Origin of the sequence: Terrimonas rubra (genome assembly GCF_042686025.1) — a bacterium.
In the GTDB taxonomy this organism is placed as follows: domain Bacteria; phylum Bacteroidota; class Bacteroidia; order Chitinophagales; family Chitinophagaceae; genus Terrimonas; species Terrimonas rubra.
In genome coordinates this window covers 1,557,131-1,614,801 of the sequence record NZ_JBHUOZ010000003.1, presented here as the reverse complement: position 1 = coordinate 1,614,801, position 57,671 = coordinate 1,557,131, and the positions used below count along the sequence as shown (strand labels likewise).

Genomic DNA, 57,671 nt, shown 5'->3' with positions numbered 1-57,671 from the left:
GAATATTTATTCAGGTTGCCGTTTACACTAATACGGTGCCTTTGCTGCAAAGTGCGGTGCCGGTAATCGCCCAGTACCGTTTTTCTTTCCTTGGTAATGGTCAGGTGTACTTTATATTGATTCAGGTATTGCAGTACGGGGCCATACACACCATCGGGTAAAAAATCCTGCAGTTGTGCAATGGGAACATCCTTCTTAGGCATTCTTCTTATCTCTTAATATTTTTTGTATGGCAGCTACTTCAATGGCAGTATATACAAAGTAGGTAAGCATGCTTAAAAACAGGCCGTACTTGTTCACGCCATCCTTGGCCATCACAATATAAATAACAGCGGCAATAGCGCAGGTAAACAGGCGTATTAAAAAGCCGGCATATACGGCACGTACAAAAGCATGCGGGTTGGGATTTTTTAAAGCGTTAACAGACATGCCCGTTGTTACCACGCTTATCAGGAACAATAAAATATTACCGCCCAGTACCACCCTGTAATCAATCTGTTGCAGGGCCAGCCAGTTCTTACCCATAATAGTTACGCCGGTTATCAGTGCAAAAGCAATCAGTGCCTTGTTAAACGCCGATGACTTAGTTAATGCCACCATTCTTCTTCTTTTTTGTAGTTTCTTTAATCAGGGTGTAAAAAACACCCACTAATACCAGCAAAGGTAAGGCACAGGTAAATAAGGGCGACAGGTCAGTTTTTTTTATCCAGCCATAAGCCACCGTACACAGCACCACCCAGCATTACCAGGAGCTGCGTGCCCAGGCCAATATAGCGTAAAACCGGTCTTTGCGATCTGGTAAATTTATTTTGCAACAGCAGGGGCCAGTTTGGTTTCTGTCTTCATCTCCACAATATTATTGCCCATATGGCATTCGCCGTTAAAAGTGGCAGTGGGTTCTACCTGTAATTTGCCGGCATATAGGTTGCCGGTTACTACGCATTCGCCGCGCAGTTGTACCAGCTCTTTTACGCGGATGGTGCCGGTCACTTTGCCAACAATATCGGCCTGTGTGCCCGAAATATCACCTTCTACCACGCCATTAGCGCCTATCAGTACTTTGGCGGTGCATTGTATATTGCCTTTTACGGTGCCGTCAATACGCAGGTCGGTATCGCTGCTGATATCGCCACGCATGGTGGTGCCTGCACTTACAAGGGTAGCGCCGCTACCGGAGCTTGCTTTTTCGTTTGTACCGGTTTTTTTAGGATTGAACATATAGTGTTGGTTTTAATCTTCAGACAATTCATCTTTAGGAACTTCTAACAATGTGGTGTCCAAGGGTATAGCAACATCTCCTTTTAATACTCTTCTAATATTGTCCAGGTATTTCTCACTGTATTCCACCTGGCGGTTTACCGAGTCAATGCCCATTTTTACCGTCCGCATCTCCCTGCCCGATTGCTGGGTTACCTGGCCCGGTATATAATAACGTAAAGGTGTAAACACGATCAATGCCACCGTCAGCCCCACCAGTATTACAAAAATGGAGCTTAACATCACGTACACACTCAAACGCGTAAGTTTAAACGTCACCACTTCTTCGTAGGTATCATCGTTCATCACTACCATCCGGTACCGGTTACGCAGCCGCTTAAACGTAGATTCGCCTTCCAGTTTACTCATAACATCCTTTAAACCGACTAAAGATAATAAAACCCGCCAAGTCAGCAGCCAATTCATTAAAAAATAACGCCGTTGGGGATAAACTCGGAGGGAATTTACGGGGTAATAGACAGTTTATTAATTGACAATGGACAAATGACAGTTGACAATTATTGTTAGCAGAATAAGCAACAGGCAACTGGCAATGAGCATTTCACATAAAGCGGTAAAATATTGTTTTGGTAACCGGCTGCAGTACTACTGGCATCGCCTGTTGTGTCACTCACTTCATCGTTCTTATCGTTACGCAGCTTTTTTATGTCATTACGCCACAAAAAACTGCTTACATTGTCATTTGTCCATTGTCAACTGTCAATTGTGTAATCTAGCATGTAATTTGATACAATAAGGGCTAAAACAAGTAACAACGAAAATGAACAAAACACAAAGATCCATTCCTGCACTGCCTTTATGTATCCTGCTGGATATCATAGGTTATGCATCGTTTAGCCTGCCCGTATTGGGCGAGTTTACCGACCTGGTATGGGCACCTGTTTCCGCTGTTATCTTTTACAGGCTTTTCGGCGGAAAAATGGGGGCGCTGGGTGGCGGTTTTAGTTTTGTAGAGGAAATTCTTCCCTTTACCGACTTTATACCCACCTTTACCCTGGCCTGGGCCTTCCGGTATTTTGGTAAAAGCAATAGCAGGCAGGTCATCAATCTTAAAGCATAAAAACAAACCCCGGAGTTCCGGGGTTTTTATATGGCTTAATTATTTTCGGTATAGGTCTTAAAACTATCCAGTATAGCCTGCCAGCCGGCCTGCTGCATCTCTACCGGGTTGGTTTCCTCGGCATCAAACTTTTCTACTATGTCAGTGCCGTTATCATCGGCAGTAAAACTGATGCTTACTTTGCGGCCATCATCCATGGTATAACTTACAAACTCGTTGGCCACTACCTCATCATAGGTGCCGCCAAAATCAAAGCCCATACTGCCGTCTTTGGCTTCCATACGCGAGGTAAAGCGGCCGCCGGGGCGCAGATCACCGGATGCGCTGGGTGTATGCCAGTCGTCCGATGCAGCATTCCATTTTACAATATGCACGGGGTTAAAAAAATAATCCCAGGTCTTCTCAACCGGGGCATTTACATGGGCGCTGATGGTTACTTGTGTTGACGGGGTGCTCATATAGTTATTGTTTATTGTGTTGAAAAATGTGAACAAATTTGCAACAAACAACAACATAAACCAAGCCAATCATCCGGCGTAGTTGCCGTAAAACATTTGGTAACAAAAAGACAATTATGGCAACCGGCAGGAATATTTTGGCAGGCAGACTGTTTTCCGGTTAAATTTGTTACTGAAATTTTATATATGATCTCTTACGATCCTAAAATCTGGTTCACCTATATATTCCGTTTTCATAAAGCCGATACCTTTCGCAAGCTCGGTCCGCTTATCCTGGGCATCTGTGTATACTCGGCCCTGGTGGCCTACCTGGAGCTCAGTTACTGGAAACTTACCGATCACAGTTACGTAAAAGGCATACCGGTGATGCACTCCCTGCTGGGCTTTGCCATCTCCATGTTGCTGGTATTCCGTACCAATACGGCTTACGACCGCTGGTGGGAAGGCCGCAAAATGTGGGGCTCGCTGGTTAACAACAGCCGCAACCTGGCTTTAAAGCTCAACGCTATTTTACCGGCCATGGATAAGGGCCAGCGTTCGGTATTTAAAAAACTCATCCCCGCCTATGCCGATGCCCTGCATACGCACCTGCACCGGAAAGAAACCGGCCTGGCTTTGTTCGACGATGAAGAACACAAACATGTGTTTAACGAGCTGGACAAAACCAAACACCTGCCCAACCAGCTGGCGGGCATCATGCTCAAACAAACACAGGAAATGTACCGCGATAAAAAAATAAGCGGCGAGGAACTCCTGTACCTCAACCACGAGCTGCAATCCTTTACCGATATCTGCGGGGCCTGCGAGCGTATAAAAAACACGCCCATACCCTACTCCTACAGCGTGTTCATCAAGCGTTTTATTTTTGTATATGTAATGACGCTTCCCTTTGGCTTTGTATTTACCCTGGGTTACCTGGTAGTGCCGGTGGTGGCTTTTATTACCTATGTACTGGCCAGTTTGGAGTTAATTGCCGAGGAAATTGAAGACCCTTTTGGCGGCGATGCCAACGATGTACCTACCGAAAAAATTGCCGCAACCATCCGTAAAAACATCGAGGAAATATTATATTAAGCTTTGTAAAACAAGGCGGGATAAATTATTGGTAAAACATATATAGTTTTAACTCAATAATATTTTACGACTGGGTCTGCTTTTTACAAAAAGCAACGATACTGCATATACGAAGTTGCTTTGTTAATACTATATTTTATGTAACTTTATACGAAGACTGAAAACTTATTAAACTTGAGGTCACAAATTGTGACCTCAAGTTGTAGAACATCTTCCACCAACCTTAAAACACCTTCCTATGGCAAAAGCAGCCTTCCAGGCCCTTGTAGCCGAACAAAAAATCCTCAACCGCATCTATCCTATCCGCGGCCAAAAGGTAATGTTGGATAGGGACCTGGCCGAAATGTATGGCGTAGCCACAAAAGTGTTCAACCAAAGTGTAAAAAGAAACCTGGACCGTTTTCCCAAAGATTTTATGTTTACGCTTACCACTAAAGAGTTCGATAACTTGAGGTCACAATTTGTGACCTCAAGTTGGGGCGGCACGCGTTACCTGCCTATGGCATTTACCGAGCAGGGCGTGGCCATGTTATCCAGTATCTTAAATAGTAAAACGGCCATCGAGGTTAATATCCGTATTATCCGGGTGTTTACCCGGCTGCGCGAATATGCTCTTACCCATAAAGATATTTTGCTGCAGCTGGCCCAACTGGAAAAAGAGTTAAAAGGCAATAAGCGGGATATTGATAATATTTTTACCGTATTAAAGGAATTAATTGAGCAGCAGCAAACCGCAAAGCCCCGTAATAAAATTGGGTTTAAAAGCTATCATGAGGGTAAAGAGTGAATACTTACCGGCTTATAAAATTGATTATACTTATTGCAAAGCGGCAGTACTGCCTGTGCTTAACTGGTCTGTTAATTCCCTATTTTAAATAACTGTATCCTGCACCTGAAAGGTATTCAACTTGAGGTCACAAATTGTGACCTCAAGTTGATCGGGGTGGATGCATAACTATGCTTAATATAATGCTAGACTGGCAGGGCCTGCTTGCCCGTTAAAGTAATAGTTAACCGGCCTTCTTCGCAGCTAACATTTACCTGCTGGCCCTCCTTAAAGCCGCAATCCTGCAGCCATTTACCGGCCAGTAAGAGGGCCGGAAAGTGTACATAATACCGGCTGTATATACCCACGCCACGTAAAAAATGTTTACTGCTCATGGTAAGCTGGCGGTTTACGGGCGGGGTTGGGTTTTGGGGTGTATTCATAATGGTGGTGTTTTTAATGCCCCAAAACAACGCTGCCGTATTGCTGTAACCCACTGTTTTAGTTTGTAATTTACGTACGGGCTGTTTGTATTTTACTTATCTTTAAATAGCTGCCTTGCCGCAGATTAATTAAATTTGCCACTTATGACAACACTCCACACTATGCCAACAAACAGTAAAATACACGAAGGCCGCAACGTAAAACGTTTTAGGGAAATGCTGGGCATTAAACAGGATGCCCTGGCTTACGAGCTGGGCGAGGATTGGAACCAGCAAAAGATCTCCCTTCTGGAACAAAAGGAAACCATTGATGCTCCCCTACTCCAACGTGTAGCCGATATTATGAAGCTGCCAGTAGATGCTTTTAAAAATATGAGTGATGATCAGGCTATCCATGTTATTGCAAATACATTTCACGACTTTAAGGATAATGCAATAGCATCAGCGATGAATTATCAATGTTCATTCAATCCAATTGACAAAATTGTTGAGTTGTATGATGAAAAGATTGCATTGTACGAAAGAATGCTGAAGGAGAAGGAAGAGATGATGACGAGGTTTGAGCGCTTAATAGAAAACAAATAAATGCACCCTACACGGTAAAAACACTCCGCCGCATAAAGAAATTACTATGCCACAGCACACACAATTAACCACTTGGCACGAAGTATACCGGCATATTGCAGTACTACTGCATCAAGACTATAAAGGAAGCCTGGAGAACCCTGCGCAACAGCTATATGATCGTCTTAAAGAAACGAGATTTGCCAAACTAAATAAAGGAAGACTGTTTCGAGACCGACTCTCCCGGATATCGGAATGGGGCTTAGACCCCATCCAGATATTTGCGAGTTTTAACTATTCAAAAATTGAGAGCAAACGTATTAATATTATTAATTCTTTACTGGAAGCCTTAAATTCCGACAAACATGTAGACCCTCATACTTCTTTTGAAGGATGCCCTTCACCTGTGATCACCCAGATCGTTCAATATCGAGGCTGGAAGGTGCAAAACCAGATATGGGAAATGTTTGATGCTATAATGAACCAAAGTATAAAAGGATTACAAAACAAACATTTTGTAGCCCTTAAAGAATGGCGCGGGCTGGACATTGCTTCTTTAACTATGTTCCTGTTCTGGATAGACTCCGATGTTTTTATCCCATTAGACCGAAACACAGTTGAGCTTCTCAGGACGTTTGATGTAATATCTCAACGGCCACGTAACTATAAGGAATACTATGACTTATGTAACAATAAATTTCAGTTATCTAGGGGCCTTGATTCGAATGAAAATGTTATCAGAAATTTTGTTAGAGATGCTTATCTGTATTCAGATAAAACAGTTGTTGTAAACAACTTAAGTGAGAGTACTGTTGCTGTTATTTCTCAAAAAGGAAGGGGTGGCCTCACCAAATTTGAAGTTGAGGAAGAAGTGATACGTAAACAAAAGGAACGGATAAGTGGATTTCAGATCGTTGCTTTACGGCCGGGAAAACCCTCAAAAAAGGCAGATTCCCAAAAAGAACAGCAACATTTAAAAAATCTCACGCAGGGCCAGCTTTATCAGTTTTATCAAGCCTACCAGTTTGATCCCCAAAGCGATGATATTATTATTTACAACTCCGACAAAGAGGTCGATCTGTACAGCCAGAAAGATCTAAAAATATCCATCTCTTCTATAGTAGGCAAGAATGGATCTGGGAAAAGTACAATAGCAGAATTGTTGTACCTCGTAATCAATAAAATAGCCTTTGTTAAAAAAATAAAATCTACAGAGAAGCTTGCTGATGAAGATGTATATGCGGATTTGTTTATTAAGCTGGACAAACTCTATAAAATATCTGTAGGTAACTTAGTTGAAATTTTTGAGTATAAGTTGGACAGCGATAATAAAAAATACAGCATTTCAAAAGAAAAGATCAACATTAAAACATTTGACATAGAACGTTTTTGTTACACAATTGTAGTGAATTACTCACTATATGCACTCAATACAAACATAATTGGCAATTGGATTTATCCCCTATTCCATAAGAATGATAGCTATCAGACTCCTATTGTCTTAAATCCCTTAAGAAACGAGGGCAATATTAATGTTAATAATGAAGAAGGATTGGCAAAATCCAGGATGCTATCCAATATCCTGGAGCCTGGATTGATTGACTTTGAGAAAAAAAATGTACCAGAATTAACCCCCAATTCAACACCCGTAAAGCTTATCCTTGAATTTGACAAAGCAAAACTAGAACGAAAACGCCAATCATTTAACTATAAAAAGCTAAATAGCGGTCAAATTAGGAAAGTAATCAATGCTCTTTTGGGCACAATTCAAAATGTTCCAACAGAGCTTGAGAAAGAAGCAAAGGAATATATTTATCTGAAAGTGATAGATATTGCAGAAAAATATTCAAAATTTAAAAAATTTAAGGATTTACCAAGTTGGCTTACATCAGATGCTAATAAATTGAAAGAGTACACAGAAGCTCTTCTTAAAGATACAAGCCACATCACTTTTAAGCTCAGGCAAGCTATAAATTATTTGAAATACGGAATTTACAAAGAAGGCGATAATCAAATTTTGACAATAGCCAGGGAGATTCGGGAAATTAAGGAAATATCAGATGTCCGTACTATAGAGCTTGTTCCGCCATCATTCTTTAAAATCAATCTAGCGTTCGACCATGGAGGTACATTCAACCAGTTAAGCTCCGGTGAAAAGCAGCAAATATTTTCTATTAATACAATTGCTTATCACATCTACAATATTGCATCTGTAATGTATGAGGAAGAATCCAACAAGTACAATAACATCAATATTGTATTTGATGAAGTGGAGCTTTACTTCCATCCGGAAATGCAAAGGACTTACATCAGCAATTTATTACACAGGATCAAAACAATTCCGCTGGAAAATGAAATTCATAATATCAATTTACTGTTTATTACCCACTCGCCCTTCATTCTTTCAGACATTCCGTCATCCAATATACTGAGATTAACTGTTGATAAGAAAACAAGAAAAAGTGTACCTGCAAATAATAACGAACAAACATTCGGAGCAAATATTCATGATTTATTAGCGAATGATTTTTTCCTTGAAAATGGATTTATGGGTAAGTTTGCCAACGATAAGATTCAAGAAATTATCAGGCAACTTGAGGTTTGGACAAAACCCGATAGCAATAAGGAGAAGCTTAAAGACGAACTGTATAAAACAATTCAACTTATAGGGGAACCATTAGTAAAAGAAAGCCTTATGGAGTTGTACAGAGAAAAAATAGGTTTACATGAAAGTGAGATTTCTATTGAAGATATAGATAAAGAAATAATAAGACTTCAGAATCTTAAATTGAAAAGGTAATGATAGCCATTCCATATAAAATCGTTGATAATACCATTGGCGTTTTTAACACCGAGATCGATACATTCATCGTTCAGCTGGTAAATAACTTAAATAGAATGCGTAGCGATAAAAGACTGAAGTTGACCAGAGAAAAGAAAGATTATATAAATGAAATCATTTCACATTCAAAGGATTTGATCATTGCTAAACCAAAAAAACTAGACCAATATCGACAAGCATTTGATAAGATCATAACGCCCGCGGATATGGCAAGTAAACAATTTGAAAGTTTTAGAAACAGGCTTATAAAGGAATTGGGATATACAACAAGGCGATCGGATTTTTATCCTAAATATTTTCGCAAAATTGGTATTAAATCCTGTGTGTACTGTAATGCACATTTAACTGTTGCGATAGAAAAAGTAACACAGCTAAGGACAAAACAGAAATTTACATACAAAGCCAAATTCCAGGTAGATCATTATTGGCCTAAATCAAAATACCCTTGCTTCAGCATTTCACTGTATAATCTTTATCCGGTATGTGGTAGTTGTAATAATTGCAAAAGTTTCCATGATTTGGAATTTTTGCTTTATAGCGATTCTAAAACGTCAATTATATCCTCTTTCAAATTTAACTTAGTTCCCGGCAGTGTTGCCAATTATTTGCTAAGCAGAAAGATAGAAGATATAAACTTTACCTTTAACGAACCACCAGTTTTACCTACTGTTAAAAAATTTCAGGAGGTTTTTGACATCCAGGGAATATATGATACGCAGAAGGATTTGGCGGAGGAATTAATCCTGAAGGCGGAAGTTTATACTGCACCATACAGACTAAAACTGAAAAAACAATTTCCTAAATTATTTACAACACCCGGTATCTTTAATAGAATACTATTAGGTAATTATTCCTCTGAAGAGGATATACATAAGCGACCCATGGCAAAATTTACTATAGATATTGCCAGGCAGGTAGGGTTAATTAAAAAGTGATTTAAAATTGGTTTGTAAACAGCATCATATAATATAAGTCAAGGAACGAATTACTGGCATATGCAACTACAGCTCGCAGAGTATAATGACCTCTTTGCAAGAAACCCTCACCACTTTACTTTTCCTCCTCTAATATTTTACAGTAATTACTAATGTCATATTGTCTATAAAGCATGTAGTGTTTTATTATGGTGTTCCTCCTTAGTTTACTAAAAATGGTGCCGTGCTAGGAACGAGGTATGCGTTTGTAGTTCTCACTCAATATGTCCCGACAGTTGTTAGGATGGGCTACCCACTTTATCCTTGGCACGGCTTAATTTAACTTTAACATCCCCCAACCTTTACCATCTGCCCATTATAGGCTATCTTGTGCCACAAAACAACCATTACGCACTGTACCACCACATGTTACGCCACCAACTAACCCTATTACTTTGTTTGCTAACCGGCTTGCTGCAGGCGCAGTTGCGGGCCGATTTTGTGATGGATAAATCATCCGGCTGTTCGCCCCTGGTTATTAATTTTACCAATACCAGCACCGGTGCCAGTGCCAATGCAGTTTGGGAGTGGAGTTTTGATAATGGCAACCGCTCGGACCTTAAAAATACCAGCGCCATTTTTACCGAGGAAAAAAGCTATACCATCACCCTTAAAGTAACGGATGGCGCCCAGACAGCTACCCAAACCAAAACCATTACCGTAAATAAAAGCCCGGTTATTGATTTTACGGTAAACCCCGCTGTTACCTGTATACCCGATGCCACCACTTTTACCGCCAGTAGCGATATTACCGTTGCCCGCTGGCACTGGGATTTTGGCAATGGCCGTACCCAGGTAGCCTACTCGCCTACCACTACCCATTATTATAACCGCGAGCAAACGGCTACGGTAAGCCTTACGGCTATTACCAGTACCGGTTGCAGCAAAACCATTGTTAAGGAAAATATACTCACCATTAAACCCGAATTAAAACCGGCTTTTGATGCGGACCGTACGGTTTATTGCGAGGATGAAGGCACGGTGAATTTTACCGATAAAAGTACCGGCCCCGGCCCTTTTACCTACCAGTGGAATTTTGGCGATGGAGCTACCTCTATCACTGCCAACCCCAGCCATCATTATACCCGTGAAGGCCTGTACACGGTTTCGCTTACCATTACCAACCAGGATGGCTGCCGCAAAACCTTTACCCGCAATAACTATATCAACATAGGCTTTTATAAAACTGATTTCGATGTACCGGCCCTTGTTTGCGAAATGGCTACGGCCAATTTTGTTAACCGCAGCAGCCCTACCCCTACATCCAGCCGCTGGTATGTAAATAATGTGCTGGTAAGCAGCTGGTATGTAACCAACTTTAATTACACCTTTACTACACCCGGTACTTACCAGGTAAGGCTGGAGAATGAATTTGGCCCCTGTGGCGAATCCATCACCAAAACAGTGGAAGTAAAAGCCCGCCCGGTTATTACCGGCTTTATTATTGATACCGTGGGTAAATGCGGCGCCCCCGCCCAGTTTAATTTCAGGGATACTACCGCCACTGCCGTACAATGGGACTGGAATTTTAATTACGATTATTACAATGCGCCACGGGCCAATACCCAGGCTGCTTCACATACTTTTGCATCGGACGGTTATTACTGGATCAACCTGAAAGTAACCAACCGTGATGGCTGTTCGGCTACCACTACCAAAACATTGTCGATAAGCAAACCCATTGTGGGCATATTTGTATCACCCGGCAATGGTACCCGCGGCTGTGCCCCTTATACTACCAAACTTGAATACCGAACCACTGAAACCCTTACCAGCTTTACCTGGAATTTTGGCAATGGTCAAACTTCCACCGAAGCCTCGCCTACTATTACCTATAATACCCGCGGTAATTATACAATTACCCTAAATTATACCACAGCTAACGGCTGTACCGGTAGTACTGTTTATTCGGTAATTGATGTTCGGGAGAAACCCGTGGCTAATTTTACTGTACAACCTACCGTTTGCGGTAATACACCTGTTTTCTTTATCAACCAAACCACCGGGTATTTTGAGCAGTTGCGCTGGAATTATGGCGATGGTACGGGTGATTATTCCTCGGTACACAAATATGAGCGCGAAGGCACTTTTGATGTGCAGCTGATCGCTTACAATGGCATGTGTAACGATACCATCCGTAAGCCTGCCATTATAAAAGTGGTACCCCCTTTCCCTAAAATTACCAGGGCCGAAAATACCTGTTTGGATGACCGTGGCACCGTTAGTTTTTATGATGGCAGCCAGCAGGCCCAGAGCTGGCAATGGAATTTTGGCACCTCGGGCTCCACTTCCTACACTACGGCACAACCGAAAGTAGATTATAAGTTTACCACCACCGGCACGCATAAAGTGGTACTCACTACTACCAATGGGGCCTGTACGGTAAAGGATTCCGTTATCGTAAATGTATTGCTGAAACAAAGGCCGGTATTAGCGCTGGACAGGGCTGTTGTTTGTGTTAACCAGCCTTTAAGGTATACCATCAATAACCTGGAGGATAACCCCTTTATGGCCAATACCACCTGGAATAATGATTATGGCATTATTAAATTTGAGTACGAGGACGGCACACCTTTAAGTTATTACACACTGGATAATTACCAGTTTTACCAATCGGCCAGCGGACAGTTAACACCCCAAACACCCAAACAGGGCCGTATACGGGCTATCATCATTGCCAGCGGCACCAATTGTTACGATACCACCAATTTTGTAAACCTGCAAACCACCGGTGTACTGGCGGGTTACGAAGTGTTGAACGACAGAAGCTGCTTTAAATCGCCGGTTACTTTTAACGATACCACTAAAACCCTGCCCAATAACCCTATTACCCGCTGGAGCTGGAATATGGGCGATGGCAACCAGGTGGTTCAAACCACCAAAGCGTCCAATAATTATACCTATGCCCGGCCCGGTTATTATTATGTAACCCTTACAGTAAGCGATGCCAGCGGCTGCCAGTCCATCAGTAATAACCAGTCGCGTACTGTAGAAGTATATGGCACCAAAGCTGCCTTTTATACCTCCACCGGCACCACGGTAAATGTAAATACCACCATCAATTATTATAACAACTCACAATCCTATAATGCCGGCACCGTTAATTATGAATGGCTATTGGGCAACGGCAGCACGGTAACTACGGCCAATGCCTCCGAATTATTTACACAACCCGGCAGGTATACAGTAAGACTGATAGCCAGGAGCCTGAATAACAGTTGCCTGGATACCGTGAGCACGGTGATAACCGTATTACCGCCCAACCCGGTATTTACCACCAGTACCAGCTTTATTGGTACCGCCAGCAAATGCCCTCCGGTAAGTGCCAGTTTTTATTATAACTCATCGGCCAATTATACCAAACTGGAATGGGATTTTGGTGATGGCTTCAGGCTGGAGAATCAAACAGCTCCCAGTCATATTTATACCACACCGGGTAAATACGTGGTGCGACTGAATGTATACCATAATGCCACCATGTTTAACCAGTATACCGATACGGTGGTAGTAGCGCAGCCGGCTACTAACCTGGATATTGCCAAACAGGTGATTTGCATTAACGAACAGGTAAAACTGTTTACTACCCTGCCTAAAAATAATTACAGTTATACCTGGGACCTGGGCTCAGGTAATATACAGTCCGTTAACGATACGGTGGTTACCCTGCAATACAATAAAGCCGGTACTTACCATCCTACGCTGATGCTGACCGGCGAGAACGGTTGTACTGTTGCTGCAAAACTGGCCCAGCCCGTAGTGGTAAACCCCAACCCGGTAGTGACCATTACACCTGCCAACCCTGTTTATTGTAAAACCAACGCGGTACAACTGACTGCTGCGGGTGGTGTGGATTATAGCTGGTCGCCTGTAACCGGTTTAAGCGATCCGCTGATCGCTAACCCTTTTGCCAGCCCTGTTAATACCACCCTGTATACCGTGGAAGCTACTGATGCTGCGGGTTGTACAGGCAAGGGGCAAACAACAGTAACCGTACCCAAGCCCTTTACCATGCAAACAGAAAAACTGGTAGAACTTTGTTATGGTGATAAAGTACAATTAAGTGTTAGCGGCGCGGCTACTTACCGCTGGATCAATTATACAACGGGTATTGATAACCTGCAAAGCCCCACACCGGTTATTACCACTTTAACCGATGCCAGTTATACCGTGGTAGGAACCGACCAGTATGGCTGTTATACCGATACGGCTGTTATTAACGTGATTGTACGGCCCTTACCCTGGGTGAATGCGGGTGAGGATATCCGGAGCATATATGGCGCCGAAAACCAACTGGCCATTACCAACAGCGCCGACGTGGTAAAATGGACCTGGACACCTACCGATTTTTTAAGTTGTACGGACTGCCCCAACCCGGTGAGTAAGCCTTACGCCAATATGAATTACGTTATTACCGTGCAGAACCAGTACCAGTGCATAGCAAAAGATACCCTGAATGTAATTGCTTATTGTGCATCCGATAATATTCATTTGCCCAATGCCTTTACGCCTAATAATGATGGCAAGAACGACCTGTTTATGGCCATGGGTACCGGCGTGAATAAAATAAAATCGTTCAAAATATTTAACCGCTGGGGCGAGCTGGTATTCTTTAAACGCGATATTTTTCCCGATGACAGAAGCACTGCCTGGGATGGTAAATATAAAAGTATGGAAGCGCCTGCAGGTACTTATGTATACTTTCTGGAGCTGGAATGCGCCGCCGGCGGCAGTTATGAGAAAAAAGGAACGGTGACGCTGATCCGGTAACTGGTTCAGGGTTACATGAATTGTCTTCCGGTGGTATATGCCACCTGTTCAATAGTATTGGTGCAGCTGAAGTGTGCGACGCAAGGAACGATGAGGAATGAACCTATAGCTGGTAACATAATTTTTTGCTTCAGTATGTACAAAATGTTGAACGGAGCTATTAGTTTATTACAATAGCCGGCAAATGCTCATTAGCGCTTATTTTTGTAGTTTTACCACGATTTGTTATGCTGGCACTTTTTTTTTATAATCTTTTTTTATTCTTCTTTCAACTGGGATCCAGGATCTGGGCCCTGTTCAATAAAAAGGCCGCATTGTGGGTAAGGGGACGATTGTTTATTTTTTCCAAATTAAAAGATGCTTTTGAACAGGAGAAAGCCCCTGTTATCTGGTTTCACTGCGCTTCGCTGGGTGAGTTTGAACAAGGCCGGCCGGTAATGGAAAGCCTGAGAGAGAAATACCCGGATCATAAGATACTGGTGACTTTTTTTTCGCCCTCGGGTTATGAAGTAAGGAAAAACTATACCGGTGCCGATTATATTTTTTACCTGCCTATGGATGGCATGATCAATGCCCAGCGATTTATCAGCATTGTAAAACCTAAACTGGCCGTGTTTATTAAATACGAACTCTGGTATTATTATACCAAAGTAATGCACGACCGGCAGATACCCCTGATACTGATATCGGCTATTTTCTTAAAACAACATGCGTATTTTAAATGGTATGGTGAAGTACAACGCAAAACCCTGTCAAAGTTTGCCCATGTATTTGTGCAGGACCTGTTATCAAAAAAACTGGCTGATAAATTACAATTACCGGTTCCCTTTACCGTAGCTGGTGATACCCGGTTTGACCGGGTAATAAAGATTGCCTCCCAGTATAAACGCATTGATGTGCTTACCCAATGGGCGGGCGAAAGCCGCCTGCTGGTGGCTGGCAGCACCTGGGCCGATGATGAGCGGGTATTGGCAGAGTTATTACCGCTTTTACAGCAACATCATCTAAAACTGGTGATTGCCCCGCATGAAATAAATGAATCGCACCTGGGGCAGATAGAAAAACAATTTGAGGGACAAACCATACGGTTCTCGCAATTGCCCGGTAGTATGCAGGGTGAAGTGCTGATCATTGATAATATAGGCATGTTATCCAGCCTTTACCATTATGCCCATATCAGTTATATCGGCGGTGGTTATAATCCTACCGGCATTCATAATTGCCTGGAAGCGGCCGTATATGCCAAGCCGGTGGTATTTGGTCCCCGCTACCAGCGTTATGCCGAGGCCAAGGGACTGGTAAAAGCAGGCGGCGCTTTCTCTTTTAAAAATGCGGGTGAGCTGCGTACCATATTAAATAAGCTTATGCAAAATAAAGTAGCCTACCAGGCTGCTGCCACGGCTGCCGGTGAGTTTGTGATTGTGCACCAGGGTGCCACCGATAAAATTGTGGATTATATTCAGGAAAACCGTCTTTTGACCAACTGATCAAAATGCGCTACCAACGGGCTATCCGTCTGCCAGCCCAGTTTCAGTTTCAGCTCTCGGCTGATCCAGTATTCCGCTTCGGGGTAAATATTAAAAGCGTTGATCGTCTTGATGCTTCTTTCGTACATGGCTTCATCGCCACGGAATAGTTCGTTAATAAAAGCAAAGCGGTCGTTGATGCCCACCCCTTTCCGCAGGTCTTTAATGGGGGTATCGGTGAGCTTACTGCCTAATTCCTCATCATGCTTTTTTAACATATCGTTAAGGGAAACAGGTTCTGTACTGGCCGGTTTTTCCTGCAAATGCTGTGAAAGTGTAGGTATATCCATCACCTGGTCGTAGGTATTAGCCGGTATAAATTCGGTAACAGGCGGTGGTGGTTGTGGTGTGGGTGGTGCAATTATTGCCTGTTCTTCCTCCTGTTCCTCAGGAGTATTTTCATCCGCCTCCAGGGTATAAATTACTTTTTCTTCAGTGGGTGGTTCCATATAAACCACGGGCTCTGCTGCAGGTGTTTGCGGTGTGGGTGAAGTGGTTACCGGCGTAGCTGCCATTTCCTCGTATCCTTTTACCGGCACTGCTATGGCGGGCATCAGCACCGCTACTTTTGTAGTTCCCAGGCTTCGTGAAGATTGTACATGCTGCGTCAGTTCCTGCTGTAGTTCTTTTACCGTGGTCAGCAACTGTGCCGGGTCGGCATTTTGTTCACGAAGGTTTTTCAATTTATGTATTAGCGCATCTATTCGGTTCATTATTATTACTTTTGGCAAATTGAAAGGAGTCCATAAAATTACAAACTGTTTGCCAAAAAACGGTTTGTGCAAAAAGAAAATTAACTGTCGGTATGTTTATTGAACCTAATATACGAGGTGAAAGAAGAGGATGGATAGAAGTGATCTGCGGTTCCATGTTCAGTGGTAAAACCGAGGAGCTGATCCGTCGTTTAAAAAGGGTAAAAATTGCTAACCTGAAAGTGGAGATATTTAAACCCGCAGTTGATATCCGTTACGATGAAACCAATATTGTGTCGCACGATACCAATGCCATCATCTCCACGCCTATCGACAATTCACAAAAGATTTTATTACTGGCCCAGGATGCCGATGTAATTGGTATTGATGAAGCCCAGTTTTTTGACCCCGAGCTGGCCAACGTTTGTGATGAACTGGCTTACCGGGGTATGCGGGTAATTGTGGCCGGGCTGGATATGGATTATACCGGTAAACCCTTTGGACAAATGCCTTTTTTACTGGCCAAGGCCGATTATATTACCAAGCTGCACGCCATTTGTGTAAAATGCGGGCATATTGCCAATTATTCTTACCGCAAAATCCCCAACGAGGAACAGGTAATGCTGGGCGCTACCGATGTGTATGAGCCGCGCTGCCGTACCTGTTACCACGATAACAAATAAGCCCTTACTTTCGCACCATTAAAATTACCGTCATTAACACACTACAGAATATTATAACGCTTTTTAAAAAAGATCTCCTGCTGGAAATACGCCAGCAGTACAGCTTTTACGGCATTTTATTGTACATGGGCGCTACTATTTTTGTGCTTTTCATGTCTATGGAAGCGCCTGACCCCGCTGTATGGAACGGCCTTTTCTGGGTGATACAATTATTCATCTGTATCAACACCGTAGCCAAAAGTTTTTTGACCGAGAACCGGGGCCGCATGTTGTATTTTTTCACCATTGCCTCGCCTATTAGTTTTGTACTGGCCAAATTGTTATTTAACCTGTTGCTGATGCTGGTGATGAGCCTGCTGAGTTTGCTGTTATTTACCCTGTTTTTGGGCAATCCTATGGTAAAAGCCCCGGCTTTTGTAGGCCTGGTGGTATTAGGGGGCATTAGCCTGAGCCTGGTATTTACCTTTTTATCGGCCATTGCGGCAAAAGCGCACCAGAATGCGGCCATCATGGCGGTACTGGGTTTTCCCCTCATTATCCCGCAACTGATGGTATTGATGAAACTGTCCAACGCCGCCTTTTCGGAAAAACTGGCCATACAAACCACTGATGTGTTATTGATGATAGCACTGGATGTGATGGTGGTGATTTTGTCGGTTATTCTTTTTCCTTTTTTGTGGAAAGATTGAGGCAATTGACAGTTGACAATGGACAAGTGACAATTGGCAATGAGCAATAAACAACTAAGGATTCTCTAATTCATAAATCCTAAATCCTAAATCATAATTCATCATTCATAACTCATCATTCATATTACCCCACCTGGAAAAGCTCACGCAGCATAAAACTACTGCTGCTGAAGCATTTGCTGCGCTTACACCGGAACAACTGAACTGGAAAGTCAGGCCGGAGCAATGGAGTATTGCCCAGTGCCTGGATCACCTGGTAGTATCGGATGTTTTATACTTTCCCCTGTTTAAAAAAATTACGGCCGGTGAGCACCAGATGACAAGATGGGAAAAATGGAATCCTTTAAACTTTTTTATCGGTAAGATGTTAGTTACCGGAATGCAGGAACAGCCGAGGAAAAAGTTCAGATCACCCGCCTTATTCTTACCCCAGTCAACACCCATTGATGCCGGTATTTACGAACGGTATGATAAACACCTGGACAGTTTAATGGATTATATCGCTAATTGTCAGCCTGTGAACCTGGATGCGGTTAAAATAACCTCGCCGGCTTCATCCTTCATTACATTTAGTTTGCGTCACGCTATTCAACTGCTGGTTCAGCACCAGGGTCGTCATATTAACCAGGCGCTGCGGTTAAAAAAACAACGGAGTTTCCCGGGCTAACTGCAATCTTGTCATTTTTTACGAACTTGTATGCTATTTGCTGGCAACAGTAACACATTTTATGAAAATACTTTACAACTATCTCAAGCCATTTAAGTGGTTAGTCGTACTTACCCTTACTTTGGCGGCTATCAATATTGGTTTTTCATTGATCGACCCGATCTTCTTTGGTAAACTGATCAACCTGGCAGGCGATTACTGGCAGCATAACGAAAAATACCAGCCTTTCTGGTGGAGCTTTGCTACGCCCGTATTATGGATACTGGCTGGCTCTATCGGTGTAGCCATGGTAAGCCGTATAGCCAAAGCTTTCCAGGATTATTTCTTAAACCTGATCACCCAGAAATTTGGGGCAAGGGTATTTACCGACGGCCTGCAACATGCCATGCGTCTGCCCTATCATGAATTTGAGGACCAGCGCAGCGGTGAAACCCTAGGCATATTACAGAAAGTAAGGATTGATACGGAAAAATTCATTACCGCTTTTATTAACCTGCTTTTCCCGGTGATCATCGGGATAATTTTCGTGGCCATCTATGCAGCCAGCCTGCACTGGAGCCTGCCGCTTATTTATTTCGGCGGTATCTTTTTACTGATCGTGTTAACCAATATCCTCAGTAAAAAAATTAAATCGGTACAAAAAAATATTGTGTCGCAAACCACGGCCCTGGCCGGTGCCACTACCGAATCGCTGCGTAATATTGAGTTGGTGAAAAGCCTTGGCTTAACCCAGCAGGAAGTAGAGCGTTTAAATAAGAACACTTACAAGATACTGGGCCTGGAACTGACCAAGGTAAAAAGGGTAAGAAGTATCTCCTTTATACAGGGTACGTTTGTTAATACACTGCGCCAGGTAATATTGTTCATGTTATTATGGGTGGTGTATAATAAAGAGCTGAATCCCGGTGAGCTGGTTACCATGCAGTTCTTCTCCTTCTTTATTTTCGGCCCGCTGCAGGAAGTGAGCAATATCATTTTATCCTACCGTGAAGCCGAAGCATCGCTGAATAATTTTGATAACCTGATGCAGAAACAGCCTGAGCCACAGGCGAAGAACCCTGCTCCTTTAGGCGATATTAAAACCCTGCATTTTGAGAACGTAGGCTTTAAACACCGCAGTGCACAGAACAGTGCCATCAACAATATCAGCTTTAATGTAAAAACAGGTGAAACTATTGCTTTTGTCGGGCCATCCGGCTCGGGCAAATCAACCCTAATGAAATTGCTGGTGGGCTTATACCGCCCCAATACCGGTTCTGTATTGTATAATAACCTGGATGAAGAGGAGATCAGCTTTGATGACCTGCGCCGGCAAATTGGTTTTGTTACGCAGGATACACAGTTATTCTCGGGCACTATCCGTGAGAACCTGTTGTTCGTGAACCCCGAAGCCACCGAAGCCGACCTGCACGATGCGTTGAATAAAGCAGCCTGTCAGAACCTGCTGGCCAGGGCTGAAAAAGGACTGGATACAGCCATCGGCGAAAGCGGCCTGAAACTTTCTGGTGGTGAAAAACAGCGTATCAGTATTGCCCGTGCATTGATCCGCAAGCCCAAGCTGCTGATATTTGATGAAGCTACTTCAGCGCTGGACTCACTGACCGAGGAGGAGATAACCGAGACCATCCGCGATATTTCCAGGGACGGAGAACAGATCACTATTTTAATTGCCCACCGTTTAAGCACCATTATGCATGCGGACAGGATATATGTACTGGAAAAAGGTGATGTGGTGGAAACGGGCAGTCACCAGGAATTAATTAATGAAAAAGGACTGTACTACGCTATGTGGCGTCAGCAGATCGGTGAACGGAAAGATTTTAAAGCCACCGGTGAGCCCGTACAGGAAACCGTGAGTTAATATGTCGTTGCTGTCATTTTTTACAGGACCTGATTTTAAGAAGTTATATGCTGAGGGAGCGGTCATTATTGATGTACGTTCGGTGCATGAATACGATAATGGCCGCATTCCCGGTTCCTTCAATATTTCGCAGGAGCGTTTACCTGTGAGTTTAGAGCGTATCAAACACTATAATAAACCGGTCATTATTTGTGGTACCGACAGCAGTCGTATTAACAAAGCCGTCCGTTACCTGAAGAACAATGGTGTGAAACAGGTATATAATGGCGGACATTGGGAGAAGTTGTTGCAGAAGATCAGGCGCTAAATTATGAATGATGAATTAGGAATTATGAGTTATGAATGATAAATGATGGATTAGAAACTCCTCAATTGTTTATTGCTCATTGCAAATTGTCACTTGTCCATTGTCAATTTTCAATTATAAAAGTTGAAACGCCTTCGCCCCTGATTCCTTCCCGTTCACAATCACCGCTACTTTATGTAACCCTTTATGAAATACCCTGGTGGTAATGGGTTTAAAAGATTGCCTGCGGATAATGCTGAGTTTCTCTCCCGGCTGTAATGATCGCTCACTTATTTTGTATACTTTTTTGGTGAGATGGCCTTTTGATTTCTGGTAATAAATGGCATATTCCAGTCGCAGGTGTTTGGCAGCGGCATTGGTATTGGTAACGGTGAATTCGAATGTCAGGTACTCCCCCACTTTTATTTCTGGTGTAACTACTTTAAACTTACTGAGTGCCAGTCCTGCATCATCTAAATTAAACAACTGTAATATCTCCGGGTTACCTGCTTTCAGTAAAGTGCGGGAAGCGTGTTTAATGATGGCGTCGATCTCTTTGGTCTTTCCTTTCCATTTTGCGGCTATCTGTAAAAAGACACCAGGATGATCCTTGGATATATCATTTAAATGATTGGCCACGCTTAATCTTACCCATTCATGGGTATCAGTGATCAGGTTCTCCAGCAGCGGCAATAAAGGTTGCGGATCTTTTTTATAAGCCGGCAAAGCCATGGCCCAGGGTAAACGCGGCCGGGCTCCTTCACTGGCTAAACGGCGTACGGCGTGGCTTTTATGGGCTGACCATTTTATCATCTGCTGTAACATGGCATCGGGGTATTGTAGCAGGAAGGGGCGCACGGCAAATTCGCAACTGATGAATTGCGTGGTATGTTCCAGTGCTTTCACCGCATCTTTAAAATGGTTGATGCCGTATTGGGCAATATAATCGGGTAAAAAAATATGCGCAATGCCTCCTCCGCCCTGTTGTTTAAAGGCGTCTACTATTTGTATCAGTTGTTTGTTCGCTTTGGTATAATCCGCATCCAGTACCGTGTTCAGCGAAAAGGTAATGGCCTGCATTCTTTCTTTCCATTCTTTGTTTTCAAAATCCTGGCCGTAAACTGTTTTCATAAAAGTTTTACTGTTAAAGCCGGGCACAACATCTTTTAAAATGCTGTTTAACTGTGCAAAAAAATGGGTGGAATAAACATCCTTGATCAATGAAGACATGGCGTATAAAGTTGTACGCAAAGGTAGGCATTGCATGTATCTGTTTTGTGCACCGGGTGTATACAAATTAATAATTCACTAACATTAAGGTAACACTGCCGGTATAGTTTCGCTGCCCGTTCATATCCTTTTCATTCACTTTTTAATTATAACCGGCACATGAAAAAATTAGCCCTGGCCCTGGGTATCCTGGTATCCTCCTTTAGTTTTTCGCAAGACAATCATGTTATTCTGATCAGTATTGACGGTTTAAGACCGGAGTTTTATAAAGATGCTTCCTGGAATATGGTGCACCTGCGCCAGGCCATGGAAACAGGCGCTTATGCCAATGGCGTGAACGGTGTTTTCCCTTCGGTAACCTATCCTTCGCATACCACCATGATAACCGGTGTAAGGCCTATTATACATGGTGTACACTTTAATACACCTTCCGAACCTTTGGGTGTAACCGGTAACTGGAACTGGATGTATGAGAACATTAAAGTGCCTACCATCTTCAGTGAAGCGGAGAAACAAGGCTTAAAAACAGCCTCTATGTTCTGGCCTGTATCGGTTAACAGCCCGGCTACTTACAATCTTCCTGAATACTGGTACCTGCCTGAAACTAAGGACGCTAAAAGAAATATGAAACAGGCTTTGATTGATAAGGCTAAACCTGTCGGCTTTTATGAAGAACTGGAGAACAATGCCATGGGTAAGCTGGATTCTGTTGATTTTGATGATAAATACCTGGGGCTGGATGAAAACCTTGCCCGCGCCAGTGCTTATGTGATCCGCAAATACAAACCTTCCTTCCTGGCTTTACACCTGGTAACGGTGGATCATTTTGAACACGAGGAAGGTCGTGACGGTGATAAAGTAAGGGCAGCGATTGCCGGTGTGGACCGGGCTTTAAAAACCATTATGGAAGCGGTTGAGAAAGCAGGCATTAAAAATAAAACCACTTTTATTATTACCGGTGATCATGGTTTTGTGGACATCCATTCGGCATTATCTCCTAATGTTTTATTAGCTAAGGCGGGTTTATACAACCCGGAAAAACCGGAACAATGGAAAGCTTATTTCCATACGGCAGGAGGCTCGGCATTTTTGCATGTAAAAGACCCTAAGGATAAAAAAACAATTGAGGCTGTAGAAGCCTTGTTAGAGAGCCTGCCGGAACAGGAAAAGAAATTGTTTGAAGTGAAGAGCAGGAAAAAGCTGGATAAGATCGGCGCCGATCCGAATGCGGTATTGGCCTTGGCGCCAATACAGGGAATCACTTTTAATACCGCTGCCACCGGTAATTTCATGCGTGCAGCCAAAGGTGGTACACATGGCTTTTTTCCTGATTTTAAAGAGATACAAACCGGATTTGTGGCTTTTGGCAAGGGGATAAAAAAAGGAGCTGTATTACCGGAAATGAACCTGGTGGATATTGCACCTATCATTGCCAGACTGTTACAGCTGCAATTCCCCGCAGGTGAAGGCAATCTTTACCCGGGTATGTTTACTGATAAATAACACGGGGCATTTGTATAAAAAGCCTGCTGGTAAAGGTTCTGTAGTTTTTCTGCAGTAAGGATTTTGAGAGTACGGAAATAATTACTGTAACTTTAATACAAAATTTATTTTATGAAACAATTGCTTCTGACGACTTGCACCGCCTTGTTATTATTTGCCTGTAATAACGAGAGCTCCACCACTCCTTCCGATAGTGATACCCTGAACAAAACTGCTGTGGTGGAAACACCCAAGGAAAAAGAACAGGCCTGGATACCTGTTGATTCAGCTACCAACATGAAGGCAATGGAGGCCTACGCAACGCCGGGTGAACCACATAAAATGCTGGCCAAATCGGCAGGAAAATGGACGGGCGAAATGAAAATGTGGATGTTTGAAGGATCACCGGCCTATAGCACTACCGTTACCTCGGTTAACAATATGATATTAGGCGATAAGTTTTTGCAGGCCAAACATAACGCCAATTTTGATGGAATGCCATTTGAAGGAATAGCTGTAACCGGCTATGACAATGCTTCCAAACAATATGTTTCAAGCTGGATAGATAATATGAGCAGCGGCTTTATGAATATGACGGGTGACTGGGACGAAGCCACCAAATCTATTACCTTCACCGGTAAGCAAAAAAGCATGGCCAACGGTTTAATGGTCACTTACCGCGAAGTATTTAAGTTTATAGATGATAATAACCAGGTAATGGAAATGTACGGCCCCGATCCTAAAACGGGCAAGGAGTATAAACTGATGGAAGTTACCTACAAAAGAAAGTAAGCTAACAATGTTATGAATTTATAAAGACCGGCTATAGAAGCTGGTCTTTATTTTTTAGGCTTGTATGTTTTTTCATAAAAACTGATCCATTCCGGCACGCTTACCTTGGTACTTAATTCACCTATAAGGTCAAAAGGAATGTCTTCCGGCTTTTTATAGCGGATACAGCTTTTACCCATGTCTAATTTTTTACTGCTGCGTTTGCCATGTTCAGCCACAAACCAGTCATGTAAGGCCGGCATGCCGTATACCCCCATATGGTAAATACTGATGCCGTTTTTTTGAGAAGCGATACTAAGGAATGGTAAAGGAAGTTCGGGCGAGCAGTGATAACCTGCCGGGTAAATACTATGTGGCACTACATAGCCGATCATGCCATAGGACATACATTCTTTATAACCTTTGGGCAGGTTTTTCTTAATAGCAGCCCTTAATTTTTTAAAAGCAGCCTGTCTTTCTTCCGGTATGGCGGCTACATATTCATCGGGTGTTACTGCGGTAGATTGCATGCTAACAGTTTTTATGTTTGGTATAAAGATGCTGGTATTTGATTGCAGGCAAATTAACTGAAAAATGCCGTTCCGGGTATAGTAGCCACCGTTTCTTCCCTTAACTTTGCGCCATGCTTACAATTTCAGAACGCGGGATTGCCATGCCTGCATCGCCCATCAGAAAGTTAGTTCCTTTTGCCGAAGCCGCAAAAAAGAAGGGAACAAAAGTATATCACTTGAATATTGGTCAGCCTGATATAGAGACACCGGCCGAGATCATGGATGCCGTTAAACACACGGACATGAAAGTGCTGGAATACAGCCATAGCGCCGGTAACGAAAGCTACCGACGTAAACTGGTGGAGTATTACAAACGTGTGGGTATTGAAGTAACGCATGAGCAGATCATGATCACAGCCGGTGGCAGTGAAGCGATCCTGTTCGGATTCTTCAGCTGTTTAAACCCCGGTGATGAAGTAATTATCCCTGAGCCTTTTTATGCCAACTATAATGGCTTTGCCTGCACGGCGGGTGTAAATGTGGTACCCATTACTTCTTATATTGAAACTGGCTTTGCCCTGCCTCCTATTGATGCTTTTGAAAAAGTGATCACGCCTAAAACAAAGGCCATCGTGGTATGTAACCCCAATAACCCTACCGGATATTTGTACAGCCGCGAAGAAATGGAGGCCCTAAAAAATATTTGCTTAAAACATAACTTATACCTTTTCAGCGACGAGGCTTACCGCGAGTTTTGCTACGATGGCGAGTATATCAGTGCCATGCAGCTGGAAGGACTGGAGCAGAACGTGGTGTTGATGGATACCATCAGCAAACGGTACAGTGCCTGTGGTGCCCGTATTGGTGCTTTGGTGACCAAGAACAAGGCGGTATATGATACGGCCATGAAATTTGCCCAGGCCCGTTTAAGTCCTCCCGGCCTGGCCCAGATATTAGGCGAAGCCGCGGTTGACTTACCGGAAAGTTATTTTGATGCGCCCAAGGCCGAATACCTGCACCGCAGGGATACACTGATCAAGCGCCTGAATGCTATGCCCGGTGTATTCTGTCCTACACCCGGTGGTGCGTTTTATGCAATAGCCCGTTTACCGATTGATGATGCGGACAAATTCTGCCAATGGTTACTGGAAAGCTTCAGCCATAATAACCAGACCGTGATGCTGGCTCCTGCTACCGGCTTTTATGGTACGCCTGGTTTAGGAAAAAACGAAGTACGCCTGGCTTATGTATTAAATGTAGATGCTATCAACGCAGCCATGGATTGCCTGGAAGAAGCGTTGGAGCAATACCCTGGTATTGTTAAATAATAAGCATACAGGATAAACGAAAACGGCTGGTAGTACTACCAGCCGTTTTTATTTGAGCTATACAAAACCGGTCACCGGCTATGCGAAACTTATAGTTTCGCATGATTATTTTATCGCTTCCAGCGATAATGCTGATAAGCGAACAGAACCCCGAAGTGTGCGACGCAACGGAAGCCCATCTGTGTTACTATTGCCGGCAAACAAAAACGCCCTGTACATTAATGCACAGGGCGTTCAACTATGTTAACAGACCGGCGGATTAGTTTTTATCCGATGCCAGGGCTGCTGCCGCATATTGCGCATTCAGGCGGGCAATATTGGTAATAGAAATTTCTTTGGGACAAACCGCTTCGCAGGCGCCGGTATTGGTACAGGAGCCAAAGCCTTCTTTATCCATTTGTGCTACCATGTTCAATACCCGGTTTTTCTTCTCCGGTGCACCCTGTGGTAACAAAGATAAGTGTGAAACTTTTGCAGATACGAATAACAGTGCCGATGAGTTTTTACAAGCGGCCACACAGGCGCCACAGCCGATACAGGCAGCAGCAGCAAAAGCTTTATCTGCATTTTCTTTTTCAATGGGAATAGCATTACCATCCACCGATACACCGGTATTAACCGATACATAACCACCTGATGCAATAATGCGGTCGAAAGCACTGCGATCCACCATGAGGTCTTTAATTACAGGAAACGCATTGGCACGCCAGGGTTCTACAGTAATGGTATCGCCGTTTTTAAAGGCACGCATGTGCAACTGGCAGGTTGTTGTACCGTGCCATGGACCATGCGGGCGGCCATCGATATACATAGAGCACATGCCACAAATACCTTCGCGACAGTCATGGTCAAACGCAATGGGCTCTTTACCCTCGTGTATCAGCTTTTCGTTTAACACATCAAACATCTCCAGGAAAGACATTTCCGAAGAAATATCAGCAACCTCGTATATCTCAAACCTGCCTACCGAGTTTTTATTTGCCTGTTTCCACACTTTTAAAGTGAGGTTCATGTTGTAATGTTCCATAAATCCAATTAGATAATTAGTAAATTAGATAATTTGAAAATGAAAGCCTCTTCACTCTTCCCGTTCAATCTTTTTTGTTGAGGCAATAATTTTCGATATTATTTTCATTATTTGATCCAGGTCTTGTTTTAATGCAATATCAAAATCATACCCTTCACTTTTTTCACATAACAAAAGCCAGTAACAAGTTTCATTTGCTTCTTTTGAAGCCAGCTTCATTTTATGAATAAAGTCTGCCCTACTCTCAGCGTCCTGCGCTTCAAACACATTGGCGCCAATACTTGTTGCCGATTTTAATAACTGGTTTGAGATGACAAACTTTTTCTTACTGTCCAATACCTCGCAATACCTGATCACCTGTAAAGAAAAAGCTATTGTTTTAGCAACAATAATGTTATGCTCAATATCTCTCATATGGTGGTTAGCAAGGTTAATTTCCGATAATGGGGTATTTAATTTTCAAATTACCTCATTATCTCATTAACTGATTATTTATAGTTCCGCTGGCTCGGCTTGATCACCTCGTACTTCAGCTCCTCTTTATGCAATTCCCACTCGCTGTCGCCTTTGTATTCCCAGGCCGATACGAACATGAACTGGTCATCGTGGCGTAATGCTTCACCGTCTTCGGTCTGACTTTCTTCGCGGAAGTGACCACCACAGCTTTCGTTCCTTGACAAGGCATCGCGGCACATTAATTCACCCAGCTCAATAAAGTCAGCCACACGACCGGCTTTATCCAATTCAGGGTTTATCTCGGCCACCGCACCAGGAATGCGCACATCACTCCAGAATTCTTTTTTCAGCGCCTGTATTTCTACAATAGCTTCCTGTAAGCCCTGGGCGTTACGGGCCATACCACATTTTTCCCACATGATCTTACCTAAACGTTTGTGGAAACTTTCAACAGATTGTTTACCCTTAATGTTCATTAAAGTATCAATTCTGCCTTTCACTTCCGCTTCCGCTTTTTCAAATGCTTCATGCGAAACAGGGATGGGTTTGGTTGCAATTTCATCGGCCAGGTAGTTACCGATGGTATAGGGAATAACGAAATATCCGTCTGCCAGGCCCTGCATCAGCGCCGATGCTCCTAAGCGGTTGGCACCGTGATCACTGAAGTTAGCCTCACCTAAAGCATATAAGCCCTGGATGTTGGTCATTAATTCATAATCCACCCACAGGCCACCCATGGTGTAGTGCACCGCCGGGTAAATACGCATGGGAACTTCGTATGGATTTTCACCTGTGATTTTTTCGTACATATCAAACAGGTTACCATATTCCTCTTTCACTACTTCCTTACCTAAACGCTCTAAAGTAGCTTCATCAGGGTTTTGAATGCCTAATTTATTGGCTTCGGCACGGCCGTATTTATTTAATAAGTTGAAACGGAAGTCCAGGTAAACCGCCTGTTTGGTTGTACCTACGCCATAACCGGCATCACACCTTTCTTTGGCAGCGCGGGAGGCTACGTCACGTGGTACCAGGTTACCAAAGGCCGGGTAACGTCTTTCCAGGTAATAATCCCTTTCCTCTTCGGGGATATCGTTGGCTTTACGGGGATCGTTTTGTTTTTTAGGCACCCATATACGACCGTCATTACGCAGCGATTCTGACATTAAGGTCAGCTTGCTCTGGTGATCGCCGGTAACAGGGATACAGGTTGGGTGAATTTGTGTAAAGCAGGGGTTACCAAAGAAAGCGCCTTTTTTATGGGCTTTCCAGGCAGCGGTTACATTGCTGCCCATGGCATTGGTAGATAAGTAAAATACGTTACCATACCCACCGGTACACAATAATACCGCATGACCAAAGTGACGCTCCAGTTCGCCACTCACCAGGTTACGGGCAATGATACCGCGGGCTTTACCGTCAATGGTCACCACTTCCAGCATTTCGTGACGGTTGTACATGGTTACATTTCCCAAACCGATCTGGCGTTCCAGGGCCTGGTAAGCGCCTATTAATAACTGCTGACCGGTTTGACCGGCAGCATAAAAAGTTCTTTTAACCTGTGTACCACCAAAGGAACGGTTATTAAGTAAACCACCGTATTCGCGGGCAAAGGGAACGCCCTGGGCCACGCACTGGTCAATGATATTGACACTCACTTCAGCCAGGCGGTGTACATTGGCTTCGCGTGCACGATAGTCGCCACCTTTGATGGTATCGTAAAATAAACGGAAAACGGAGTCACCGTCGTTCTGATAGTTTTTAGCGGCATTGATACCACCCTGGGCTGCAATGGAGTGCGCCCGGCGGGGTGAATCCTGGAAGCAGAATGCTTTTACTTTATAGCCCAGCTCGGCCAGGGAAGCAGCAGCAGATGCACCTGCCAGACCTGTACCAACAACTATGATTTCTAACTTTCTTTTATTGGCCGGGTTAACCAGTTTACAATGTCCTTTATAGTCTACCCATTTATCTTCTAATTTGCCATGTGGAATTTTGGAGTCAAGCATAATCAAAAGTTTCGCTAATTATTTGTTACAAGTAAAATGTTAATTTATCGCACTATATCAAAGTAAATCAATCAATTAAATTGATTTAAACCCATCCCATATAAAAGCTGATCGGCATCATGATAAAGGCCAGGGGAACAATGATAGAGAATGCAAGACCGGTTGCATCAAATAACTTAATGTATTTGTGATTGGTTAAGCCCAGGGTACGGAATGCACTGGTAAAACCATGCAGTAAGTGCCATGCCAGGGAAATACAACCCAGGGTGTAAAGAATAACTACCAGTAAATTGCCTTCAAAAACCTCACGCATTTTACCAAACAGGTCATGATACTCTTTGGCAACCGGTGAAGCGCCCGCAGCAATCTGACCATTGGTTACATCAATATATACAGGCTCTAAACCGGTAATACGGGAAGGAACCCAGAAATGAGCGATATGCATGATCAGGAACAACAATAACAGGGTACCTAAAAGGCCCATACTGCGGCTGTACCATTTGCTGCCTTTATTACCCATCGGTACGGCATAGCCAATCTTGCGTTTAGACCTGTTCTGTACTTCCAGTACCAGGCCCTGCACAATATGCAGCAAAATGCCCAGGAAAAGGCCTATCTCTAAAATTCTTGGAACAATATTCGACCCCATAAAATGGGCCGCTTTGTTAAACATAACCCCACCGTCATTTGCCCATATACAGGCATTTAAACCAACGTGTACAACTAAAAAGGCAACAAGCGAAATACCGGTAATACTCATGATCAGTTTCTTACCTACCGAGGAAGTGAACAGTTCAGACCATTTCATCTGTATAAATTTTCTTTTTCTTGGGCAATAACAGCGTATTGGTAAAGGGTGTAGCTTTTATCAGGTACAATCTTCAAATCAAAAATGCCGTTTAACCTGTTTATCTTAAAAATCAGTATCAGATAGCCACCAATCGCAGCCCCTGGTTAATAGCGGTAGCGTTTAAGCACACTACTCTTTTAATCAGCAGGTTAGTTAAAATGGTGGTTTGTGCAAAAGTAACATTGTATGACGAAACAATGACAAAAAATTTGCAATTCAACTACATATTTAACCGGGCTCCCAGTTCATTGTCAATTTTTTTGAACAAATGATAGGGCTTATAGGTGCGCCAGTTGTCAATTTCCATTAATTCCACATACCGGTGCAGGTGTTTTTGCCGGAAATCGTGTTGTGTCTGGGAGGGCATATTCAGGCATACGATCCAGCCATTCTCTTCCGTCAGTTCCTCAAACAACTCTTCATAATAATCTGAAATATCGCTGTGAAAGTTCAGTACGTTTTCGGTAATGAGTATAAACTTATAGATGCCTTCGTACATGAATTTTTCCAGTACATCCCGTTTGAGCACCATGATATCATTTTCCACTGCATCATTCCACTCCCCTATTAACTCAATGATAGCATAGTGCTCATCATAATCGGCCATTAAAGTTTTCAGGTAAAGTGTCCTGCTGCCAAAATCATCCCACTGCGGATGGATATAATAGTTGTATACCGCTTGGGAGTATTCAAACTCTGAATAATCACGACCAAAAAACGGCGATAACCTATCCTCTTCGCTTGTATAAATATGGCGCCAGTTATAGAAGGGTTCTATTTCGTGCATATTGAGCTATCAACAAAATTATTACTGCAAAGATACGTTATGACGCTTAGCGTACAAGTACAATTATGCCTGTGAAACCGTTAAAAAAAGTGAAGTGTTTTACCAGCAGAAGAATACCGAATATATTGTTGTAAATAAAGGAGTTTGCCTTATTTTGTACCATCAATGAAAACAACAATTTCCTTATTCTGGTTCAGGCGTGATCTGCGACTGGATGATAATGCCGGCTTATACCACGCATTAAAAAGTGGCAGGCCCGTAGTACCTGTTTTTATTTTTGACAGTAATATACTGGAGGCGCTGGATGACAGGCAGGATAGCCGGGTTAGTTTTATTCACCAGGCCATTACCAATTTGCAAACACAACTGCTAAAAAAAGGCAGCACACTGGATGTACGCTATGGCACACCGGAAGAAGTATTTACTGCGTTATTGGAAACCTACCAGGTGGAAGCTGTGTATACCAATCACGATTATGAGCCTTATGCGCAGGAGCGTGATAAAACGATCGCTGCTTTATTGAACGCAAAGGGTATTGACTTTCATACTTACAAGGACCAGGTGATTTTTGAGAAAAAGGAAGTGGTGAAAGATAATGGCGAACCCTATACCGTATTTACCCCTTATTCCCGTAAGTGGAAGGCCACCCTGACGGATTTTTATAATAAAAGTTATCCCACAAAAAAATACCACCGCTATTTTTTCAAACAGGATGAAATGGCACTGCCTTCATTAGCGGAAATTGGTTTCTCGCCTACTGCTATAACTTTTCCCGGTGAGGACTGGAATGAATCAACTATAAAGCAATACACCAAACAAAGAGATTATCCGGCTATTGCAGGCACGTCCCGTTTAAGTGTCCACCTGCGTTTTGGTACTATCAGTATCCGGGAACTGGTGCGGGAAGCCGGGGCTGTCAACGAAACGTTTTTAAATGAACTGATATGGCGGGATTTTTACCAGGCAATACTCTGGCACTTTCCTGGATTAGTGTTTAACTCTTTCAGGAAAGAATATGATAATATTCAATGGCGCAATCATGAAAAGGAATTTGAAGCCTGGTGTAACGGTAATACGGGTTACCCGATTGTTGATGCCGGTATGCGGGAACTGAATGCAACCGGTTATATGCATAACCGGGTACGGATGATCGTAGCCTCTTTTTTAACCAAACACCTGTTAATAGACTGGCGCTGGGGTGAAGCTTATTTTGCGAAAAAACTGTTGGACTATGACCTGGCCGCCAACAATGGTGGCTGGCAATGGGCGGCAGGCAGCGGTTGCGATGCGGCGCCCTATTTCCGTATTTTCAATCCTTACCTGCAAACGCAAAAATTCGATCCCAAGCTGGAGTATATCCGTAAATGGATCCCGGAGCTGGATGAATTAACTTATCCCTTACCAATAGTAGAACATGAAGTGGCCAGGAAAAGATGCCTGGACGTGTATGGTAAAGCGTTGAAGAAGTAATGGGGAGAATACAAATAGCTACTTAAGAACGTCCTTTGTTTACATTCATACAATAAAAAAGCCGGTCAACCAGTGACCGGCCGCTCTAATGCGAAAAAAGTTACATCAGACCACAACATACACTCAGGCATATTGCCATGATCTTTTAAAGGATTTGGATATAAGGTTATTCTTTGGACGGAACACACTCATAAGATAAGATATATACTTAATCAACCTGTATTTTCGAAAGGGTACATGGATGTTGGACTAAAAACGGGGCCAACCGATTAAGTAATTCTTAGGATTAACTTTATAATGTCAAAGTTCTCACTTTAATCTGAAAGTTAAGGCATTTTTACTTGAGTTCCATCAAGTTTTAAAAAAATAATTGTGTTTTTGACAATTTTACTAGCACAATTGTATGGTTTGCTAAGGGTTTACAATTACACCTAAGCCAATATGGTACGTTGGCAATAAGGTATTTATAAAAAAAGTCCCTGCTGAACAGCAAGGACTTTATAAAAAATGTTAATACGTTATCGATTAATGAGCCTGGTGATCAGGAGTAGCTGGTTTCTCTTTCACATCTACAATCTCTACATCAAATGCCAGGGCATCAAATGGTTTAAAAGGTGAACCTGCAGGCGGGTTGGCTCCATATGCCAAATGACCGGGAATATAAATAGTTCCTTTACCGCCCTTTTTAAATAATAACAGGCCATCTTCCATACCACGGATCAAACCGTTTGCACCAATAGTAAAATCAACAGTACTTGCCTGGAATACGCTGTCAGTCAATAAAAGTTTACCACTGTATTTAACCGTTGCAATTTTACCGGCAACTACCGCATCACCAGTACCGGGATTATCGATACGTACATAAGAACCTAAAGGTGTTTTAGTGGTAGTAATATTTTTAGAAGCCAGCAGGTTTTTAACCACTGCGTCCAGCTCGGCTTTTTTACCCGATTTTTCTAATTCAGCATCTTCTTTCTTTTGTTGCTCCTGTTGCTCTTTTATCATTTTAGCACGTTGCTCTTCCATTTCTTTTTGCTGGCGCGGAGCATCCAGGGCCTGTTCTTTGGTAAAATCGGCCTGAGCCAGGCTATCGCTGGTAAACACTTGTTTTATGCGCATGTAAAACATGAAACGGTCACCTTTTTTAGCACCCGGAGGTAATTGTACACCTGGTTTGTTTAATAAGGAATCGGCCAGTATTACTACTACAGCGCTGTCACCTGTTTTCATTAAAGTGAAAATAGAAAACGGATCTAAACCATTTTGCGGGTTAGGTTCCTGGGCTGGAATAAATGCCGGCATTTTGCCGTATGTTGTTTGTAATACGGAGTCGTTCAGTTTAATATCAATGTCTAACTTAACAGTATTGCCTACTTTAATTAAAGAATCCTTACTGTCCGAAGGGAAAATTTTGTATAATAAGCCACCCGCGGTTTTTTTGTAACTAACCGAATTACAGGCAACCATCATGATACCTGTTAATAATACCAGGCCGCCTAACCTTAACTTTTGCATTTGTTGTTGAGTTTATTTTTTGTTTATTGAAGCAGTTGTTTATTCTCTGTTAATACCTGTTTAAAATGGGCAACCGTTTCGGCCAGCGAGTCTTTGGTATGACCGCCTGCCGCATTAAAATGGCCGCCGCCATTAAAATATTTGCGGGCAAATGTATTACAATCAAAGTCATCCTGGCTACGAAAACTCCATTTTCTTTCTTCGTCACGGTCAATTACCAGTCCCACCAGCCTGATGCCCTGTATGGACTGGGGAAAGTTTACCAGGCTATCGGTATCACCGGTTTTAACATGGTACTTTAACAGGTCCTGTTTGGTAATAGCGATCAGCGCCGTATTGTATTCATAAAATACCTCCATGCGGTTCAGCAATACATGACCAATAAAACGCAACCTGTTTTCCAGGAAATTATTGAACAGGTTATTATGCACCTGGCTATGCTGCAGGCCACGGCTTATTAAATTGGCCACCATGCTGTGTACACCTGCCGTAGTAGAGGAAAAACGGAACGAGCCTGTATCGGTAACCACACCGGCGTATAAACACTGGGCTATATCATTATTAATAAGATCCTGTTTACCGCTGAGATTGATAAAATCATAGATCATCTCGCAGGTAGAGCTTTTGCTGATATCGCTGTTGCCGTAATTAAATGATACTTCATCCGGCTCCCGGTGATGGTCAATAAGTATTTTTATACAATTGGCTGCTGCCAGTTTATCGGCCAGGTGTTTGGTACGGGAAAAAATATTAAAGTCCAGGCAAAACAGCCAGTCACAGTTATCCAGCGCCTGTTGTGCCTTGCTGCCCTCAGCCTCAAAATTGATCACCGTATTACAGCCCGGCATCCAGTTAAGCCACGATGCCCAGTTGGTGGGAGAAATAACGGTAACACTATGTCCCAGTTGAATTAAAAAATTGTATAGACCTAGTGACGAGCCCATGGCATCGGCATCAGGTTTTTGGTGCATGGTGATCACAACCGATTTGGGCGTGTCCAGCAGGGGAATAAATTCTATTAAAGGTTTCATCTTTGGGTTGCGAAGATAATGTTTCTGTATTTAAAATAGTATGAAGCATAAGCTTAAAGCTGAAGGCTTAAAGCACACAGCTGAAAGCCAATTTCCTTTTAGTTAATACGCAGAAAAAAGCTGAGTTGCCTGCTGATTAGCGGGATACAGCTGAAGAGTGCGACGCAAGGGACGATGCCCATTGTGATGTTGCCGGTAACATAAAAAACAGCTCTATCAATGCAAATTTGTTAATTTTTACTTTTAAATTTTTACTTTTTACTTAATATTCTACCTTTGCCGCCCAAAAACAAGATAATAATGAGCAATCGCACTTTTACAATGATTAAGCCTGATGCCGTAAAAAATGGCCATGCAGGTGCTATCATTGACCGTTTTATTAAGGAAGGATTTCGTATTGTAAGCCTGAAGCTTACAAAATTATCGGCCGAAAAAGCCGGTGAGTTTTATGCCGTGCATAAAGAAAGGCCTTTTTACGGTGAATTGGTTGATTTTATGAGCAGTGGTCCTATATATGCAGCAATTTTAGAAAAAGAGAATGCTGTGGCCGGCTTCCGTGAACTGATCGGCGCTACCAACCCTGCACAGGCTGCGGAAGGTACTATCCGTAAATTATATGCTACTTCCTTAGGTGAAAATGCCGTACATGGTAGCGACAGCGATGAAAACGCTAAAATAGAAGGCGACTTTTTCTTCAGTGGTTTAGAGCAATTCTAATCTCACGCCAAATAATAAAAAAACCGGCTGATGCCGGTTTTTTTATACCTATACTTTTTTTGGGTCATTAAATTTCCTTCACCAGGCTGTTATCAATGGGCTCAACGGTGTAGCCTTCTTTCTTCAACAGGTTCAGCACACCCTCATCACCCGGTAAATGCCCTGCACCAACGGCAATTAAAACCGATTTGGCCGGTAATATCTCTTTCATTTTTTCAATCCAGTTGTGGTTACGTTTAAACAACAGCAGGTCCATGTATTCACTTAAACCGGCTTCCGATTTTATCATTAAGTTCTCCAGCACTTCCAGGTCCTGGCTTTTATAGGCATCAAAAAGCCGGGTCATATCAGAAGCGCTCTCGGTGCCTTTTTCCATGGCTGTTTCACTTTTTATAGATTGTACCAGCAGGTCAGCCTGGGCTTTATACGGTATGGAGTCCAGTATACCGGCCTGGTAGGCCATGGATTCCAGGCCCTTGATCTCTTTTTTATTATCCTTGGCTGCTCCCATAATAACAGTTTCCATGGCCGACATGCTTTCGCATTCGCCGCTGCTCTGGGCAACCAAGGAAGTAGCCAGTAAGGGTTTAAAGGTTTCCAGCATGGAGAAAGGTAACATGCTGCCTTTTTCATTAAAGTAATCTTTTACCAGTTCGTAGTCTGCTTCGCTCAGTAAGCTGCGTAAAGTGGCGCCGTCGTTCATTTTCATCTTACCCATTAGTGAAAACATCTGCAGCATATCATCCATGTCCACTTCCAGGTATACTTCATCCACCGATTTAATAACGGTTTGCATATTAGCGCTTAACTGCGCATCATCGGCACATATCATGTGAATGGTACCAAATATATAAGATGGTTGTTTTAAACCCTTACCGCTAACCTTCCACAGGAGCGTATTATCATTTGCCGCTTTTTTCAGGGTGGGGTTTTGCGCACAGCCGGCCAGGGAAAAAATGCTGAATAATAATCCGGCCCCAAACTTCTTCATCATATTGTTTGAAAATTTTACACAAGTTACTGATTAAGATGTAGAATCACGGGTTATCCATAAAAAAGGATGTCCCGTTTACAGGACATCCTTTTTCAAAAAATGTTGATGTAAATATGTTAAAAACGGCCACCACCGGCTCCACGGGCCTGTGGTAATTCCTTACGGGGCAGTTTCTCATCACGCATAGCGGTATGGTATACAAATGATGCTACAATAACAGAGATCTGTTTCAGGTCATCTGCCTGCAGGTGATCGTATGAATCCATATTGGTATGGTGTGTACGGGTATTGTATTCAATGGCATCCTGTATGAACTGGAAGCCGGGAATACCTACCGCATCAAAGGACTGGTGGTCAGTACCACCTGTATTGGACAAGGTCACGGTTTTAGCACCCAGGTCATGGAACGGGGCTAACCAGGCACTGAAAATGTCTTTTACTTTTTCATTGCCCTGTGTGTAAATACCACGGATTTTACCGGTACCGTTATCAATATTAAAATAAGCTGAAACTTTTTCATGGTCCGGTAACAACTTCATGGTAGCAGGATCGGCAAAATGATTTTTTACATAATTACGTGACCCCAGTAAACCTTGTTCCTCACCGCTCCATAAAGCAATACGGATGGTACGGCGGGGCTGTACTCCTAATGTTTTTAAAATACGTACGGCCTCCATCATTACAGCACATCCTGCCGCATTATCGGTAGCACCGGTTGAGCTCTGCCAGCTGTCTATATGGCCACCCAGCATAACGATCTCGTCTTTCAGTTTAGGGTCAGTACCTTTTATTTCAGCAACTACATTATAACCTTTGGTGTCCCTGGTCTGGAAGGCGGTTTTAACATCAACATCTAATGATACGGGGATACCTGCATTCGCAAGACGGCAAAAGGTCATGTAATCTTCAAAGGCCAGCATAATATCCAATGGATTTTCCGGCGCCTCTGGTGCATAAGAACCACCACCCTGTACAAACAAAGTACCTTCATGGCCACGGGGGCTTACGCTTAAAATAGCTACTGCACCTTCTTTCGTGGCAAAGTCTTTAATCAGGTTGGCCAGGTTGGGGCCACCGGCACCACGGCGTTGCATGGCCTCCCGGCGGCGGCGCAGTTCAGCTGTATCTGCAGGCGCCTGTGAGGGTTGTGGTAACTGGTAAGCGGCTAACTTATCCAGCTCTTCATCAGTATAACGGCTGGCATCGGCCTTATAAGTAGGTACTAAAGTATCGGTACGGTAAACTAAAATAGCTTTGCCTTTAAACTGGCCTTTATAGGCCGCCAGCTCCACGGAGTCTTTGGCCTTGATTAATAAAATGGGCGCATTTTTTAAACCATTGCTTCCCTTGGTCCATGTTTTTGGATAAGCGATCAGGGGTTTATAGTAAGGAGCTGTCATGGCCACATAACTTTTTTGCAGTTCCCAGCCTTTACCAAACTCACCCCAGGGCTCTAATGCGGCATTGGTCAGGCCCCATTTGGCCATTTCATTCTTGGCCCAGTTAGAGGCTTTTAATAAACCCGGCGATCCGCTTAAACGGGGACCGTTCGCATCGGTCAGGTGAAAGGCAATGTCCATTACTTTGGAATTGTCAAACCCTTCTTTTTTAATTTTGCTGACCATGGCCTGGTCAACCTTCTCTTGTGCATGAGTAGTGAATGCAGCAATAAGCAGGAAGCAGGAAACAAATACTCTTTTCATGTTTGGTTGTTGTTTTTATGCTATTGAGATATAAAATACGGGTTGTTCACTGCTCTGCAAGAGATTTACTGTACACTACTGGTATCGGGCCTGATGGTATGTTTTATTTCACCACAGGATAACATACTGTTCTTATACTTCGGATGGCTGGTACCCAGGTAAGGGTTTCTTATTTCTTCTTTATTGCTTAACCAGCCGCCAGTTGTATTTTCTCCGAATGCCATGGGGCATTCCTGCCAGTAAATAACACCACTATCCGGGGGCAGGGTTTGTAACAGGTTGCGGATATTATCCGAAAGCTGGTTAAACACCACCCTTTTCTCCTCTAAAGTTGCTGCAGTTATTAAGGCTGCTACATTTGTTTTTGCATTGGCAATCGGGTCCTGGGCAGTTAAATACAAACCGGTGGTATCGTCTTTTAATTCATCAATTTTTACACCGTCAATAGAGCTTTGTAATAACACACTATATTTTCCAACGGCCGCTGTATCCCAGTTCACCAGGCCTTCCGTTAAACCATAATAATCGGTTAACATGGCCTGTAAGGAAGCGTTGAAGGCTTCACTGCGTTTACCGCCTTTTATGGCTACCAGTGTTTTTTCGGCCTTAGGTCCCTTTTTGCCACCTTTTAATACAAAAAACCAGAATGCTGTAGCAGCACCCAGCAATAAGACGAGAATTATTAATAAAACCTTTTTCATTTGTTAAAAAAAATTAAAATCAATGGATAGATATAGTGTAAATATAAGGCAACATACACAGTGACCCGTATTTTGTTGGCCTGTTCCTGCGAAGTATGCAGCCATAGAATCTGTTATCCCGGGTATAAATTTAGTAACGGCCAAACTGTATAAAGTCCGATGCACTCATATTGGACACCTGGTTTATAAACTCCTGCACAACCGGGTAATCAGAAAAAGCGGTGCAAAAAATGATGACAAAAACAATGCCCCATATGGCCCCCCAGATATGGGCTGAGTGGTTGATATAACCCCCACCCTTGTTGGCAAACCAGGTGGAGATCAGTAAATAAATAAAACCAAATAAAAAGCCGGGCATATATATAGGAATGAACAATAACCCCAGTTTAATAGTGGGATTAAAAAACATATAAGCAAAAATAACAGCCGATACAGCGCCTGATGCCCCCAGGCTGCGGTAATGATAGTTGTTCCGGTTTTTTAAATAAGTGGGAATCATACACACCACCAGCGCGGTAACATACATCAATAAATAATAAAGATTACCAAACTGGCCAAATACGGTACGGAAAGTAAATTCAACCCCGGTATTTCCCTGGCCTGCTCCAAATATGTACAGGGCATACATATTAAAGATCAGGTGCCCCCAATCGGCATGTATCACGCCGCAGGTAATAAAGCGGTACCATTGGTTACGGTCGGTTACCGCGGGCGGGTAAAAAATAAGATCCCCCATCAGCTTATCGCTGTTAAAAGCCCTGTAAGATATTAAAACGGTAATGGCAACTACAACCAGCGTGAAAGAAAATTCCATAGCTTAAAAATAACGGATTATATGCAAGTCACAAATAAAATGGAACAGTTAATCTTATTGATGATGGTATTTTTCATTGCGTAAAATACTGCAGGCACGGTATACCTGTTCGGCCAGTATAAGCCTTACCAGCTGGTGCGGAAAAACCAGGGTGGATAAGCTCCATTGGTAATTGGCCCTTTGGTTTATTTGAGCATCTACCCCAAAAGCCCCGCCGATCAGGAACACCAGTTTCCTGGTACTTTCATTGGCGCGTGTTTGTATAAAATTTGCGAGGGCCTCAGAGCTTATCTGTTTGCCTCTTTCGTCCAGCAATACTAAATAATCCGTTTTATCCAAAGCCTGCAATACCAGCTCAGCCTCTCTTTTTTTTACTTCCGTCTCCGGCATATTGGCGGTGTTCTTCAATGGGGGAATGATCTGCCATTCCACCTTAAAGTAATTGGTGATCCGCCGGGTAAAATCCTCTATGCCTTGTTTTACATAGGCGTCATGAGCTTTACCGATTGTCCAGAAGCTTACTATCATGCGGCAAATGTAGGTAAAAGCGGGTTGGACGTAAAAATCAAAAGGGTATTTCCGGGTTAACCGGGTAGCTTTAAAATAGTTAAACCAAATGATCACGGCCTTTGTTATACTTATGGCAAAAAGAGATAAAATGATTGGTTTTGCCTATTTCATGGTTTTCAAATAACTTCGCCTGACTTTTTTAACGAAAACTACAAACACAAATATTAAATAACAGTATATGGCATACGACGTAGTTGTATTGGGCAGCGGCCCCGGCGGATATGTAGCAGCAATCCGTGCATCACAATTAGGCTTTAAAACGGCTATTATTGAAAAGGAAAGTTTAGGTGGTATTTGCCTGAACTGGGGTTGTATTCCCACCAAAGCTTTATTAAAAAGTGCACAGGTAGTTAACGATATCAAGCATGCTGAATCCTATGGTATTGAAGCAAGCGGTACGCCTAAATTTGATGCTATTATCAAGCGCAGCCGTGGTGTTGCCGATAAAATGAGCAAGGGTGTACAATTCTTAATGCGTAAGAACAAAATTGACATTATCAACGGTTTTGGTAAACTGGTGGCAAAAGGAAAGGTTGAGGTTGATAACGGTGGTCAGAAACAAGTGGTAGAAGGAAAACATATTGTAATAGCAACAGGTGGCCGCAGCCGCGAACTGCCTGCCTTAAAACAGGATGGCAAAAAAATCATCGGTTACCGTGAAGCAATGGTATTGCCACAGCAGCCTAAAAGCATTATCGTGGTAGGTAGTGGTGCCATCGGTGTTGAATTTGGTTATTTCTACAACAGCATCGGCAGCAAGGTTACCATCGTGGAGTTTTTACCACGTATTGTACCTGTTGAGGATGAGGAAGTATCAAAAGAACTGGAGAAAAACTTCAAGAAACAAGGTATCGATATTATGACCGGCAGCGAAGTAACAGCGGTAGATACATCGGGTAACGGTGTTAAAGCCACTGTAAAAACTGCTAATGGTGAAGTAACCCTGGAAGCTGATATATTGTTAAGCGCGGTAGGTGTTGCTGCCAATATTGAAGGTATTGGTTTAGAGGAACTGGGCATTAAAACCGAAAAAGGACGTATTGCGGTAGATAAATTCTACAAAACAAACGTAGAAGGTTTTTATGCTATTGGTGACTGTGCTCCCGGCCAGGCCCTGGCACACGTAGCCAGTAAAGAAGGTATTATTTGTATTGAAGCCATTGCTAAAGCAGAGGGCAAATACCACCACCAGCCTGAACCAATTGATTATAACAACGTACCGGGTTGTACTTACTGTTATCCTGAAATTGCATCAGTAGGTTATACCGAAACACAGGCTAAAGAAGCGGGTTACGAAATTAAAGTAGGTAAATTCCCGTTAAGCGTTTCCGGTAAAGCATCTGCTGCCGGCCATCCTGAAGGTTTTATAAAAGTAATTTTTGATGCAAAATATGGCGAGTGGTTAGGTACCCACGCTATCGGTTATAACGTAACTGAAATTATTACACAAACCGTTACTGCCCGTAAGCTGGAAACCACTTACCAGGAAGTACTGAACAGCATTCACCCCCACCCGACTATCAGCGAAAGTGTGAAAGATGCTATTGAAGTAGCCTACGGTGAAGCGATACATTTATAATAAGTAATTACTTACTATACACAGCCCGGAATTATTCCGGGCTTTTTTATTTTTATGTTATCAGCGTTCCTCCCCTGATTGAACTGTGGTTGTGTCACTCACTTCAGCGTCCCATTCGCTATTGGGCATTTGGCAAATTGCTATCGCTATGCGAGGCTTGTAGCTTCGCATATTTATTCTATCGCCCTGGGGGATTTTACCGGTCAGATTATGGGTAGCGTCAATTGGTTATTTAAAGGGGAATGTCCAGTAATTCAAGAATATTAAAATGATAACAGATAGTGCGAAAGCAACATGTTTTCTTCTCTTTAAATTTATATTGTCAACAATTATTCCCAGTATAATACCGGCGATAATACTCCATAGTAAGGCTATGAAAATGAATAATGCAAATTCACCGTCATATGGCAATAGCCGATACATAAGAATGGGGATGAGTGCTCCGGTACACGGTAAAATCAACTTGTTCATTCTTATCCTGATCATTTTTTCTTAATCAACAAACAGTAATAACAAAGCAGGTCTTTTTATGGCCAAAGGCGATAACATATTGATGCGAAGCTGCAAGCTTCGCATAGCTCCTGAAATTATAAGCTTTCTATAGTCCTGCTTATAGTTTATTATTCATAATTCATAATTCCTCATTCTATCATTCAGCATTCATTACTCCAGCTCCTTCAACACAATATTCCTGAAATCAATCGGCTGGCCCTCACTTTGTAAGGCAATAAAGCCACTTTTCAAAGGCGTACCATCTACTTTCTGTTTGGGATCATAACGGTTGGCCACACCACCACCAATGGAAGGTTTTGAATATTGTAATACGGTATCACCGTTAATGATATGCGTGATCAAATCATTGCCCTGAACAATCAGTTCGGCCTTTACCCATTCGTTTGGCTGGTAAGTTTTGGAAGTGGAGTTTAAACAGTGACCGCTGTATACCGAACCCTGGTACACAATATCCGTACCCGGTGAGCACATATTGCCTGTTGGCCTGGGTTTGCCATCGGGTAAGCCGGCCAGGAACTGCATTTCTACCGATATAGGCCAGTCCTGCTCCTTAGGCATGGTATGAGGGTCCTGGGAATGATACATTACCCCGCTGTTTAAAACCGTGTAGGATGGCGCATCGGTCATCCAGCCATCGGCAAAACGGTATTCCAGCTTTAAATGGTACCTGGAAAAAGGCGTTTTATAATACAGGTGCCCGTAACGCTCTTTAAAACCATCATACTGGTCATAACGTACTTTGAGTATACCATCTTCCACCCTGAAAGTATTGCCATAATTATCCCCGGTTTCATGGTGATGGATCTTTACGATCCAGTCATTCACATCTTTACCATTAAAAAGAGCTACCCACTCATCCCTGGTCTGACTGTTTTTATTGGTCTTGGGGGAACAACCCATAGCATAAAATAAGACAGCGAAAATGAGCAGAGCCGATAATTGACGCATAATAAAAAGTTTAAAGCAATACCTTAACATATAACTAGCCAATAAAAATAGGCATTTTGTGTAAAAGCGGGCAACCAATAATAATGGTTCTTATACTTCTTATTATTATAAAAAAAGGTCCGGCAATTGCCGGACCTTTTAAGAGTATTATTTTGTTTGATCAGAATGCTTTTTTGGGTGCTTCTTCAGACTTTGCCTGCCCTTTACCTTTGGCAATATTCTGCAGGTTCACCACATCGTTGATCACTTTCACAGCCTGGTTCAGGTAAATATCCTGGCGTAAAGCTGTTAACCATTGGTTATAACGCTCCAGTTTGGCCTTGTCTTCCGTGTATTTGTCTTTTTCATTGTCAAGCGAAGCAACATTCAGTTCTTCTTTTAATTTAAGCAGGTTCCTTGTTTTTGCTACTACATCGCTGATCTCTTTCTGCGTTTTTTTGTAAGTATCCAGTTTTAAGGAAACTGTTTTATTGTTGTTCTCATACAACCATTTTGCATAATCATGTATTTTACTAAAGACGGTATCGTTTTGCAAACGGGCATTGCTTAAATTTTTTACATCGTTTAAATTATAACCGGCATCCCAGGTTTTGTAAGGCGATTTAGCTATTTCGTCCCATTCCAGGGCATTCTCTGCATCTTTCTCTCTTACTTTTAAAAACTCGTATTGGTCAGGTAATACGATATCGGAATTAACGCCATTCAGCTGTGTTGAACCACCATTAATACGGTAGAATTTCTGCAGGGTTAATTTAATGGTGCCCAGTTCTGCATTGGTATTAGAAAAACCATTTTTATCAATACCGATATTACGCTGCACGGTTCCTTTACCATAAGTAGAGGTGCTGCCGATAACCACTCCACGGCCATAGTCCTGTATAGCAGCCGCAAATATTTCCGATGCCGAAGCGCTGAACTCATTTACCATTACCGCTAAAGGACCGGTATACAATACCGATTTGTCTTTATCGCTTAATACATTGGGTTTGTTAATACGGTCTTTTACCTGTACCACCGGGCCTTCACCAATAAATAAACCGGCCATCTGCACCACATCGTATAAGGAGCCGCCACCATTATTACGCAGGTCCATTACCACGCCGTCAATATTCTGTTCTTTTAATTTTTGCAGTTCCCTGGCTACATCCAGGTAACAACGACGGCCATTGGCATCATCAAAGTTGGCATAGAAGGAGGGCAGGTAGATATAACCTATTTTTAAACCACCTTCATTCACCACTACACTGCGGGCAAAGGTCTCAATATCGTTATCAATTTTTTCACGTTTTATGGTCACATCCTTTAAACGGCCATCTGTTTTTTTAATGGTCAGGGTTACAGAGCTGCCTTCTTTACCACGGATCACTTTTACCGCATCGCTTACCAGGTAGCCTACCAGTTCAACGGTTTCATGACTGCCCGCTTCGGTAACTTTTACTATATAGTCACCGGCTTCTATCTGGCCCGATTTGGCAGCAGGACCACCCGCAACCACGCTGGCAATTTTAATACTACCCTCATCGTATTGTAATAAAGCGCCAATACCATAGAAGGTACCGCTCATCTCTTCGTCAAAATATCTTTTATCCTCAGGAGGCATAAACTCGGTATGCGTATCCATCAGTGCGGTAATAGAGTTAACGTAAAGGCTGAACAGGTCATCATCAGTAAACTTATGACTGTAACGTTCAAATATCCTGTCCAGGGTTTTATTGGCCTTTTGGCGTGCTTCTCTTTCTAAAGTTGAATCGGCTTTAACCACAAAACTGTCGGTGCCTTTGTTCCGGTCACGAACGGTTAACAGGTCGGAGTATTGCTCCAGGGCCATCAGCTTTACTTTTTTGCGCCATCTTTCATTACGGTCGGCGGCCGTATTGGTAAAATCGTAGTTCTTGGAGTCCAGTTCTACCTCTTCATCTACTTTGTAGTTAAACGGCTTTTTTAAAAAGCTTACCGCTATGGCTGAGGATTCAGCTACCCTTGATTTGAATACTTTACCGGCTTCTTTAAAGAATACAACGGGCGCTCCGTTGATCTCATCGTCCAGTTTGGTACCATATATCTTTTTCAGGGAATCCAGGTCACGCTGTAAGAAAAAGGTCTTATCAGGGTCCAGCATTTTCACGTAACCGTCAAAAATTTTCAGTGAAAGACTGTCATCAATATTTTTAGGGCTAAAATGTCCTTGTTTCAGCATCTCTCCCACCATTCTTAATATTTCTTCGTATTTACCGGGAGGCGTTTTTGCGCCACCGGCATTTATCGTTTTAAAGGCCAGAAAAAAACCTGCTACAACCAGTAGTATCACTATGGGAAGTCTCTTCATATCTGTTAAATATTTTATTGCAGAACGCATAATCCAAAAATAACATAAAAACGAACATTTTCGTGCATTATCAACCTTTTAACTTTGCTTTTTGATGAATGGTGTTGAAGCACTATCAATGGAGCCTGTTCATAAAGTTTGTTAATAGCCGAAAAATGTGCCAATCTTTATAGTAACAGATTTGCCTGCGGTTTGATTAATTTTAAAAAAAATACTTGGTTTTCATGTAAGTGTAAATCAAATTTTATTACTTTTGCAGTCGCTTTTACAAAATAGTTGTTTGTAGGGGCAAAAATGGTGGTTGTAGCTCAGTTGGTTAGAGCATCAGATTGTGGTTCTGAGGGTCGCCGGTTCGAGCCCGGTTAGCCACCCCGAATAAACCCCGGATATTTTTATTCGGGGTTTTTATTTTATCATGCTATTTAAGTTTCCATGGCAATTTCTCTTTTTCTAAGTTTAATCATATCGGCGTTTTTAGGCTGGCTGGCTGCCTGGTTATGTTCCCGTTACCTGGTCAACAGCATCGTTCGCCATAAACACAGCCTGGCTACTCACATCGGGCATTTTGCTGCCGAGCATATTTCCCTGGATAGTTTCCGGGATAAATTAAGCGATGCCGGCTTACTGGAAACAGCCATGCCTGCCATTGAAAAACATATTGATGAGTTTTTAAACGTAAAACTCAAAGAAGAAATTCCCATGATCGGCATGTTCATCGGCAATAAAACCACAGACCAGCTAAAAGCTGTTTTTATCAAACAACTGCAAACCCTTTTCCCCGAGATCATGCAGCAATTATCCGGCAACCTGGCGGCTTCTTTTAATATGGAACAACTGGTCAGCGAAAAGATAAATGCCCTACCCGATGCCAGGCTTAAGGAACAACTACAAACCCCGCTACAAAAGCCACTGGCAGGTTTACAGGTGGCAGGTCTTATCACCGGTGCTATTATCGGCGCTGTTAATGCTCTTATCTTTTATTTAGGGTAATTAAAATCTTTTTAAGTCCGACCGGTTAAATGTCCACTCCGGTGTATACAGTTTACCGCTGAAGTTAATACTGTACCAGGGTGTTTTACCTTCACCGGAAGGATTCAGCAATACATGAATATGTTGTGCCGGCATATAACTCTGTGATAACATAAATACCGTATCCCCGGTTTGTTTGTTCAGGGCCATATCCATCACTGTTACGGCATGGCCGTAAGGGTCGCCGGTTTGTACCAGCACATCGCCGGGCTGCATATCAGTAAAGTCAACTGTTTTCATTTGTCCGTGTAAGGACCGGGTACCGGCATAATTAAATACCAGGTCCATATACTTGCGAAAACTACTGTAACTGCTATCAGGTTTTGATTGTAAAGACCAGTTTGTTTTATTGCCATTCACCACTACCCTGTAACCGGCTGCATATTTATTAAAAGAACAATCAAAGCCATTCGTAAAACGAAAACTTATTTTATCGTACTGCTGTTGTGCATACCGGTATTCGCCATATAAACGCATGGCAGCATCGGCGCATTGTTGCAGGTCGCGGTTGCCTATATCCATACTCAATACGGAAAACTGAGCGGACTGATTGCTTTTTTTACTCCCGTTATACAGGTACACGGTATTATCCTCCTGCAAAGGAAGGTTTCTTAAAAAAGCGCCATATGAACCGGGGGTAACATGTATACGTTCGTATCCTTGGGGTACAGGGATATCTTTAATATTTGTATATACTTTTTCTTCGGCCTGTATAGCTACGGCAGTACTGTTACTGTTTGTAGATTTTGTATGATTGTTACAGGCGGTCAGTGAAACGGTTAACAATAAACTACAGGCAAATCGCATAAGCTTTTTTACCATGACGGAACGAGCCGTTATTTCCATAAGGTGTAAAGGCCATTTAGGAAAATGTTAACAGGCATACCCGGTATGGCTTACAGGATGCTGAACAGTGTTGGTGCAGCACAAGTGTGCGACCCCGGGTTCCGCTATGCTCGTCGGGGCAGGCGCAACAGTTGATGCCCGAAGTGATGCAGCCGGGCTCATAAAAATAATTGCAGGAGAGCCACTATTAATCTAACCAGGTAAAATCATCAGCCTTATCCATCAGGGAAAATACTTCATTTACCTTGGGTGGTGGTGTGGATAGTTTACGGCGGGCAATATCCAGCCAGGCCCCTTCTACCGTTAATACCGCCGATGTGGTATCGCCGTTTTTTACAATTTCATGTACAATGGACCAGCGGGCGAAATCTCTTTTCGCTTTCAGCAGTTTTAAATTAATGGTAACGGTATCACCCAAACGTATCTCACGGCGGAAAATACATTCCTCGCGGAATAAAATAGGGCCTATCTGTAACTGGTTCATCACTTCGGTAGACAGTCCCCTGTCCGTTAAAAAGGCTATCCGGCAAAAAGCGCCCCAGTCATAGTATACCGAATGACGCAGGTGAATATTGGGGTCAAGATCGGACCAACGTATCTGTACTTCCTGGATAAATGAGCTCATAACCTTTCTATTTTATCAACAATATGCTAAATTACTGGTTTGTGTGTATTATAATAGGACAGCAATATTTATTTTTGCTTCCTTAATTTTTATACATGAATAAAATTATTGCTGCTACAGCAGTGCTTGCATTACCATTAAGCCTGCTTGCACAAACTACTCCAAAGCCCAAGGCGCCGGTAAAAACAACCAAACCAGGGGCTGCCAAACCTGCTGCTCCTGCTTTAACGTTAAAAACCTTGTCCGATTCGGCCAGTTATGCCCTGGGTGTAAATGTTGCCAGCTCATTAAAAATGCAGAGCATGGATAAGATCAATACAAAGATCATGGAACAAGCCATGAAAGATGTATTTGCCAACAAACCCACCCTGATCGACGACAATTCATCTTTTACCATTTTAAATGCCTACGCCAATAAAATGCAGGAAGCTAAAAGTAAAGCCGTGATCGACTCCGGCACTGCCTTTTTAGCCCGCAATGCCAAACGCCCCGGTGTAAAAACCACTCCAAGTGGTTTACAATACGAGGTAATAACATTAGGAACCGGTATTAAACCGCTGGCGGTTGATACGGTAACGGCTCATTACAGTGGTACCCTCATCGACGGCGTTGAGTTTGATGGCTCCAGGCTGCATGGCACCGAGCCCATTTCTTTTCCGCTGAACCGTGTTATACCAGGCTGGACCGAAGGGTTACAGTTAATGCCTGTAGGCTCTAAATACAGGCTGTATATTCCTTATAACCTGGCTTATGGTTTACATGGCAGTCCTCCCAAAATACCAGGCGGTGCTGCATTGATTTTTGATATCGAACTGGTTGATGTAAAAAAAGCAAACGGCGCGGGTAATGATTAATGCCGCTAACAGTTTACAGTAAATTGAATGATCTGTATAAAAAAAGGTTAAGCACTGCTTAACCTTTTTCTTTTATCGCTTTTATCCAGCCTAAAGCCAGCTTCAATTGTTCGTCCGGGGTGAGGTTTGTATTATCCAGTACCACGGCGTCTTTGGCTTGTCGTAACGGGCTTACTTCGCGGTGGCTGTCAATATAATCACGCATTTCCAGGTTGTTCTTTACCTCTTCAATGGTAATATTGGGGTTCTTGGCGTATAGTTCCTTAAAACGGCGTTCTACCCGTACTGCATTATCGGCAGTCATAAATATTTTCATCTCGGCTTTGGGAAAAACCACGGTACCAATATCACGGCCATCCATTACAATGCCTTTTTTTGTACCCATTTTTTGTTGTGCGGCCACGGCAAAAGTCCTTACTTCCTTAATGGCAGCCACATCGCTTACTTTTTCGGCAATTACCAGGTCGCGGATCACATATTCCACGTTCTCCTCGTTCAGGTACATTTCGCTGGACTGGCTTACTTCGTTAAAACGGAACTCTAAATTAATTTCCGCCAGCGCGGCTTCCACTTCTTTGATATCGGTAATATCAACACTGTTACGAATAAAATAAAGGGTAATAGCCCGGTACATGGCGCCACTGTCCACGTACACATAATTCAGTTTCTTGGCCAGTTGTTTGGCCAGCGTGCTTTTACCGCAACTGCTCCACCCGTCTATGGTTACAACAATCTTATTCATAATACTGCTGCAAAAGTAATTAATCCCTTTGCAACCCCGCAGAACAAGGGCGATTATTTTATAGTAAACCGTTCTCTTTTAATAACCGGTTAATGGTGGCAAGTACTTCCTGCGGGGTTTGATGCCGGCTCATTTCCCTGATGGATGTTGCACCAGCGGATTTGGATAGTTTTTCTCCTGTATGACCGGTAATAACAGGATGATGATAAAAAATGGTATTTACAAAAGTGTTGTACTGCAATAACTCCGCAAGATACAATTGCATGGCGGTAGAATGTAAAAGGTCCTGTCCGCGTACAATATGTGTAACACCAAAAAAAATATCATCGCATAAGGATACCAGTTGGTAAGCTGGTATGCCGTCTTTTCTTCTTACTACAAAACTACCGGCTGTCTTATACAGGTCAATGGTTACCGCACCCTGTAATGCATCAGTAAAATGAATAGTGGTACCCGTTTGCACTTTTATTCTTAAGGCCATATCTTTCTCTGCCAGGGTAGCTGCAGCACCATTACAGTTACAACGGCCATGCTGTTGTTCCAGGGTTTTACGGGAGCAACTGCAGGCATATACCAATCCTGTTGTGATCAGTTGCTGTAATGCCTTTTCATATAACGGAATGCGTTTTTGCTGTGTGTATTTTGTCTTCAGCTCTTCCGCATTAGCGGGGCCGCTATCCGGGTGCAGCTGTAAAAACTGCAGCGTATCAAAAATATCCTGTACATAAGCAGGCCTTGTCCGTTCGCTGTCCATATCATCAATACGCAGCAATAAACCAGCCTTGGCATCCTTAGCCAGTTTTGCGGTGTATACAAAGGACATGGCATTGCCAATATGTAAATATCCGCTGGGGGTGGGTGCTATTCTGAATAAGGGTGTCAATGTATATTTTCTTGTTTATTATATGGGGCTGTCAGCTGTATAACAACTTTCAGCTTCCGTTCCGGCTGTTACGGGGTACCGTGCTCCGTTTTACTGCGCACCGGCTTACTGCGTGCGCCGCCCTGCACATCCGGCAGCCCTTGTACAACTGTACTGCTGTTCAGTATAGTGCACAGCACTATCGTATCCTTCTTTTATCCGGCATTAAATATAGATTTTTCTGTTTGTATATTTGGATATGGAATACAGAAACCTGGGTAACAGTCATATCAAAGTATCAGCCATTGGTTTTGGTTGTATGTCGTTAGGCACTGATGCACAAAATGCCACTCACCTATTACAAAAAGCCTATGACAAGGGCATTACTATTTTTGATACGGCCGATCTGTATGATCACGGGCAAAATGAAGTAATTGTAGGCAAGGCTTTGCAACATATCCGTAAAAATATTGTGCTGTGTACCAAGGTGGGTAATGTATGGAATGCGGATAAAAGCGGCTGGCAGTGGAATCCCACCAAAGCACATATCATCAGAGCAGTGGAGCAAAGTTTGCAGCGTTTACAAACTGATTATATTGACCTGTACCAGTTACATGGCGGTACCATTGATGATGATACGGATGATACCATTGCCGCTTTTGAACAATTACAGCAACAGGGTAAAATAAGGGCCTATGGCATATCCTCCATCAGGCCTAATGTGATCAGGAGATACCTGGACACATCACGTATCAGCACGGTCATGATGCAATACAGCTTACTGGACCGCAGGCCGGAAGAATCCTGCCTGCCTTTATTGGCAGCCAATCATAAAGGATTACTGGTGCGGGGCGCTATTGCGCAGGGGTTACTGGCCGGCAAACCGGCAAAGCCTTACCTATCCTACTCCGGAGAAAAAATAGCGGGGTTTATTGAGGCATTGAAAAAGATAGATGCCAATGGTAAAACCAGCATGCAACTGGCTGTACAATATGTTTTACAACATCCGGCCACGGGCAGTGTAATAGCGGGTATCAGAACTGTTGAACAGTTGGAGCAGTTTACGGCAATAACCGAATTGCCTCCTTTATCCGAAATGGAGTATCAACAACTGCAACAATTAATAGAACCGTTAATTTACCAGGAACATCGTTAAGCTGGAGTGCCGGCATGTAACAAGGCATATATTTCCAGGCTGATGAACTTACCGTCCTTTATTTCGCAATCCCGCATGCAGCCTTCATAGGTAAAGCCCAGTTTACGCATCACTGCTTTACAATTAATGTTCTCCGTTTCTACCTGGGCTTCTATCCGGTGCAGGCCCAGTTGTTCAAAAGCATAACGGCAAATAAAAGGTATTACTTCGGGCATAATGCCCTGGCCCCAGTAACCGGGTAATAACCAAAGTCCCAGTTCCGCTTTTTTATGTTGTGCGTGCAAACTGCTCAGGCCTGCAGCCCCGCAAAATAAATTATCGCCCGGTGAAACAATGGCCCACCAGATACCGGTGCCGGTACGCTCCAGTTGGGCATACCAGTCCATCTGGGCCCGGGTAGCTGCTAAACTGGTATAACTGATGCCATAATACCTGATCACATCGGGGTGCGACAAGCCTTTGAAAATATTTTCAATATCGGTGGCCACTATCCGGCGTAAGAGGAAACGGCTGGTGGTCATTTCGGGAAATTGCTCATCTATCATGGAACGGATCATTGACTAAGGCCAACAAATGACTAACTGTTTTCTTTATATATTTCCCTGGCGGTTAACCCGGCCTGTAATTGTTTGTGTACATACCTTTCCTGCTCGGTCATTCTCCTGGCTTCTTTTAAAGCGGAGCATAATTTGTTTTTTTGTGGTTCTTCAAAAACAAAAACAGAGTCGCGTTGAAGGTAAAAAAGTTTCATACCCCTGCATTTATCTGCTTTCTGGTACTCATAAAAAAAATCCGGCAGGCCCCTGTCCGTACAGACACAATTCAGGTGTCTGCCCAGTTCACAATCCTTATACAGTTTTTGTGCATAGGCAATCCTTTTATCGCCAAAGGCTTTCTTATCGCCTGTTACCAGGTGGTAGGTATTTTCCGACTTTTCGTTGGTATATCCATGCATAAAGGCTTTGCAGGATACCAATTGTATTACGATACCTAACAGCAATAAAAATTTAAACGGTTGCATGGTTCAGTATTTAGGTGATCAATGGTATTGTAAAATAACTGAATTATTGCAAAATAAAAAGCTGCTTATGATAATGCCTGTTTGGTTAAGATAAGCTTCTTTTTTACAGTGATGAATGGTAAGTGCCCCTGTATGATCAGCCGGATTCAGTCAATATGAATGGCTTTCCGGACACATTCATTCGGATGGTTTTTGGCTATTTGCGTAATTCTTGCATCATAATCAGTTCTCGGATCTGCTTTCATTTTAGTGCTTATGGATAAATAAAAGTTTTTACCGTTGCTGCAAGTTTGCAGATCGGGGACTCAGCAGATAAAGAGTATTCTTTATCAATAGCTATCAGTAAATCATTGATCATTAGTGCAGTGAAATAAAAAAACCGGTGCCTGGCACCGGTTTTATATGGTAAAATTTTCCTGAGGTCAATCTCGTCTGAACAGGTTAATAATAATTAGCAGTATGATAGCGCCGAGCGCTGACAGTAAGATGGAGCCGATAATGCCGCCGCCAAAAGTAATGCCTACTTTAGGGGCCAGCCAGCCACCAAAGAAACCGCCTACAATACCAACTACTATATTACCCAGTAAACCAAAGCCACTGCCTTTGAACAGTAAACCTGCCAGCCAGCCGGCAATGGCGCCAATTGCTAAAAAGATGAGAACGCTTGTAAGATCCATATATAAATTGTTTTAATGGTGAAACAATACGAACAGAACTTATCTCTTCTCTGGTATAGCAACTAACCTGCCAGTTTTTAATGCAGCTTAAAGGTTTCCAGGAATTTGGTATTAAAATCACCTTTCCTGAAACGTTCGTCCTGCATTAACTGTAAGTGAAAAGGAATAGTTGTTTTTACGCCCTCAATTACATATTCACTCAAGGCACGGTACATGGTATCAATAGCTTCGTCACGGGTACGGGCTACAGTGATCAGTTTACCGATCATGGAATCGTAATAAGGAGGGATAACGTATCCCGCATATACGTGACTATCAACCCTAACACCATGTCCGCCCGGCTGGTGCAGGGTGGTTATTTTACCTGGTGAAGGACGGAAGTCATTATAGGGATCCTCTGCATTAATACGGCATTCAATGGAATGCATCTGCGGGAAATGGTCTAAACCTGATACTTTTTCACCCATGGCAATTTTGATCTGCTCTTTGATCAGGTCAAAATTGATCACTTCTTCCGTAACACAGTGTTCTACCTGTATACGGGTATTCATTTCCATGAAGTAAAAATTACGGTGTTTATCCACCAGAAACTCAATGGTACCCACGCTTTCGTAACCAATGGCTCCGGCAGCTTTTTTAGCCGCTTCACCCATCTGGTGACGTAGCTCTTCGGTCATAAAAGGAGAAGGTGCTTCCTCCACCAGCTTCTGGTGACGTCGTTGTATAGAGCAATCCCTTTCACTTAAATGGCAGATGGTACCGTACTGGTCGCCTGCTACCTGTATTTCTATATGGCGTGGTTCTTCTACAAACTTTTCCATATAAATACCGTCGTTCTTAAACGCAGCAGCGGCTTCGGCTTTAGCGGTATCGTAGGCTTTCTCCATCTCACTCTCTTCCCATACAATACGCATACCCTTACCACCACCACCGGCAGTAGCTTTTAATATAACGGGGTAACCCATATCACGGGCCAGTCCTTTTGCCTCGTCAATACTTTGCAGTAAACCTTCACCACCAGGTACAACCGGTACACCGGCTTTGATCATGGTTTCTTTGGCGGTGATCTTATCCCCCATTTTGTTGATCATCTCGGCAGTTGGCCCGATGAACTTAATACCATGGTCTTTACAAATATTGGCAAACTTGGCATTTTCGGCCAGGAAACCGTAACCGGGGTGTATGGCATCGGCATTGGTAATTTCGGCCGCCGCCATAATATGCGGTATGTTTAAATAAGAGTCGCTGCTTTGAGGCTTACCGATACAAACGGCTTCATCGGCAAACTTAACGTGTAAACTATCCCTGTCGGCAGTAGAATACACCGCCACCGTTTTAATCCCCATCTCACGACAGGTTCTTATTACACGGAGGGCTATTTCGCCACGGTTGGCAATTAGTATTTTTTTGAACATGAATTTAATTTGAAAATTAGATGATTTGAAAATTAGACAATTGAATTGTTCTAACATGCATCATGACTCTTAAACCCATTAGCACATTAGCTCATTTCCAAATTTTCAAATTAAGCTGGTTCTACTAAAAATAAAGGCTGGTCGTACTCTACAGGGGTAGCGTCGTCAACCAATATTTTTACAATTTTACCGCTTACTTCGCTCTCAATTTCGTTGAACAGTTTCATGGCTTCAATGATACATACCACTTTACCCGGGGTTACTTCGGTTCCAGGCTCTACAAAACTTGGTTTGTCAGGGCCTGCTTTGCGGTAAAATGTACCGATCATCGGGCTTTTAATGGTAATCAGGTTGCCGGCCGGTGCTTCAGGTTTGGCAGCGGCAGGAGCTGCAGGCGCACTGGCTGGTGCGGCCGCAGGGGCTGCGGCGGGAGCCGCTTGTGGCGCAGCATACGTTACAGGAGCAGCACTTACAACCTGTGTTATCTGATCTTCTTTTTGCTTAATCGTTACTTTAAAGTCTTTTTGCTCAATGGTTACTTCACCAATGTTCGACTTGTTGATCATTTTGATCAGTTCCTGGATCTGTTTAAAGTCCATGTGTTTCAATTTAACAGGTATTATTAGTTAAAAATTTAGAAGGCCCGGACAGTGTTGTCCAGCCAAAAGCAAATCAACGCTTTTTTTGCGAAATTGCCCCAAAAAAGGTTAAAAACAATAAAAAATGGCCCAAAATCATACAATTTCAGGCCATTTTTTTATAAAATTAAAAGATTACTCTTTCACTCTTTCTACGTATTCACCGGTTTTGGTGTTTACGCGGATCAGTTCCCCTTCGTTTACAAACAAAGGAACGCCGATAGTCGCGCCGGTTTCAACAGTAGCCGGTTTTAAGGTGCGGGTTGCGGTATCGCCACGCAGACCAGGTTCGGTATAAGTAACCTGTAAAACAATTTTATCAGGCAGTTCTACGCTCATAGGCTGTTCAGTTTCGGTGTTAATTAAAACACCCACTTCCTGGCCGTCTTTTAAAAACTGGGGAGCGTCCACCATATTTTCATTTAAAGCTATCTGCTCAAATGTTTCATTATCCATAAAATTGTAACCGGTATCATCCTTATACAGGAACTGGAAAGCCCTTTTCTCTACACGTACCGGGTAAATGGTATCACCTGAGTTCCAGGTTTTTTCAATAGAGCGGTTATTATCCACGCCCTTTAATTTTGCCCAAACTTTCGCAGCAGCACGGGCAGTTTTGTTTTCGCCAAACTCTACTACCGAGTATAAACTGCCGTCCAGTTTAATGATCATGCCACGGCTTATGTCTGAAGTATTTGCCATAAAAACTCTTTTTTTAAGGCGGCAAAGATAGGGAAACCATTTTTTACCCCGCAGAAAGCCAATTGTGTTTTTTTAGATTTTTTATTGACAGCCCTGCTACCTGCTTTTACCTTTAATTAACAGCGTTGATTCCTACAACAGTTTCCTGATATCTTCTGCTAATTGCCTGTCACTGGGCCTTTTGGCATCCTTATCCACTACCTTCCCCTCTTTATTTATCAAGAGATAGCGGGGAATACTGGATAAATTGTATTGTTTAATAAGGGCCGCTGTTTCGGGGTTGGCCAGGATATAACTGTTGTTATTGTCGTGGATATATTTAGCTGAAGCCGCTTTCCAGGCCGAAAAAGCCTTATCCAGCGAAACGGAAATAATGACAAAAGGCTGGCCTTCCATGTCTTTACCAAGCTGCTCACAAAACTTCATTTCGGCTATACAGGGGCTGCACCAGCTTGCCCAAAAGTCAATATACACTACTTTACCTTTATGTTTATCCAGCAGGTTTTTAAAACTTAAGGACTCCCCTGTTTTTTCACTGACCAGTTTATCCTTCAGTGTTTTGGTTGACATTAAAAATTCTTTATCCCTGGCGGCATTGGATTTTAATGCAGCTAAAAAATCCAGTTTAGTTTTATCCATACATACTGTGCTGTATTTTGCCAGGCAAGTATCAAAGGATTTTTTTTCATACTCATATATTCTTAGTAAAGTGGCAAACAGTAATTTATCGCGTGTTATTCCTTTTCCCTGTACCAGGCAGTAATTAAAAAACGGAAGATCGGATGGCATCGTTCGGCCTGGCCCTTTTTTTTCTTCCGGTAATGCCACCCCTTTTATATAGGTGGTCATATACGGCAGGTACCCGTTATAAACTAATAAGGAGTCTTCAAATAAAGGGATCGTAAGACTATCGGCCGGCACTGTTTTCCTTTGTGAACGATAAAAATTGATGGTCAATGCTGACTCCTTAAACGGCCTGTCATTAAGAGTTGCGGTAAAAAAGCTGTCCGAAACAAGCTGTTTTTGATGCAGGCTATCCATTACACGGTAATAAGCTGCCAGTCCTTCCCTGTGTGAGGTCACCGAGGCAAAATCAACCGACCACCCCCTTTGTTTCTCCGATAATATTTTAAAATACTCC

Annotated in this window: 57 protein-coding genes and 1 tRNA gene (2 of these 58 running past the window's edge); 23 read left to right on the top strand and 35 right to left on the bottom strand. The window is 42.9% G+C overall.

Annotation, left to right across the window (positions count from 1 at the left end; translation table 11 throughout):
• From ACFS6H_RS15975 to ACFS6H_RS15955, 5 genes are all read right to left on the bottom strand, one after another.
• Positions 1-203, bottom strand: partial view of a SprT-like domain-containing protein gene (locus ACFS6H_RS15975; RefSeq protein ID WP_386101107.1) — the 5' portion only. Its footprint begins 427 nt before the window's first position; the window shows 203 of its 630 coding nt (coding positions 1-203); it begins with the start codon at positions 201-203; its stop codon lies off the left edge, out of view.
• A complete protein-coding gene (locus ACFS6H_RS15970) occupies positions 196-600 on the bottom strand; it encodes a hypothetical protein (RefSeq protein WP_386101104.1) in 405 nt (134 codons plus the stop codon). The genes ACFS6H_RS15975 and ACFS6H_RS15970 overlap by 8 nt, the downstream gene beginning before the upstream one ends.
• Positions 584-733 carry a hypothetical protein gene (locus ACFS6H_RS15965; protein ID WP_386101101.1) on the bottom strand — a complete coding sequence of 50 codons (150 nt, stop codon included), beginning with the start codon at positions 731-733 and terminating at the stop codon, positions 584-586. Before ACFS6H_RS15965 ends, ACFS6H_RS15970 begins: the two co-directional genes overlap by 17 nt.
• 71 nt (positions 734-804) lie before the next feature.
• Positions 805-1,218 (bottom strand): bactofilin family protein, encoded by a 414-nt coding sequence (locus tag ACFS6H_RS15960; protein ID WP_386101098.1) that lies wholly within the window; start codon positions 1,216-1,218, stop codon positions 805-807.
• A 12-nt stretch (positions 1,219-1,230) separates the two neighbouring features.
• Positions 1,231-1,626, bottom strand: a complete 396-nt coding sequence (locus ACFS6H_RS15955) for a hypothetical protein (protein WP_386101095.1) — start codon at positions 1,624-1,626, stop codon at positions 1,231-1,233.
• A 412-nt stretch (positions 1,627-2,038) separates the two neighbouring features.
• On the opposite strand from ACFS6H_RS15955, the gene ACFS6H_RS15950 reads away from it, so the two are divergent.
• The gene (locus ACFS6H_RS15950) at positions 2,039-2,338 is read left to right on the top strand and encodes a hypothetical protein (protein ID WP_386101093.1); all 300 of its coding nucleotides are present in this window, start codon (positions 2,039-2,041) and stop codon (positions 2,336-2,338) included.
• Positions 2,339-2,373: 35 nt separating this feature from the next.
• Here ACFS6H_RS15950 and ACFS6H_RS15945 read toward each other — a convergent pair whose 3' ends face one another.
• Complete coding sequence (locus ACFS6H_RS15945; RefSeq protein ID WP_386101090.1) at positions 2,374-2,796, bottom strand: SRPBCC family protein; 423 nt, start codon at positions 2,794-2,796, stop codon at positions 2,374-2,376.
• A gap of 186 nt (positions 2,797-2,982) precedes the next feature.
• On the opposite strand from ACFS6H_RS15945, the gene ACFS6H_RS15940 reads away from it, so the two are divergent.
• Complete coding sequence (locus tag ACFS6H_RS15940) at positions 2,983-3,870, top strand: bestrophin family protein (protein WP_386101087.1); 888 nt, start codon at positions 2,983-2,985, stop codon at positions 3,868-3,870.
• A gap of 238 nt (positions 3,871-4,108) precedes the next feature.
• The gene (locus ACFS6H_RS15935) at positions 4,109-4,657 is read left to right on the top strand and encodes an ORF6N domain-containing protein (protein WP_386101084.1); all 549 of its coding nucleotides are present in this window, start codon (positions 4,109-4,111) and stop codon (positions 4,655-4,657) included.
• Between the two features lie 185 nt (positions 4,658-4,842).
• Here the strand turns inward: ACFS6H_RS15935 and ACFS6H_RS15930 are convergent, their stop codons facing one another.
• On the bottom strand, positions 4,843-5,079 hold the full coding sequence (locus tag ACFS6H_RS15930) for a SymE family type I addiction module toxin (protein WP_386101081.1): 237 nt from the start codon (positions 5,077-5,079) through the stop codon (positions 4,843-4,845).
• Between the two features lie 144 nt (positions 5,080-5,223).
• Between ACFS6H_RS15930 and ACFS6H_RS15925 the strand changes: the two genes are divergently transcribed.
• From ACFS6H_RS15925 to ACFS6H_RS15905, 5 genes are all read left to right on the top strand, one after another.
• Positions 5,224-5,664 (top strand): helix-turn-helix domain-containing protein, encoded by a 441-nt coding sequence (locus ACFS6H_RS15925; RefSeq protein WP_386101078.1) that lies wholly within the window; start codon positions 5,224-5,226, stop codon positions 5,662-5,664.
• 46 nt (positions 5,665-5,710) lie between these two features.
• On the top strand, positions 5,711-8,443 hold the full coding sequence (locus ACFS6H_RS15920; protein ID WP_386101075.1) for an AAA family ATPase: 2,733 nt from the start codon (positions 5,711-5,713) through the stop codon (positions 8,441-8,443).
• Complete coding sequence (locus ACFS6H_RS15915; RefSeq protein WP_386101072.1) at positions 8,443-9,420, top strand: hypothetical protein; 978 nt, start codon at positions 8,443-8,445, stop codon at positions 9,418-9,420. The genes ACFS6H_RS15920 and ACFS6H_RS15915 overlap by 1 nt, the downstream gene beginning before the upstream one ends.
• Positions 9,421-9,825: 405 nt before the next feature.
• Entirely contained in the window at positions 9,826-14,226 is a 4,401-nt protein-coding gene (locus tag ACFS6H_RS15910) for a PKD domain-containing protein (protein ID WP_386101069.1), read from the top strand.
• Between the two features lie 227 nt (positions 14,227-14,453).
• Positions 14,454-15,713 (top strand): 3-deoxy-D-manno-octulosonic acid transferase, encoded by a 1,260-nt coding sequence (locus ACFS6H_RS15905; protein ID WP_386101066.1) that lies wholly within the window; start codon positions 14,454-14,456, stop codon positions 15,711-15,713.
• Here the strand turns inward: ACFS6H_RS15905 and ACFS6H_RS15900 are convergent.
• Positions 15,686-16,465, bottom strand: coding sequence for a hypothetical protein (locus tag ACFS6H_RS15900; protein WP_386101063.1), 780 nt, complete (start codon positions 16,463-16,465; stop codon positions 15,686-15,688). The genes ACFS6H_RS15905 and ACFS6H_RS15900 overlap by 28 nt on opposite strands.
• A 92-nt stretch (positions 16,466-16,557) precedes the next feature.
• On the opposite strand from ACFS6H_RS15900, the gene ACFS6H_RS15895 reads away from it, so the two are divergent.
• From ACFS6H_RS15895 to ACFS6H_RS15875, 5 genes are all read left to right on the top strand, one after another.
• Positions 16,558-17,127: a thymidine kinase gene (locus tag ACFS6H_RS15895; RefSeq protein ID WP_386101060.1), complete on the top strand. Its 570-nt coding sequence runs from the start codon at positions 16,558-16,560 to the stop codon at positions 17,125-17,127.
• Complete coding sequence (locus ACFS6H_RS15890; RefSeq protein ID WP_386103587.1) at positions 17,124-17,816, top strand: heme exporter protein CcmB; 693 nt, start codon at positions 17,124-17,126, stop codon at positions 17,814-17,816. Before ACFS6H_RS15895 ends, ACFS6H_RS15890 begins: the two co-directional genes overlap by 4 nt.
• A 100-nt stretch (positions 17,817-17,916) precedes the next feature.
• On the top strand, positions 17,917-18,483 hold the full coding sequence (locus ACFS6H_RS15885; RefSeq protein ID WP_386103585.1) for a DinB family protein: 567 nt from the start codon (positions 17,917-17,919) through the stop codon (positions 18,481-18,483).
• Positions 18,484-18,544: 61 nt separating this feature from the next.
• Positions 18,545-20,344: an ABC transporter ATP-binding protein gene (locus tag ACFS6H_RS15880; protein WP_386101057.1), complete on the top strand. Its 1,800-nt coding sequence runs from the start codon at positions 18,545-18,547 to the stop codon at positions 20,342-20,344.
• A 1-nt stretch (position 20,345) separates the two neighbouring features.
• Entirely contained in the window at positions 20,346-20,651 is a 306-nt protein-coding gene (locus tag ACFS6H_RS15875; protein ID WP_386101054.1) for a rhodanese-like domain-containing protein, read from the top strand.
• Positions 20,652-20,765: 114 nt separating this feature from the next.
• Here ACFS6H_RS15875 and ACFS6H_RS15870 read toward each other — a convergent pair whose 3' ends face one another.
• Positions 20,766-21,761 (bottom strand): DNA alkylation repair protein, encoded by a 996-nt coding sequence (locus ACFS6H_RS15870; protein WP_386101051.1) that lies wholly within the window; start codon positions 21,759-21,761, stop codon positions 20,766-20,768.
• 258 nt (positions 21,762-22,019) lie between these two features.
• Between ACFS6H_RS15870 and ACFS6H_RS15865 the strand changes: the two genes are divergently transcribed.
• Complete coding sequence (locus tag ACFS6H_RS15865) at positions 22,020-23,363, top strand: alkaline phosphatase family protein (protein ID WP_386101048.1); 1,344 nt, start codon at positions 22,020-22,022, stop codon at positions 23,361-23,363.
• Between the two features lie 111 nt (positions 23,364-23,474).
• Entirely contained in the window at positions 23,475-24,134 is a 660-nt protein-coding gene (locus tag ACFS6H_RS15860; RefSeq protein ID WP_386101045.1) for a DUF1579 domain-containing protein, read from the top strand.
• Positions 24,135-24,181: 47 nt separating this feature from the next.
• Here ACFS6H_RS15860 and ACFS6H_RS15855 read toward each other — a convergent pair whose 3' ends face one another.
• Positions 24,182-24,643: a DUF1801 domain-containing protein gene (locus ACFS6H_RS15855; RefSeq protein WP_386101042.1), complete on the bottom strand. Its 462-nt coding sequence runs from the start codon at positions 24,641-24,643 to the stop codon at positions 24,182-24,184.
• A gap of 113 nt (positions 24,644-24,756) precedes the next feature.
• Between ACFS6H_RS15855 and ACFS6H_RS15850 the strand changes: the two genes are divergently transcribed.
• Complete coding sequence (locus ACFS6H_RS15850) at positions 24,757-25,953, top strand: pyridoxal phosphate-dependent aminotransferase (protein WP_386101039.1); 1,197 nt, start codon at positions 24,757-24,759, stop codon at positions 25,951-25,953.
• 259 nt (positions 25,954-26,212) lie between these two features.
• Here the strand turns inward: ACFS6H_RS15850 and ACFS6H_RS15845 are convergent, their stop codons facing one another.
• The 5 genes from ACFS6H_RS15845 to ACFS6H_RS15825 all read right to left on the bottom strand — a co-directional run bounded on the left by ACFS6H_RS15845 (position 26,213) and on the right by ACFS6H_RS15825 (position 31,082).
• Entirely contained in the window at positions 26,213-26,980 is a 768-nt protein-coding gene (locus tag ACFS6H_RS15845; RefSeq protein WP_386101036.1) for a succinate dehydrogenase/fumarate reductase iron-sulfur subunit, read from the bottom strand.
• Between the two features lie 51 nt (positions 26,981-27,031).
• Positions 27,032-27,394 carry a four helix bundle protein gene (locus ACFS6H_RS15840; RefSeq protein WP_386101033.1) on the bottom strand — a complete coding sequence of 121 codons (363 nt, stop codon included), beginning with the start codon at positions 27,392-27,394 and terminating at the stop codon, positions 27,032-27,034.
• A 74-nt stretch (positions 27,395-27,468) separates the two neighbouring features.
• A complete protein-coding gene (locus tag ACFS6H_RS15835) occupies positions 27,469-29,445 on the bottom strand; it encodes a fumarate reductase/succinate dehydrogenase flavoprotein subunit (protein WP_386101030.1) in 1,977 nt (658 codons plus the stop codon).
• 85 nt (positions 29,446-29,530) lie between these two features.
• Complete coding sequence (locus ACFS6H_RS15830) at positions 29,531-30,253, bottom strand: succinate dehydrogenase cytochrome b subunit (protein WP_386101027.1); 723 nt, start codon at positions 30,251-30,253, stop codon at positions 29,531-29,533.
• Between the two features lie 262 nt (positions 30,254-30,515).
• Positions 30,516-31,082, bottom strand: a complete 567-nt coding sequence (locus tag ACFS6H_RS15825) for a hypothetical protein (protein WP_386101024.1) — start codon at positions 31,080-31,082, stop codon at positions 30,516-30,518.
• Positions 31,083-31,247: 165 nt separating this feature from the next.
• Between ACFS6H_RS15825 and ACFS6H_RS15820 the strand changes: the two genes are divergently transcribed.
• The gene (locus tag ACFS6H_RS15820; RefSeq protein ID WP_386101021.1) at positions 31,248-32,552 is read left to right on the top strand and encodes a cryptochrome/photolyase family protein; all 1,305 of its coding nucleotides are present in this window, start codon (positions 31,248-31,250) and stop codon (positions 32,550-32,552) included.
• A 525-nt stretch (positions 32,553-33,077) separates the two neighbouring features.
• On the opposite strand, the gene ACFS6H_RS15815 is transcribed toward ACFS6H_RS15820, so the two are convergent.
• Both ACFS6H_RS15815 and ACFS6H_RS15810 read right to left on the bottom strand, forming a co-directional pair.
• Positions 33,078-34,067 (bottom strand): FKBP-type peptidyl-prolyl cis-trans isomerase, encoded by a 990-nt coding sequence (locus tag ACFS6H_RS15815; RefSeq protein WP_386101018.1) that lies wholly within the window; start codon positions 34,065-34,067, stop codon positions 33,078-33,080.
• A gap of 23 nt (positions 34,068-34,090) precedes the next feature.
• Positions 34,091-35,098, bottom strand: a complete 1,008-nt coding sequence (locus ACFS6H_RS15810; RefSeq protein WP_386101015.1) for a DHH family phosphoesterase — start codon at positions 35,096-35,098, stop codon at positions 34,091-34,093.
• 300 nt (positions 35,099-35,398) lie between these two features.
• Between ACFS6H_RS15810 and ACFS6H_RS15805 the strand changes: the two genes are divergently transcribed.
• Positions 35,399-35,815 (top strand): nucleoside-diphosphate kinase, encoded by a 417-nt coding sequence (locus ACFS6H_RS15805; RefSeq protein ID WP_449343077.1) that lies wholly within the window; start codon positions 35,399-35,401, stop codon positions 35,813-35,815.
• A 67-nt stretch (positions 35,816-35,882) separates the two neighbouring features.
• Here the strand turns inward: ACFS6H_RS15805 and ACFS6H_RS15800 are convergent, their stop codons facing one another.
• The 5 genes from ACFS6H_RS15800 to ACFS6H_RS15780 all read right to left on the bottom strand — a co-directional run bounded on the left by ACFS6H_RS15800 (position 35,883) and on the right by ACFS6H_RS15780 (position 40,555).
• A complete protein-coding gene (locus ACFS6H_RS15800; protein ID WP_386101012.1) occupies positions 35,883-36,809 on the bottom strand; it encodes a TraB/GumN family protein in 927 nt (308 codons plus the stop codon).
• Positions 36,810-36,925: 116 nt separating this feature from the next.
• Positions 36,926-38,512 carry a M28 family metallopeptidase gene (locus tag ACFS6H_RS15795; protein WP_386101009.1) on the bottom strand — a complete coding sequence of 529 codons (1,587 nt, stop codon included), beginning with the start codon at positions 38,510-38,512 and terminating at the stop codon, positions 36,926-36,928.
• 65 nt (positions 38,513-38,577) lie between these two features.
• Positions 38,578-39,213 carry a DUF3347 domain-containing protein gene (locus ACFS6H_RS15790; RefSeq protein ID WP_386101006.1) on the bottom strand — a complete coding sequence of 212 codons (636 nt, stop codon included), beginning with the start codon at positions 39,211-39,213 and terminating at the stop codon, positions 38,578-38,580.
• Between the two features lie 130 nt (positions 39,214-39,343).
• Positions 39,344-40,027: a rhomboid family intramembrane serine protease gene (locus ACFS6H_RS15785; RefSeq protein ID WP_386101003.1), complete on the bottom strand. Its 684-nt coding sequence runs from the start codon at positions 40,025-40,027 to the stop codon at positions 39,344-39,346.
• Between the two features lie 54 nt (positions 40,028-40,081).
• Positions 40,082-40,555, bottom strand: coding sequence for a 23S rRNA (pseudouridine(1915)-N(3))-methyltransferase RlmH (locus tag ACFS6H_RS15780; protein ID WP_386101000.1), 474 nt, complete (start codon positions 40,553-40,555; stop codon positions 40,082-40,084).
• 220 nt (positions 40,556-40,775) lie between these two features.
• Here ACFS6H_RS15780 and lpdA point away from each other — a divergent pair, with 220 nt between their 5' ends.
• Positions 40,776-42,176 (top strand): dihydrolipoyl dehydrogenase, encoded by a 1,401-nt coding sequence (lpdA, locus tag ACFS6H_RS15775; protein WP_386100997.1) that lies wholly within the window; start codon positions 40,776-40,778, stop codon positions 42,174-42,176.
• A gap of 663 nt (positions 42,177-42,839) precedes the next feature.
• Here the strand turns inward: lpdA and ACFS6H_RS15770 are convergent.
• Both ACFS6H_RS15770 and ACFS6H_RS15765 read right to left on the bottom strand, forming a co-directional pair.
• Complete coding sequence (locus ACFS6H_RS15770) at positions 42,840-43,637, bottom strand: 3-keto-disaccharide hydrolase (protein WP_386100994.1); 798 nt, start codon at positions 43,635-43,637, stop codon at positions 42,840-42,842.
• 160 nt (positions 43,638-43,797) lie between these two features.
• The gene (locus ACFS6H_RS15765; protein WP_386100991.1) at positions 43,798-45,963 is read right to left on the bottom strand and encodes a carboxy terminal-processing peptidase; all 2,166 of its coding nucleotides are present in this window, start codon (positions 45,961-45,963) and stop codon (positions 43,798-43,800) included.
• Between the two features lie 297 nt (positions 45,964-46,260).
• Between ACFS6H_RS15765 and ACFS6H_RS15760 the strand changes: the two genes are divergently transcribed.
• Positions 46,261-46,334, top strand: a tRNA-His gene (locus ACFS6H_RS15760).
• Between the two features lie 61 nt (positions 46,335-46,395).
• Positions 46,396-46,953 carry a hypothetical protein gene (locus tag ACFS6H_RS15755; protein WP_386100988.1) on the top strand — a complete coding sequence of 186 codons (558 nt, stop codon included), beginning with the start codon at positions 46,396-46,398 and terminating at the stop codon, positions 46,951-46,953.
• Here ACFS6H_RS15755 and ACFS6H_RS15750 read toward each other — a convergent pair whose 3' ends face one another.
• Both ACFS6H_RS15750 and ACFS6H_RS15745 read right to left on the bottom strand, forming a co-directional pair.
• On the bottom strand, positions 46,954-47,799 hold the full coding sequence (locus ACFS6H_RS15750) for a DUF4846 domain-containing protein (protein ID WP_386100985.1): 846 nt from the start codon (positions 47,797-47,799) through the stop codon (positions 46,954-46,956).
• Positions 47,800-48,025: 226 nt separating this feature from the next.
• A complete protein-coding gene (locus tag ACFS6H_RS15745; RefSeq protein WP_386100982.1) occupies positions 48,026-48,463 on the bottom strand; it encodes an acyl-CoA thioesterase in 438 nt (145 codons plus the stop codon).
• Positions 48,464-48,558: 95 nt separating this feature from the next.
• On the opposite strand from ACFS6H_RS15745, the gene ACFS6H_RS15740 reads away from it, so the two are divergent.
• Positions 48,559-49,317, top strand: a complete 759-nt coding sequence (locus ACFS6H_RS15740) for an FKBP-type peptidyl-prolyl cis-trans isomerase (protein ID WP_386100979.1) — start codon at positions 48,559-48,561, stop codon at positions 49,315-49,317.
• Between the two features lie 58 nt (positions 49,318-49,375).
• Here the strand turns inward: ACFS6H_RS15740 and cmk are convergent, their stop codons facing one another.
• Together cmk and ACFS6H_RS15730 are read right to left on the bottom strand one after the other, a co-directional pair.
• A complete protein-coding gene (gene cmk / locus ACFS6H_RS15735; protein WP_386100976.1) occupies positions 49,376-50,059 on the bottom strand; it encodes a (d)CMP kinase in 684 nt (227 codons plus the stop codon).
• A 58-nt stretch (positions 50,060-50,117) separates the two neighbouring features.
• On the bottom strand, positions 50,118-50,942 hold the full coding sequence (locus ACFS6H_RS15730; RefSeq protein WP_386100973.1) for a glutamate--tRNA ligase family protein: 825 nt from the start codon (positions 50,940-50,942) through the stop codon (positions 50,118-50,120).
• A 238-nt stretch (positions 50,943-51,180) separates the two neighbouring features.
• On the opposite strand from ACFS6H_RS15730, the gene ACFS6H_RS15725 reads away from it, so the two are divergent.
• A complete protein-coding gene (locus ACFS6H_RS15725; RefSeq protein WP_386100970.1) occupies positions 51,181-52,077 on the top strand; it encodes an aldo/keto reductase in 897 nt (298 codons plus the stop codon).
• On the opposite strand, the gene ACFS6H_RS15720 is transcribed toward ACFS6H_RS15725, so the two are convergent.
• From ACFS6H_RS15720 to ACFS6H_RS15690, 7 genes are all read right to left on the bottom strand, one after another.
• Positions 52,074-52,622 (bottom strand): GNAT family N-acetyltransferase, encoded by a 549-nt coding sequence (locus tag ACFS6H_RS15720; RefSeq protein WP_386100967.1) that lies wholly within the window; start codon positions 52,620-52,622, stop codon positions 52,074-52,076. The two genes, ACFS6H_RS15725 and ACFS6H_RS15720, sit on opposite strands and share 4 nt — an antisense overlap.
• Before the next feature lie 32 nt (positions 52,623-52,654).
• Positions 52,655-53,098 carry a hypothetical protein gene (locus tag ACFS6H_RS15715; protein WP_386100964.1) on the bottom strand — a complete coding sequence of 148 codons (444 nt, stop codon included), beginning with the start codon at positions 53,096-53,098 and terminating at the stop codon, positions 52,655-52,657.
• A 422-nt stretch (positions 53,099-53,520) separates the two neighbouring features.
• Entirely contained in the window at positions 53,521-53,775 is a 255-nt protein-coding gene (locus ACFS6H_RS15710; protein ID WP_386100961.1) for a GlsB/YeaQ/YmgE family stress response membrane protein, read from the bottom strand.
• 77 nt (positions 53,776-53,852) lie between these two features.
• Positions 53,853-55,190, bottom strand: a complete 1,338-nt coding sequence (accC, locus tag ACFS6H_RS15705) for an acetyl-CoA carboxylase biotin carboxylase subunit (RefSeq protein ID WP_386100958.1) — start codon at positions 55,188-55,190, stop codon at positions 53,853-53,855.
• 110 nt (positions 55,191-55,300) lie between these two features.
• Positions 55,301-55,789 (bottom strand): acetyl-CoA carboxylase biotin carboxyl carrier protein, encoded by a 489-nt coding sequence (accB, locus tag ACFS6H_RS15700; RefSeq protein WP_386100955.1) that lies wholly within the window; start codon positions 55,787-55,789, stop codon positions 55,301-55,303.
• 174 nt (positions 55,790-55,963) lie between these two features.
• Positions 55,964-56,530: an elongation factor P gene (gene efp, locus ACFS6H_RS15695; RefSeq protein WP_386100952.1), complete on the bottom strand. Its 567-nt coding sequence runs from the start codon at positions 56,528-56,530 to the stop codon at positions 55,964-55,966.
• Between the two features lie 132 nt (positions 56,531-56,662).
• Positions 56,663-57,671 carry the 3' portion of a TlpA family protein disulfide reductase gene (locus tag ACFS6H_RS15690; protein WP_386100949.1) on the bottom strand. It continues 419 nt past the right edge of the window, so 1,009 of the gene's 1,428 nt are visible here — the last part of the coding sequence; the start codon falls outside the window, past its right edge; the stop codon is at positions 56,663-56,665.

Coding starts and splice junctions, on each gene's coding strand:
- ACFS6H_RS15970 (WP_386101104.1), bottom strand. CDS start 600: ATGGTGGCATTAACTAAGTCATCGGCGTTTAACAAGGCACTGATTGCT.
- ACFS6H_RS15960 (WP_386101098.1), bottom strand. CDS start 1,218: ATGTTCAATCCTAAAAAAACCGGTACAAACGAAAAAGCAAGCTCCGGT.
- ACFS6H_RS15955 (WP_386101095.1), bottom strand. CDS start 1,626: ATGAGTAAACTGGAAGGCGAATCTACGTTTAAGCGGCTGCGTAACCGG.
- ACFS6H_RS15950 (WP_386101093.1), top strand. CDS start 2,039: ATGAACAAAACACAAAGATCCATTCCTGCACTGCCTTTATGTATCCTG.
- ACFS6H_RS15945 (WP_386101090.1), bottom strand. CDS start 2,796: ATGAGCACCCCGTCAACACAAGTAACCATCAGCGCCCATGTAAATGCC.
- ACFS6H_RS15940 (WP_386101087.1), top strand. CDS start 2,983: ATGATCTCTTACGATCCTAAAATCTGGTTCACCTATATATTCCGTTTT.
- ACFS6H_RS15935 (WP_386101084.1), top strand. CDS start 4,109: ATGGCAAAAGCAGCCTTCCAGGCCCTTGTAGCCGAACAAAAAATCCTC.
- ACFS6H_RS15930 (WP_386101081.1), bottom strand. CDS start 5,079: ATGAATACACCCCAAAACCCAACCCCGCCCGTAAACCGCCAGCTTACC.
- ACFS6H_RS15925 (WP_386101078.1), top strand. CDS start 5,224: ATGACAACACTCCACACTATGCCAACAAACAGTAAAATACACGAAGGC.
- ACFS6H_RS15920 (WP_386101075.1), top strand. CDS start 5,711: ATGCCACAGCACACACAATTAACCACTTGGCACGAAGTATACCGGCAT.
- ACFS6H_RS15915 (WP_386101072.1), top strand. CDS start 8,443: ATGATAGCCATTCCATATAAAATCGTTGATAATACCATTGGCGTTTTT.
- ACFS6H_RS15910 (WP_386101069.1), top strand. CDS start 9,826: ATGTTACGCCACCAACTAACCCTATTACTTTGTTTGCTAACCGGCTTG.
- ACFS6H_RS15905 (WP_386101066.1), top strand. CDS start 14,454: ATGCTGGCACTTTTTTTTTATAATCTTTTTTTATTCTTCTTTCAACTG.
- ACFS6H_RS15900 (WP_386101063.1), bottom strand. CDS start 16,465: ATGAACCGAATAGATGCGCTAATACATAAATTGAAAAACCTTCGTGAA.
- ACFS6H_RS15895 (WP_386101060.1), top strand. CDS start 16,558: ATGTTTATTGAACCTAATATACGAGGTGAAAGAAGAGGATGGATAGAA.
- ACFS6H_RS15880 (WP_386101057.1), top strand. CDS start 18,545: ATGAAAATACTTTACAACTATCTCAAGCCATTTAAGTGGTTAGTCGTA.
- ACFS6H_RS15875 (WP_386101054.1), top strand. CDS start 20,346: ATGTCGTTGCTGTCATTTTTTACAGGACCTGATTTTAAGAAGTTATAT.
- ACFS6H_RS15870 (WP_386101051.1), bottom strand. CDS start 21,761: ATGAAAACAGTTTACGGCCAGGATTTTGAAAACAAAGAATGGAAAGAA.
- ACFS6H_RS15865 (WP_386101048.1), top strand. CDS start 22,020: ATGAAAAAATTAGCCCTGGCCCTGGGTATCCTGGTATCCTCCTTTAGT.
- ACFS6H_RS15860 (WP_386101045.1), top strand. CDS start 23,475: ATGAAACAATTGCTTCTGACGACTTGCACCGCCTTGTTATTATTTGCC.
- ACFS6H_RS15855 (WP_386101042.1), bottom strand. CDS start 24,643: ATGCAATCTACCGCAGTAACACCCGATGAATATGTAGCCGCCATACCG.
- ACFS6H_RS15850 (WP_386101039.1), top strand. CDS start 24,757: ATGCTTACAATTTCAGAACGCGGGATTGCCATGCCTGCATCGCCCATC.
- ACFS6H_RS15845 (WP_386101036.1), bottom strand. CDS start 26,980: ATGGAACATTACAACATGAACCTCACTTTAAAAGTGTGGAAACAGGCA.
- ACFS6H_RS15840 (WP_386101033.1), bottom strand. CDS start 27,394: ATGAGAGATATTGAGCATAACATTATTGTTGCTAAAACAATAGCTTTT.
- ACFS6H_RS15835 (WP_386101030.1), bottom strand. CDS start 29,445: ATGCTTGACTCCAAAATTCCACATGGCAAATTAGAAGATAAATGGGTA.
- ACFS6H_RS15830 (WP_386101027.1), bottom strand. CDS start 30,253: ATGAAATGGTCTGAACTGTTCACTTCCTCGGTAGGTAAGAAACTGATC.
- ACFS6H_RS15825 (WP_386101024.1), bottom strand. CDS start 31,082: ATGCACGAAATAGAACCCTTCTATAACTGGCGCCATATTTATACAAGC.
- ACFS6H_RS15820 (WP_386101021.1), top strand. CDS start 31,248: ATGAAAACAACAATTTCCTTATTCTGGTTCAGGCGTGATCTGCGACTG.
- ACFS6H_RS15815 (WP_386101018.1), bottom strand. CDS start 34,067: ATGCAAAAGTTAAGGTTAGGCGGCCTGGTATTATTAACAGGTATCATG.
- ACFS6H_RS15810 (WP_386101015.1), bottom strand. CDS start 35,098: ATGAAACCTTTAATAGAATTTATTCCCCTGCTGGACACGCCCAAATCG.
- ACFS6H_RS15805 (WP_449343077.1), top strand. CDS start 35,399: ATGAGCAATCGCACTTTTACAATGATTAAGCCTGATGCCGTAAAAAAT.
- ACFS6H_RS15800 (WP_386101012.1), bottom strand. CDS start 36,809: ATGATGAAGAAGTTTGGGGCCGGATTATTATTCAGCATTTTTTCCCTG.
- ACFS6H_RS15795 (WP_386101009.1), bottom strand. CDS start 38,512: ATGAAAAGAGTATTTGTTTCCTGCTTCCTGCTTATTGCTGCATTCACT.
- ACFS6H_RS15790 (WP_386101006.1), bottom strand. CDS start 39,213: ATGAAAAAGGTTTTATTAATAATTCTCGTCTTATTGCTGGGTGCTGCT.
- ACFS6H_RS15785 (WP_386101003.1), bottom strand. CDS start 40,027: ATGGAATTTTCTTTCACGCTGGTTGTAGTTGCCATTACCGTTTTAATA.
- ACFS6H_RS15780 (WP_386101000.1), bottom strand. CDS start 40,555: ATGATAGTAAGCTTCTGGACAATCGGTAAAGCTCATGACGCCTATGTA.
- lpdA (WP_386100997.1), top strand. CDS start 40,776: ATGGCATACGACGTAGTTGTATTGGGCAGCGGCCCCGGCGGATATGTA.
- ACFS6H_RS15770 (WP_386100994.1), bottom strand. CDS start 43,637: ATGCGTCAATTATCGGCTCTGCTCATTTTCGCTGTCTTATTTTATGCT.
- ACFS6H_RS15765 (WP_386100991.1), bottom strand. CDS start 45,963: ATGAAGAGACTTCCCATAGTGATACTACTGGTTGTAGCAGGTTTTTTT.
- ACFS6H_RS15755 (WP_386100988.1), top strand. CDS start 46,396: ATGGCAATTTCTCTTTTTCTAAGTTTAATCATATCGGCGTTTTTAGGC.
- ACFS6H_RS15750 (WP_386100985.1), bottom strand. CDS start 47,799: ATGCGATTTGCCTGTAGTTTATTGTTAACCGTTTCACTGACCGCCTGT.
- ACFS6H_RS15745 (WP_386100982.1), bottom strand. CDS start 48,463: ATGAGCTCATTTATCCAGGAAGTACAGATACGTTGGTCCGATCTTGAC.
- ACFS6H_RS15740 (WP_386100979.1), top strand. CDS start 48,559: ATGAATAAAATTATTGCTGCTACAGCAGTGCTTGCATTACCATTAAGC.
- cmk (WP_386100976.1), bottom strand. CDS start 50,059: ATGAATAAGATTGTTGTAACCATAGACGGGTGGAGCAGTTGCGGTAAA.
- ACFS6H_RS15725 (WP_386100970.1), top strand. CDS start 51,181: ATGGAATACAGAAACCTGGGTAACAGTCATATCAAAGTATCAGCCATT.
- ACFS6H_RS15720 (WP_386100967.1), bottom strand. CDS start 52,622: ATGATAGATGAGCAATTTCCCGAAATGACCACCAGCCGTTTCCTCTTA.
- ACFS6H_RS15715 (WP_386100964.1), bottom strand. CDS start 53,098: ATGCAACCGTTTAAATTTTTATTGCTGTTAGGTATCGTAATACAATTG.
- ACFS6H_RS15710 (WP_386100961.1), bottom strand. CDS start 53,775: ATGGATCTTACAAGCGTTCTCATCTTTTTAGCAATTGGCGCCATTGCC.
- accC (WP_386100958.1), bottom strand. CDS start 55,190: ATGTTCAAAAAAATACTAATTGCCAACCGTGGCGAAATAGCCCTCCGT.
- accB (WP_386100955.1), bottom strand. CDS start 55,789: ATGGACTTTAAACAGATCCAGGAACTGATCAAAATGATCAACAAGTCG.
- efp (WP_386100952.1), bottom strand. CDS start 56,530: ATGGCAAATACTTCAGACATAAGCCGTGGCATGATCATTAAACTGGAC.